Here is a 56,152-nt window from a genome sequence, read left to right as displayed (position 1 = left end):
GAGACCTACCACGTACCCGCGTCCAACACCGCGGCCGGAATGGTGCTGTTCGAAAACCTGAACCGGTGAAACGCCGTCAGCCCAGCCCGGCCAACACCCGGGCCGCGGGAGCGACATGGCTCTCGATCCACCGGGCGGGAACGCCGTCCGGCGGCGCGACGATAGCCTCGTCGATGCCCGGCCCGGCGAACGGCTGTCCGCGCGCCCCGCCGCTTCGAGCATGCGTTCCCGGTTGCGTCGCGCGTCGGCACGCAGTCCGCGTGTGGTGGCGGTCACAGCTCTCCTTCCTTCTGGATTCAAATCGGTCGAACAGGGCGCCGCGACCTCCGTCCTGCTGGCCGCCTCACCCTTGCTCGACGGCATCAGTGGCCGGTACTTCGAGGACTGCACCGAGGCCCCACCGCACCAGCCGGGCACCAACACGGGGGGCGCGCCGCACGCCGTGGACCCGGAGGCGGCCGAGCGACTCTGGCAGGTCTCCGAGCAGCTCCTGGACTGACGCCGTGCCGCTCGCCGCCCACGGCTGAGCCCGCGCACACCCGTAGCGGCCCCTTCCCCCCAGGGCGATCCGCGAGCAAGTACTTGAAACTTCAGTTGAAAATCTAAAACACTTAGGGAGACACCATGGCAGGCAGCATCCGCAGGCACTGGAAGCGCTGGCTCATCGCCGGTGTGGCCACCACCGCCGTGCTGTGCACGGCGGGCCCCTACATCTACATCAACTACGTCCAGGACAAGCCACCGGCCGCCCTCTCGCTCGACAACCCGCCAGGCTCGGACTCCTCCGGCAGTTCCTCAGGTTCCGGGGAGCAGGCCGGGCAGGAGGGTGTCGAGGGCGCCTGGCGGGTGGGCAGCGGTTCGCAGGCCGGTTACCGCGTCGACGAGGTCCTCTTCGGCCAGAACGTCACGGCGGTGGGCCGCACCGAGCAGGTCACCGGAGAGCTGGAGATCGAGGGCAACCGGGCCGTCAGCGGATCGTTCACCGTCGACCTGGCCTCGGTGAAGAGCGACTCCGACCAGCGTGACGGCCAGTTCCGCGGCCGGGTCATGAACACCGAGCAGTACCCGGAGGCCACCTTCGAGCTCACCGAGCCCGTCGACTTCGGCTCGGCGCCGGAGGTGGGCAAGCAGGTCAGCGCCGAGGCCACGGGCGAGCTGACCGTCCACGGCGAGACCAACTCCGTCTCCTTCGAGCTCGACGCCCAGCGCACCGCCGACGGCTTCCGGGTCAACGGCTCCATTCCGGTCACCTTCGCCGACTACGGCATCGAGGCACCGAACTTCGGCGGGATCGCGGTGGAGGACGAGGGAGACATCGAGTTCCTCCTCGCCTTCGACCGCGCCTGAGCCCGCCACGGGGCCACAGGGGGCCACCACGGGCCCCTCACTCTCGCCCGATCTCCCACCAGACACCCGCCGACGCGATTCACCGCCGTCCGCACAGCATTGGAGACCCCCATGTACAGCACCACCCGGTCGAACAGCACCAGCCGGCTGCCCCGTAAGGCCATAGCCACCCTCCTGGCCGCGGCGACCGTAGGAGCCGTCGCCGGCTTCGCACCCGCCGCCACCGCCTCCGCCTCCGCGCCGTCCCACAGCGGCCTGAGCCTCGGCCTCGACGCCCCGTACACGAGCACCGCCACGCAGGAGCGCAACAAGCGCGTCGCCGTCCACGTCCTCAAGCGGCTCTTCGAGCACGGCGACCTCTCCGTTGCCGACCGCTACATCCGCGAGGACTACATCCAGCACAACCCCTTCGCCACCGACGGCCGGCAGGCGATCAAGGACTTCGTCCGCGACTGGACCGCGCGCTACCCGGACATGCAGTACAACGTCAAGCGCGTCCTCGCCCAGGGCGACATGGTCCTGGTGCACGCCAACACGATCCCCGAACCCGGCACTCGTGGACGGGCCACGATCGACATGTTCCGCTTCGACAAGAAAAGCGGCATGATCGCCGAGCACTGGGACGTGGAACAGGAGGTGCCGGCCACCACCGCCAGCGGTAACGACATGTTCTCCACGATCAGCCACCCGCGCACGAACCAGCCCGGCCCCCGCTGGCAGACGCCTCTCACCCAGAAGGTGGCGATCGAGTACTTCGACATGCTCACCAAGGACAAGAACCCCGACGCGGTCAAGTACATCGCCTCGGAATACCACCAGCACAGCCCGGTCATCCCCGACGGCTCGGCCGGCCTGCGTGAGCAGTTCGCCGACTTCTTCCGGCAGTTCCCGAACATGGTCGTGGAACGCCATCGCGTCATCACCGATGGCGACCTCGTGGCCGTCCACGCCCACTGGCGCCTCAACCCCGGGGACCGCGGCCAGGCCATCGTGGACATCTACCGCGTCAAGAAGCAGAAGGACGGGACGCTGAAGATCGTGGAGCACTGGGACGCCCTGCAGGACGTGCCGGAGACCTCCGCCAACGACAACACTATGTTCTGACCCCCTCCCCGGCCCTCGTGGCCCCTCCCCGATGGCCCGTTGCCGACCGGCAACGGGCCAAAAATTCCTGATGAGCGGACAGCAGTACGCAGCACCGAACCCCCACCCCAGCCCCGGTTCAGTCACCCTAGGGCTTGATTAACTAGTCAACCATGCATGATCCCTGGCATGAAACAGGCGCCGCGGGATCCGCAGCGCCATCGACGTAGCCGTCACAGCATCAAGTCCCCATCTGGCTCAAGTGCCGCCTAGAATGCTGTGCCACTGGCACAGCACGTCCACCGACGAGCCAACGGACCATGCACGAGGCACGCACGAGGAGACCGGGCACCATGGCCCTCGACGAGCTCGACACGCGCATCCTGCGGCTGCTGCTGGAGCAGCCCCGCACGAGCGTGCGCGAGTACGCCCGCATCCTCGGGGTCGCGCGCGGCACGCTCCAGGCCCGGCTCGACCGCCTGGAGCGGGACGGGGTGATCACCGGCACGGGGCCGTCCCTGTCCCCCACCGCCCTCGGCCACCCGGTGCTCGCCTTCGTGCACATCGAGGTCACCCAGGGGCATCTGGACGACGTGGGCGACGCGCTGGCCGCCGTACCGGAGATCGTCGAGGCCTTCTCGATCACGGGCGGCGGGGATCTGCTGACGCGGGTGGTGGCGCGGGACAACGCGCATCTGGAGGACGTGATCCAGAAGCTGATCAGCCTGCCGGGCGTGGTCCGCACCCGCACCGAGGTGGCCCTGCGCGAGCGCGTCCCGCACCGGTTGCTGCCGCTGGTGGAGTCCATGGGGCGAGCTGCTCGGAAATGACCTTTGACATCCTGGGATCATGAGCAATCCCGGCGACACCGCAGTCATCTTCGATCTCGACGGAACGCTCGTGGACAGCGAGCCGAACTACTACGAAGCAGGGCGGCTGACCCTCGCCGAGCACGGCGTCCCGGACTTCAGCTGGGCGGACCACGAGCGGTACGTCGGCATCGGCACGCAGGACACGGTCGCGGACTGGAAGGAGCGGTACGGGCTGCGCGCCCCCGTGGAGGAGATCCTGGCCGCCAAGAACCGCCGCTATCTGGAACTGGCCCGCGCCTCCACGCGCGCGTACCCCGAGATGCGGAAGTTCGTGGAGTTGCTGGCGGGCGAGGGGGTCCCGATGGCCGTGGCCTCGGGTTCGTCACCCGAGGCCATCGAAGCGATCCTGGCGGGTACGGGCCTCGGCACCCATCTGCGGACCGTCGTGTCGGCCGACGAGGTCGCCCAGGGCAAGCCCGCTCCCGACGTGTTCCTGGAGGCGGCCCGTCGGCTCGGCGCGGCCCCGGCCCACTGCGTGGTCCTGGAGGACGCGGCTCCCGGCGCCACCGCCGCGCACGCGGCCGGTATGCGCTGCGTCGCGCTCCCGTACGTCGCCGCACAGGCCGACGCCCCGGAGTTCGCCACCGCCGATCTGCTCCTGCCCGGCGGCCAGGCCGAGTTCACGGCGCGAGCCGCGTACGACTGGCTGATGAGCTCGACTCCGGCTTCTTGATCCGAACTCACCATCCCCAACCCGTTGACGCTCCCCCGCCCCCTCCCTATCGTCTGGTCGATTACCCGCACACCGTTCGTAATATCGAACAGTCGATCATCCGTGGACTCTTGGAGGAGCACACATGGCACCGCCCCTCTCCAGACGGCACCTTCTCCAGGCCGCGGCACTCGCCGCGGCGACGCCGGCGATCTCCTTCGCGGCGACCGGCCGGGCCGTCGCCGCTGCTCCGGAGGCACCATCCGTGTGGACCGTGAAGCCGTTCGGCCTCGAGGACGTGAGGCTCGGTCAGGGCGTCTTCGCCGACAAGCGGCAGCTGATGCTGGACCATGCCCGGGGCTACGACGTGAACCGGCTGCTCCAGGTCTTCCGCGCCAACGCCGGTCTCTCCACGCGCGGTGCGGTCGCCCCCGGCGGCTGGGAGGGGCTGGACGGGGAGGCCAACGGCAACCTTCGGGGCCACTACACCGGCCACTTCATGACCATGCTGTCCCAGGCGTACGCCGGTACCGGCGAGCAGGTCTTCGTCGACAAGATCCGGACCATGGTCGAGGCACTGACCGAGGTCCGCGAGGCGCTGCGCCACGATCCGGCCGTTTTGAACACTGCGGGGAAGTTCGGGACTGCGGCGGAGAACGTCCGCGGCTCCTACCAGTACGTGGACCTCCCGGACCAAGTCCTCGGCGGCTCGTCGGCCATCACCCTGTCCGCCTGGGTGAAGCCCACGCACGACGCCAACTGGACCCGGATATTCGACTTCGGCAACAACACCACGCGCTATCTGTACCTGACCGCCCGCAACGCGAACGGTGTGCCGCGCTTCGCCATCACGACGAGCGGACCCGGCGGCGAACAGGGCCTCAACGGCACCGCCGCGCTGCCGCTGAACCAGTGGAGCCACCTGGCGGTGACGATCGCGGGCGGCACCGGCACCCTGTACGTCAACGGCACCGCCGTCGCGCGGAACACGTCGATGTCCCTCACCCCGGCGGCCCTCGGCACACTCGCCAACAACTGGCTCGGCCGCTCGAACTTCTCCACCGACCCCGTCTTCCCGGGCGCCTTCGACGAGTTCAACGTCTGGTCGCGCGCCCTGACCGCCGCCGAGATCACCCAGCTCCAGACCTCCCGGGCCGCCGACGCCTCCGCGGGCCGCGGCGACCTCGCGTCGTACGCCTTCGACGAGACCACCGGCGGAACCTTCGCGGACGCCTCCGGGCGCGGCCTGACCGCCACCCTGCGCCGCACCTGGGGCGCGCCCAGCCACCCCGGGTTCCTGGCGGCGTACCCGGAGACGCAGTTCATCGACCTGGAGTCGAGGACCAGCCCCGACTACACCAAGGTGTGGGCGCCCTACTACACCGCGCACAAGATCCTCCGGGGCCTGCTGGACGCCCACGCCGCCACCGACGACGACCGGGCGCTGGATCTCGCGTCCGGCATGTGCGACTGGATGTACTCCCGGCTGTCCAAGCTGCCCGACGCCACCCTCCAGCGGATGTGGGGCATCTTCTCCAGCGGCGAGTTCGGCGGCATCGTCGAGGCGATCGTCGACCTGCACACGATCACCGGCAAGGCCGAACACCTCGCGCTGGCCAAGCTGTTCGACCTCGACAAGCTCATCGACGCCTGCGCTGCGGACACCGACATCCTCGACGGCCTGCACGCCAATCAGCACATCCCGATCTTCACCGGCTATGTCCGGCTGTACGACGCGACGGGCGAGGAGCGCTACCTGACCGCCGCGAAGAACTTCTGGGACATGGTCGTACCGCACCGCATGTACGGCATCGGCGGCACCAGCACCGCCGAGTTCTGGAAGGCCCGGGACGTCATCGCGGGCACGATCAGCGCGACCAGCGCCGAGACCTGCTGCGCGTACAACATGCTCAAGCTCAGCCGGACGCTGTTCTTCCACGACCAGTCCCCGAAGTACATGGACTACTACGAGCGGGCCCTCTACAACCAGGTGCTCGGCTCCAAGCAGGACAAGCCGGACGCGGAGAAGCCGCTCGTCACGTACTTCATCGGCCTGACGCCCGGTCATGTGCGGGACTACACGCCCAAGCAGGGCACGACCTGCTGCGAGGGCACCGGCATGGAGAGCGCCACGAAGTACCAGGACTCGGTGTACTTCAAGAAGGCCGACGGCAGCGCCCTCTACGTCAACCTCTTCAGCCCCTCCAAGCTGGCCTGGGCGGAGAAGGGCGTCACGGTCACCCAAACCACCAGCTACCCGAAGGAGCAGGGGACCACGCTGACCATCGGGGGCGGCAGTGCCGCCTTCGAGCTGCGGTTGCGGGTCCCGTCCTGGGCGACCGCCGGTTTCCGGGTGACGGTAAACGGCCGCGCGGTGCAGGGCACTCCGAAGCCGGGGAGCTACTTCGGCGTGTCCCGGACCTGGCGCAACGGCGACACCGTCCGTGTGACCGTGCCCTTCCGGATGCGCGTGGAGAAGGCCCTCGACGACCCGTCGCTGCAGACCCTCTTCTACGGCCCGGTCAACCTGGTCGGCCGCGACTCCGCGACCGACTACCTGAAGTTCGGCCTGTACCGCAACGCCGGTCTCTCCGGCGACCTGCTGCCCTCACTCACCCCGGTGAGCGGCAAGCCGCTCCACTTCACCCTCGACGGCACGGAGTTCGCCCCGTTCTCCGAGGGGACGGAGGACCCGACCCACGCCTACTTCCGGCGCTCCGAACCGCGTGTCGTCTTCGGCGGCACCGACTCCGGCGTGGCCAACCCGGCGAAGGCCGACGGCACGACCCTGCTGGACGAGATCTGGGCCGCGGCCCCGTTCAGCGGCAAGGGCGCGCTGGTCTCCCGGGTGCGGTCCACGGTGGACGCGTGGGTGTCCGCCGGGCTGCTCAGCCGGGCGGACGGCGACAAGGTGGTGAGTACGGCGCGGAAGGCGTCCCTCGCGTCCTGACGGATCAGCGTCCTGACGGAGCGGACGTTCGGGAACCCGGTGCCGTGCGGCGCCGGGTTCAACGCGAAGAACGCCCTCACGAAGCGGCGCCGAGAAGTCGTTCCAGCAGGTGTGACGACGTGATCACGCCGAGCAGCCGGTCCCCGGCCTTGTCCTTCTCCACGACCGCCACCAAGGGGCTGTGCACCTGGGCCATCCGGGCCGCGACCTCCGGCGCCGTGTCGCCGGGCGCGGCGATCGCGGGTGTCGGTCCGGTCGTCGAGAGGCAGTCGCGGACCTTGCGCCCCGCCAGTGTCTCGCACAGCCGGTCGGCGTGGCGTTCGTCGACCACGGCAGCGAGCGTCGGGGCCTCGACGACGTACCCCGGCACCAGCACCTTGATCATCTGGGAGGCGGGCAGGATCGCTCTGGGCGTGCCGCGTGCGTCCACGACCAGCAGGGCTCACAGCCGGTGCTCGGCCATCAGCCGTGCGGCGTCCAGGGCGCCGCTGTCGAGGCCGACCGTCTCGTAGTCCACCGCCAGGTCACGCGCCCGCACACTCGGCTCCCGTCTCGCTCCCGGCGTATCGCCGGCCGCCGAATCTGCGGCCGTACGTCCCTACCGGTCGGCCGCACGAGCACGACGCAGCCGGGCGGGGCGAACGACGTGGCCGCGCCCGGCGAGAGGCAGCTTGAGGCCCTACGACTTGCGACGGGGCTTGCCGCGCCGCGCGCCCTTGGAACCGCCGGAACCGCCGGAACCGCCCCGCGCCCCGGATGCGCCCCGGGCGCCCTTTCCGGACGACCTGCTCGCCGCCGGCTTGCGTCCGCCGCTCTTCTCGGGCCGCTTGCGTTCCGGCTCCGCCGTGGCCGGGGGCTTGGCGCGACCGCGTGTGCTGTTGACCGTCCGGCCGCGGACGATGCCGATGAAGTCCTCGACCAGATCGGTGGTCGCGTCCTCCGGCCAGGACAGCGCGACGCTCGACTGAGGAGCGTCCACGACGGGCCGGTAGGTGAGGTCCCGGCGGTGGTGCAGGCGGGCCAGGGACTGGGGGACCAGAAGGAGGCCGATGCCCGCGGCGACGAGTTCGACGGCGTCCGCCGTGGTGGCGGGGCGTTCGAAGGCGGGTTCTCCCGGTGGCCGCTCCCAGTCCAGGACGTCGTCGAGGGGGTGCAGCACGACCTCCTCGGCGAGGTCGGCGCACGACACCTCGTCCACCGCCGTGACGAGGTGGTCCTTGGGAACCACGACGACCGTCGTCTCGGTGTACAGGGGGATCGCGCTGAAGACCGTACGGTCGACCGGGAGCCGTACGAACGCCGCGTCGGCGTCGCCGGCGCGCAAGACGTCGGATGCCTCGGCGGCCGGCACCGTGATGAGCGCCAGGGGAACGTCGGGCAGGCGTTCGTTCCAGATCCGCACCCACTTGCCGGGGGTCACGCCGGGGACGTACGCGAGGCGGAAGGAAGAGGATGCTGCCGAGCCTGTCACCACGCCAGGCTACCCGCCGTGGTCGGAGGGGTCGTACGCGGTCGATAGTCTGGACGGTATGAAGTCGCACCAGACCACCCAGACGATGAAGCCCGCGACCGCGGCGAAGAAGCTGGGTGTGTACCTCCCGGCCACACCCGCAGAGTTCCAGGAGGGCGTCGTCACGCGCTCCGAGCTGAACGAGCTGCAGGCGAACCCGCCCGAGTGGCTGCGGGAACTGCGACGTGACGGCCCGCACCCGCGTCCGGTGGTCGCGGCGAAGCTCGGTGTCTCGATCGCCGGTCTGGCCCGCGGCGGGGTCACGGAGGCGCTGACCACCGAGCAGATCGAGGCGCTCAAGGAGGAGCGGCCCGAGTGGCTGGAGAAGGAGCGCGCCACCCAGGCCGAGGTCCGCAAGGAGGCGGCGCGGATCAAGGAGAAGAACGCGGAACGGGCCGAGCGTTCCTGACCTCCCCGGGGCCGCGCACTCGAAAACTCGTGTGCGTCGGCGCCCGCCGCCCTGGGATCATTCCGGGATGGTCCACCCTCTGGAACCGCTGGTCATCCGGCACACCCATCGCCTCCCCTCCCCCGCGGGACCCGCCGGGGAGGGCGCCGTCGCCGCGCGGCAGTTCGACGCCGCGCTGATGTCCGTGGGATTCAAGCTCTCGGCGGAGCTGCTGAGGCATCTGTCGGGGCTGTCCGAGGGCACGGTCGTCGACACCGCCGCACGGACACTGCGTACCGTGCGCGAGATGGCCGGCGACCACGTCGGGCACAACGTCTACTTCGTCGACTTCCCGGCCAACGTGCCGGACACGTTCGACTTCTGGATGCGCTGCATCGCGGAGGCGCTCGACGACAGCAGAACCCGCGCCGGCACGCTCGACCAGCTGCGCAGCGGCGTGGTGAACCTGCTGACGCTGCCGTCCTACGGCCGCTACCGGCACACGTACGCCGAGATGCTCGCCGCCCACGACGAGTTGATCGCGGCGGCGGGCGACCGGATGACGGTCCTGCACCTCGGTGGCGCGCCGGAGGACGAGGTCACCGCCCTGTACCTGGCCCTGGCCGGCAGTGCGACACCGCTGGGCGAGGAGGGCCTCGACGACCTGAAGGTGCTCGCCGAGCACCGCGTCGACGGGCCGCAGCCGGAGGCGATCCCGGTCCGGGAGAACCGCGCGGTCGTCAACCAGGCCCGGCTGAAGGCGGGCGCGGACCTTCTGCTGGACACCGTGACCGACGTGCTCCGCCTGGCGTGCGCGCTGTCGGACGGTGACGTGACCCTCCAGGAGCCGACGCGGTTTCGGGGGCTGTCCCGGCCGTGGCGCCGCGCGCTGATGGCGGGGCTCGACGCGGTGGTCGCGGCGGCTCCCGCCAAGCTCGCCGACGTCCACGCGCACCGCGAGGACTTCAAGCGCCTCGGCGAGCGTCTGCATCCGCACGAGTATCCGGACCGGCCGCACGCCGCCCAGGTGTTCGCCGTCGCGCGCGGCGAGCAGGAGGCGCGGTCCTTCGACAGCCGGGTCGAGGTACTGCTCCGGAAGAGCGACGTCACAGCGGCGACCGAGGTGCTCAAGGCCGCTCCCGGCAAGCTGTTCCGCTCCCTGGACCGGCTGCTGCGCACGGCCCGCACCGAGGCGGAGCGCGACACCGTCGTGGCCGCCGCCCAGCAGGTCGCCCCCGCGGTCTCCGGGCGGGTCGTGCTGTCGGTGCGCGAGCACCTCCACAACCGCGCCGAGGAGTCCGACGCACGCCGTGTCTTCGTCAATCGCCTCGGCCGCGCCTGGGTGGACCACGACGACCGCGCGCCCGTGCCGCCGCCGCAGCGGGAGCGTCTGGTCGCCGCGCTGGACGCCGAGATACGCCGCCGGCTCCCGGCCCCGGGCCGTCTGTTGGTCGATCCTGATGTCCTCGACGTGGCACTGCCGCTGAGCGGCAAGGCGACCGCGGCCGGCCTCGGTGTGCTGCCGCGCGGCTCGCTCTCGCCGGTCGACGGTGAGCTGCTGCGCTTCTTCGTGTACTGGAAGGAGACCGAGCGCACGACCGACTACGACCTCTCGGCGCTGATGCTGGGCGCCGACTACGCGACCGTCTCCTGGCTGTCGTACACCAACCTCACCGCCGTCGACGGCGAGCACTCCGGCGACATCGTCCAAGCACCCGACGGCGCCTCGGAGTTCATCAACCTGCGGCTCGGCGCCGTGCGGGGCACGTTCGTCGTGCCGCAGGTCAACATCTTCTCCGGGGAGGGCTTCGAGGAGGTCGAGGAGTCGTTCTTCGGCTTCATGTTGCGCGACGGCGAGCAGAAGGGCAGGCCCTTCGAGCCGCGCACGGTGCGCATGAAGTCGGAGCTGCGCGGCCCCGGCCGGGTGGCGCTGCCGCTGGCGTTCCTGCGCGGCGAGGACGGCCGGTGGCGCGCGAAGTGGCTGCACCTGTACCTCAAGGGCACACCGACGTCGAACCGGGTCGAGGGCAACCGGGTGTCGGTCGCCACTTTGCTGCGCGGCATCGTGGAGCGCGAGCAGTTGACGGTCCGGTACCTCACCGAGCTGATGGCTGGCGGTGGCGCCGAGGTGTGGGACAGCACCTCGACACCCGACGGTCCCGTCACGTACATCGGCCTGGAGCGGCCCGAGGGACTGCACCCGGACTCCCGGGTCATCACCCTCGAAAATCTGCGCGACTTGATCCCGGCCTGAGTGCTAGCGTTGGCCACGGCGAGGCCATGAAGGGGCTTCCTTCTCATCCCTTACTCCGAATTAGTCCCTTCGCTTTCCTCGCCCTCGACGTCACGCCGGAAGGCGTTCGTACGGCGGCCCGGCGCCCGGTGGATCAGCGCGCCAGGGCCGCTTCTGCTTGTCCGAGGGCCTGTTCGGCGTAGCCGCGGCCGAAGAGCACGGCGTGCACCAGAAGCGGGAAGAGCTGGTGCAGCCCGATGCGGTCCGTCCAGCCGTCGGCGAGCGGCGCCGCCTGCTGGTAGCCGTCCAGCACCTCGTCCAGGTGGGGGCAGCCGAAGAGGTGGAGCATCGCCAGGTCGGTCTCGCGGTGTCCGCCGTGTGCGGCCGGGTCGATCAGCCACGCCCGGCCGTCGGCGCCCCACAACACGTTGCCGTTCCACAGGTCGCCGTGCAGCCGGGCGGGCGGCTCGGCCGGGCCCGCCAGCTCGGGCAGCCTCTCGCAGACCCGCTCGATCACGGCCGCCTCGGCGGGCCGCACGGTGTCGTCGTCGACCGCGAGGCGCAGGTAGGGCAGCACGCGGTGCTCGGCGTACCAGGCGGGCCAGTCCGTGCCGTCGGCGTTCCGCATCGGGGCGCGGCCGATGTACGCGTCCCTCGGGCCGCCGGGCGGCGGGGCGCCGAACGCGGGCGCCCCGGCGGCGTGCAGGGCGGCGAGGTCCCGGCCGAGGCGGAGCGCCGCCGTATCCTTCGGCCGCCCCTGCGGGACCCGGTCGGTCACCAGGCGGTGCGGGTCATGGCCGTGGACGGCCGGGACAGGGACCGCCCCTGCGTCGGCCAGCCAGCGCAGGCCGGCCGCTTCCGCCTGTGCGGCGCCGGGGCCGTCGCCCCGCTTGACCATGACCACCTGCCCGCCGTCGAGGGTGACTTCGGTGAGCGTCGCGGACAGGGTGCGCTCCCCCGTCACCCGACGCCCGGTGAGGCGCGCGGCAGTGGCGCCGGATCCCTCGGCGTCCTGGGGCCTCATGCCGTACCGAACCATGCCTCGGCGGGCGCGGTCAGCGTCCCCTCGGCGGGCGCGTCCAGTTCCCGCAGATACCAGGGCGGGTTGCTGTACACGTGCGGCAGTGTGGACGCGAGCAGTTCGTCCGGCTCGAAGGCATGGCCGTACGCGGTAGTGAGGCGGGCCATGAGGTGCGGGTCGCCGCGCGTGACGAACAGGCCGACGCCGACGAAATCGTAGGCACGGTGGCCGATCATGGCCGGTTCGAAGTCGAGGAGACCGGTCAGCTGCCGGCTATCGGCATCGACGAGGAAGTGCTGGCGCATGACCTCGGTGTGCAGCAGGGCGGGCTGCGGGTCGTGCGGCAGGGCGACCGAGGTGAGGAAGTCGGGGATCTGGTCCAGCCAGGCGGACGGCAGCCCGTGTCCTCGCTGCTGCTCGACTGCGGCGGCACGGCGGTGGTCCAGGAACGCGCCCCAGTCGCCGGGCCCGAGGACGTCCGCGAGAGGGGCGGGGTCGAGGGCGTGGAGCACGGCGAGGGTCTCACCGACATCGGCGACGAGACGCTCATGGTCGGCCCGTGCCATGCGGTCCCAGGCGTGGGCGAGATTCTGGCCGGGGAGCCGGGACATCAGCACGTACTGCCAGCCGCTCTCGTACGGGCCGAAGTCGTGCGCCTTGGGCGTGGGGACGGGCAGCAGCCCGTGGAGGTGGGACAGCACACGGCCCTCGGCCACGCCGTCCTGGGCGGCGGCCGCGGGGAACAGCTTGAGGACCAGCTCGTCGCCCACCGCGTAGACCGGCTGCGACCCGTCCGGGAAGCGGCTCAGCGGTGCGCCGGCCAGTCCGAGCCGTGCGCAGAGGTCCTCCGCGCCGACCCGCATCACCGTCTTCTCCGGGACGACCGCGTCCCATTCCTCGTCCGTTTCCACCATGGGCAGCACGCCCGCGACGGTAGGCCGCCGAGCCGCGGACGACAACGGAGTTTCGCCGGAGAACGGGGCCCGCGCGCGGTTGTGTGACGCCGGTGAAATGTTCCAGCCATGTATTGACATACGTCCGAAACGATTCGTAGCTTGGGCGATCATTTAGATTCGTGAAGCGAGTTCACGGATATGAACGGAGAGTGCCCATGGGCGATCGCCGACGACGTCGCCGCCTGGCTGCCGCGGTCACCGTCACGGGGCTGATGTTCGGAACGGCCGCCTGTGGCTCCGGTTCCGACAGCGCCGGTTCCGGGGACCCGAACACGCTTGAGGTGTGGACCCGGAGCAATCCGGACGCCGCCGCGACCTACGAGCGGGTCTTCGCCGCCTTCACCAAGAAGACCGGAATCAAGATCGACTATCAGCCGGTCGTCAACTTCGACCAGCAGCTCCAGAGCCGGGCGTCCACCAAGGACCTGCCCGACGTCATGATCAACGACACTGCTCTGATGGGCAGTTACCAGGCCCAGGGCCTGCTCGAGCCCATCGACCCGAACGCAATCGCGGGCCACGCCCAGATCACCGCCAAGACCTGGTCCTCCACCGTGGGCATCGACGGCAGGCACTACGGCATCCCGTACTCCCGCCAGGCCATGACCCTGATGATCCGCAATGACTGGCTGCACAAGCTCGGTCTCGAGGCGCCCACGACCTGGCAGGAGATGCTCACCGTCGCCAAGGCCTTCGCCACCCGCGACCCGGACGGTGACGGCAAGGCCGACACCTACGGCATGGTCGTCCCGGGCAGCGCCCAGAACGGCTACGCCGCCTGGTGGGGCGCCAGTTACCTGTGGCAGGGCGGTGCGAAGATCATCGAGCCGGACGGCGACGGCGGCTACCGCCCCGCCATGGACTCGGCGGCCGCCGTCCGGACCGTCACCTGGATGAAGGACAACCTCTTCTGCGGCGCCAAGAACGTCGTCCAGCCCGGCGCGCTGACGGCCATCACGGCCAACGCCACCAACTTCCAGGACGGCAACGCCGGCATGTACCTCACCGGCCCCTACAACATCTCCACCTTCACCGACGCCCTCGGCAAGGACACGTTCGACGTCGTGGCCGCCCCCGCCGGCCCGGCCGGCTCCGATGTGCTGGCCGATGGCGAGAACATCTACTTCGGCGCCAAGACCGGCAAGACGAAGCAGGAGCAGGCGCTCGCCGCGTTCCTCGTCTCTCCCGAGGGACAGCGGCTCGCGATGACCGGTAAGAACCAGCCCGTCGTCCGCATCCCCGTCAACTCCGCGCTGGACGCGGCGAAGGTGCGGGACGACGCCCGCTGGAGCGTCGTACAGAAGGCCTACGAGGACGCCTCCGAGCAGTTCCCGAACGCGCCGGACTTCGCCCCGATCAAGCAGGACACCGCCGACAGCCTCAACGCGATCTTCACCTACTGCGGCAGCGACGTCCGCTCGAGCCTGAAGGAACTCAACGACACCCTCGCCGGTGACCTCAAGGACCAGGACCTGTTGAAATGACCGCCACCGTGACACCGCCCGCGGCGCGCAGAGCCCGGGTCCTCAGCAAGCGGGCCGTCCTGCCGTGGGTGTTCCTCGCCCCCGGCCTGCTGCTCGCCCTCGTCTTCAAGTTCCTGCCCATGGGCAAGGGCATATGGCTGAGCTTCTTCGACGTACGGCCCTTCCTCGGTGACCAGTGGGTCGGCCTCGACAACTACACCCGGGTCCTGACCGACCACCGCTTCCAGGACGCGATCGGCCACACCCTGCTTCTCGGACTCGGCCAGTCGCTCGGCGCCATCGTCGTCGGCTTCTTCCTCGCCCTGCTGCTGGAGGGCCAGGCGCGCTCCCTGAAGATCGTGCGCACGGCCGTCTTCCTGCCGGTCGTCACCGCTACCGCCGTGGTCGGCGAGATGTGGCGGCTGCTGTACTACCCGACCTCCGACGGTCTGATCAACCACGGGCTCAGCTTCCTCGGCCTGGGGCCCGTGCAGTATCTCGACAACCCGAACACCGCCCTGTGGGCGACGATGGTCATGGCCGTCTGGATGCTCGCCCCGTACAACATGGTGATCATCCTCGCCGGTCTGGCCGGCGTGGACCGCACCCTGTACGAGGCCGCCGCCATGGACGGCGTCTCCCTGTGGCAGCGTCTGCGCCATGTGACGCTGCCCGCGATCCGCCCCGCGCTCGGCATCGTCCTCACGCTCGCCGCGATCCGTGGACTGCGCGTGTTCACGGAGGTGTACGTCCTCACCGGCGGCGGCCCGGCCGGGTCCACCGAGGTCTGGATGACCCGCGCCTACACCCTCGGCTTCACCCGCAACGACATCGGCGGCGCCTCCGCGGCCTCCGTGGTGCTGCTCTGCGTGACCCTGCTGCTGACCGTGACGGTCAACTACTTCCGCAAGAGGGGAGACGTGCGATGAGCGCACCCGCCATCGACCCGGTCCGCACGTCGGTGCCTGGTTCACCGGCCGGGAAGGCCTCGGCCAAGCAGCGGGCCACCCCCGCCCGCTTCGACACCGCCCTCGGCTGGAACGACCGGCCCGGTGTCTCCTGGGCCCTGCGGATCCTGCTCTGCGCGATCGCGCTCGGGATCTTCGCGGCGCCCTTCCTGACGATCGTCTCCGGCGCCTTCACCGAGCACGCCAGCGGCTCGTCGCTGTCCTTCCTCCCGCACGACAGCACGCTGCAGAACTTCAAGGTGGCGGGCGAGCGCGGCATCTGGGACTACTTCGCCAACTCCCTGGTCATCGCGGGCGGCGCGCTGCTGCTGCAACTCGCGGTCTCCGTGCTCGCCGCGTACGCGCTGGCCCGGCACAAGTTTCGCGGGCAGGCGCTCATCCTGACCCTGTTCATGCTGACGATGATGCTCCCCGAGGAGGTCATCGCCATCCCGCTGTCCCTGGTCCTCGGCCACGTGCCGGTCGTCGGCCTGGACCTGAAGGGCACCGCCTGGGGTGTGGTCCTGCCGCTCGGCGCCTGGGGCTTCTCCGTGATGCTCCTGACCGAGTTCATGAAGGACATCCCCACCGAGATCGAGGAGGCCGCCCGGCTCGACGGCGTCGGCGAGCTCCGCATGCTGTGGCAGGTCGTCCTGCCACTGTGCAAGCCCGCCCTCGGCGTGGCCGGCGTGCTCGGCTTCGTGATGATCTGGGACCAGTACCTGCTGCCCCTGATCGCCGCCAAGGACCCCACCGACTACACGGTCACCGTCGCCCTGTCCATCCTGCGCACCGACCCCGAGGTCGCGTCCGGGGTGGTGCTCGCCGGTGCGGTCATCGCCCTGGTCCCCAGCCTGATCGTCTACCTGCTCCTCCAGCGCTCGCTGGTCACCGGCATCGCCGCCGGCGCCACCAAGGGCTGATCCCCCGCTGACCCCACCCCCCCCACACTCGTAGTTACGAGGGAGACATGAAGTTCCAAGGAGTGCTGTTCTTCCCGGTCACGCCGTTCACCTCGGACGGCTCGCTCGACGAGGAACGGCTCGGCCGGCACATCGAGGCGGGCGTCGCGGCCGGCGCGGGCGGCGTGTTCGTCGCCTGCGGGACCGGTGAGTTCCACGCGCTGACGTCCGACGAGATCGAGCGGGCCACCCGGGTCGCGGTCGAGACGACGGCGGGGCGGGTGCCCGTCCTGGCCGCCGCGGGCGGACCCACGCCGGTCGCCCGCGACCAGGCCGCCCGTGTCGAACGCGCCGGCGCCGACGGCATCCTGCTGCTGCCGCCGTACCTGGTGAGCGCGCCACAGCAGGGTCTGCTGCGGTACGTCGCGGAGGTCACCGCCGCGACCTCGCTGCCGGTCATCTTCTACCAGCGCGGCACGGCCCGGCTCACCGAGTCCACGGCCGCCGAGCTCGCCGCCCTGCCGAACGTCATCGGCCTGAAGGACGGCATCGGTGACACCGAGCGGATGCACCGTATCGTCCGGGCCGTGCGCGCCGTACCGGGCGCGGAGGACTTCCAGTTCTTCAACGGTCTGCCCACGGCGGAGATGACCGCGCCCGCCTACCGCGGCATCGGCGTCGGCCTGTACTCCTCCGCGGTGTTCGCCTTCGCCCCGGAGATCGCCCTGGCCTTCCACCGGGCGCTCACCGGGGACGACGAGCGGGCCGTCAGTACGCTCCTCGACGAGTTCTACGGCCCGCTCGTCCAACTCCGCGACGAGGTCCAGGGATACGCCGTGGCGCTCGTCAAGGCCGGAGTCACTCTTCGCGGCCTGGACGTCGGCGGCGTACGGGCTCCCCTGATCGACCCGACGCCGGAGCATGTCGCCCGGCTCGCGAAACTCATCGACCACGGTCTGGAGGTGGTGCGGGCATGACCCGCATCCAGGAACTGGTCGTCACTCCGATCGCCTTCGGCGACCCGCCGCTGCTCAACTCCAACGGCGTCCACGAGCCCCTCGCGCTGCGCGTGATCCTCCAACTCGTGCTGGAGAACGGTACGGTGGGCCTCGGCGAGTCGCCGGGCGGCACCGCCCGCCTGGAGCGACTTCACGCTGCGGCGAAGGTGGTCGTCGGCATGGACGTCTTCGACACGACGGCCCTCTCCGCGGCGATCGACGCCGCCCTGCTGCCGACCGTGCCCAGCTCCCACGAGCGCGGCTGGACCACCTCGGCGGTGGAGGTGGCCTGCCTCGACGCGCAGGGCAAGCTGCTCGGCCGCCCGGTCGGCGATCTGCTCGGCGGTACGGTCCGCGACTCCGTGCCGTTCGCCGCGTACCTCTTCTACAAGTGGGCCGAACACCCGGCGCTCGACGGCCGCGCGGCCATCGGCGACGACTGGGGGGAGGCGCTGAACCCGGCCGGGATCGTCGAGCAGGCCCGGCTGATGCAGGAGCGGTACGGCTTCCGCTCGTTCAAGCTCAAGGGCGGGGTCTTCCCGCCCGACGAGGAGATCGCCGCGATCAAGGCGCTCGCGGAGGCGTTCCCCGGGCAGCCGCTGCGCCTGGATCCCAACACGGCCTGGACGGTGGAGACGTCGAAGTACGTCACCCGTGAACTCGACGGCGTACTGGAGTACTTGGAGGACCCGACCAAGGGCATCCCCGGCATGGCCGAGGTCGCGAAGGACTCGCCGATGCCGCTCGCGACCAACATGTGCGTGATCGCCTGGGAACACCTGAGGCCCGCGATCGAGCAGAACGCGATCCAGGTCCTGCTCACCGACCACCATTACTGGGGCGGACTGCGCCGCACCCGCGAACTGGCCGCGGTCTGCGAGGCGTTCGGGATCGCCCTGTCCATGCACTCCAACTCGCACCTGGGCATCAGCCTCGCCGCCATGACCCATGTCGCCGCGGCCATCCCGAACCTCGACCACTCCTGCGACACGCACTACCCGTGGAACTCGGCCGACGACGTCATCGTCCCCGGTGCACTGGAACTGCGCGACGGCGAGGTCAAGGTCCCCACGGGCCCCGGACTCGGCGTGGAACTCGACCACGACGCCCTCGACCGGCTGCACCGGCAGTACGTGGAGTCCGGGATGCGCGGCCGCGACGACACGGGCTACATGCGCCGGATCCAACCGGACTACGAGCTCAGGCTGCCGCGCTGGTGACATGGGTCGGCGGCGGTACCGCGTGCCCAAGACACGGTGACCGCCGCCGGCGCGTCAGGCGGTGCTATGGGCCTCACCCCCGAACAGGACGCCCTGGCCAAGCGGCTGCTCCGCCTGCTCACCGCCAACGTCAGCGCCGGCTGAGGGGCGACCCGCTCCGTACACGTTCACTCGTTGCGCAGCACCTGCGCGATCGTCAGCCGTGCCGCTCTCCGCGCCGGGATGTACGCCCCGAGGGCCGCGATCGCGACGCCCGCGGGGGCCAGGGCGAGCAGGGCGGGGGCCTGCCAGACGTCCGTCATGTCTGAGGGCAGGGTGAGGTCCACGGCGTTCGCCATCCGTGGGATGACGAGCTGGTGACCGGCCATGCCCAGCGGGATGCCGAGCACGGATCCGAGCGCGCCGGGCACCGCCATCGAGGTCACCGTCATCACCGTGACCTGCCGTGGTGTCATGCCGATGGACTTGAGCATGCCCAGGTCGCGCCGGCGGTCGCGGGTGTTGAGGACGACCGTGTTGAAGACGCCGAGCGAGGCGACCACGGCCAGCATGAGGGTGAGGACCGACGCGGAGCCGATGATGGTCTGCGTGGTGGTGTTGGGGCCGACCGGGTCCGGGCTGATCCCGGGGTCGGCGGCCCTGGCCGCGCGCACGTAGGCGGCCGGATCCGCTCCCTCGCGGAGCTTGACGTGGTAGGCGATGGGCTTCTCCTGGGGGGCCAGGGCGGTCAGCGTCGACTGGTCGCTGACGACGAGTCGACGATCGTTGTGCATGTACTCCCCGACGATCACCGCCGCCTCGTGCCGGTCGCCCTTCTCCAGGCGGAGGCGGTCGCCGACCCGCAGGTCGTTCTGGCGCAGGAAGGCAGAGCCGGCGACGACCTCGCCGGTCCGCAGCATCCACCGGCCCTCGGTCAGCACGCTGTCCAACTGCGGCCGGTCGCCCCGGCGGCCTTCGAGCATCACCTTCTGCGCGGAGCCCGCCATGCGTACCTCGACGTTCGCCCGCGCGGTGATCTCGGCCGCGCCGGGCAGGGACCGCAGCAGCGACTGGAGCGCGAGGTCGCCGTGCGTCGGCCGGATCTCCTTGCCGTCCTTGTACTTACCCACGTACACCGTGACCTGGAAGGTATCCCGGCCCGCCTCGCCGAACCGGGTCATCGTCGTGGCCAGGCCGGTCGCGAACGTCACGGTGGTCACGCCCAGGACCACGGCGGCGAGTGTGAGGGCACTGCGGCCCGGCCGGGCGAACGGCAGACCCACACCCAGACTCACCGAACGCGGCAGCCTGCTGCCCGCCAGCCGGCGCTGGATGCCCTGGGCGCGCCCGGGGCGCGGGGCGCTGCCCGCGCTGATCGCCCGCGCCGCGGACAACCGGTGGGCGCGCACCGCCGGGGCGAGCGCCGCGAGGGCGCACACGGCGGGCATGCCGAGCAGGGCGAGGACGTTCACCCACGGCGCGACGGAGACGTTGCCGTGGAGCACCCCGGCGTCCGGCCCCGTGAAGACGAACTCGAACAAGGGACGCGCCACCAGGTTCCCGACGGCGGTGCCGAGCACACAGCCGACGACCGCGGGGACGGAGATCATCGTCAGGTAGACGCCGACCACCTGCCCCGGCGTGAAGCCCAGGGCCTTGAGGATGCCGATGTGCCGGAAGCCCGAGATCACCGCGCCGCTCACCACGTTGGCGACGATGAGCACCGCCACCACCAGGCCGAGGATGCCGAAGGCCATGAGATAGGGCGTGTACGCGCGGGCCGAGCTGCCGATCTGGTCCTTGAGGGTGAGATACGACCGGGAGGCGGTCAGCGCGTCCCGCGGCAGCACTTCGGTGACGGTGTCCAGGGTCGCGCGAAGCCGGTCCTGTGACGAAGCGTCCGTGAAGCGGAACAGCATCTGGGTGGCCGTGGGGTGCAAGGCCTCGATCTGCTCGGGGGCGACCCAGGCGTCCGCGGTCCCGCTCAGGCCGAAGGCGAATCCGACGACGGTGAGGTCCGGGGCCGACGGCACCCGGAGCTTCTTGCCCAGATCGTCCGCGGTCCAGTCGGGGTCCCGGTTCAGGACGACCTCGCCTGGCTTCGTCGCCCAGCGGCCCGCCCACAGGTCCAGCCGGTCCACGGGGCCGGCGGGGTCGTCCCGGCCCACGACCGTGAGGGCGTTGCCGAGGCCGAAGTTCATCGTCTCGCGGGGCAGGTCGACCGTGGCCTGGGCGAACGGCCCGGCGGCGGCCTCGACGCCTGGCTGTCGGGCCGCCCGGTCCAGCTGCGCGTCCGAGACCTTGGCGGGATCGAAGGCCGCGATGACATGGGGGCCGCGCTGCTCGGCGAAGGCCTTGTCGAACGGCGCCGAGGCCGCGTCGACCAGACCGAGCGCCACCACGATCGCCGCCGTCGAGGTCAGCGTGACCAGCCCGATCACGAGCGTCTGGAGTCTGCGCCGCCGCACCGCCGCCCGTGCGGCCCGCCACACGGCCCTCATGCGGACGGCTCCAGCGTGTGCTCGCCGGTCACCCGGCCGTCGGTGAACTCGACCAGCCGGCTGGCGCAGCGCCGGGCGAGGTGCTCGTCGTGAGTCACCAGGATCAGCGTCTGGCCGATCTGGTTGAGGTCGAGCAGCAGGTCCATCACCTGCTCGCCGGAGCGGCTGTCCAGGGCGCCGGTCGGCTCGTCGGCCAGCAGCAGGGCCGGGCGGTTCATCAACGCCCGTGCCACGGCGACGCGTTGCCGCTCCCCGCCGCTGAGCACCGCCGGGTAGGCGTTGCGGCGGTCGGCGATGCCGAGCTCGTCGAAGAGTTCCAGCGCGCGACGGCGGGCCTGCCGGGCCGGGGTGCCGGTCAGCTGCGCGGCCAGGGCGACGTTGTCGAGCGCCGACAGGTCGTCGACGAGGTTGAAGAACTGGAAGATCATGCCGATGCGGCGCCGCCGGTAGAGGGCGAGGCCCTTCTCGCTCAGCTCCCCCACGTTCTCGCCGTGCACGACGATCGTGCCGCCCGTCGGACGGTCCAGGCCGGCGATCATGTTGAGCAGCGTGGACTTGCCGCACCCCGAAGGCCCCATGACCGCGACCGCCTCGCCGGCCCGGATCTCCAGCGACACACCGTCCAACGCGGTCGTCTCGCCGTACTCCTTGCGCACACCGTCGAGCCGTACGACGGCGGCGGTCTCTCCCCTGGTCTCCCCGGTGATGCTCTGCTCTGTGATCATGTGCAAGACGCTACGGAGGGGAGCGCGGCCTGAACATCCCTCCACGGATGGCTGTTCGACCACCCCTCATCCTGGAGATGCAGGGCCCGAAATCCACAGGCTGATGCGGATCCGTTGAGGGTCTGCCAAGGTGATCCTCGTGTGGAACGGGGAGACGAACGCGCTGATCGCGGCGCTGGGGGTGGCATGCGCGGCCGTCGTGTGGCTGGCGGCGGCGCTGTGGCGCATGCGGCGCCGGTGGCAGGCGGCCGTCGGGGAGCGCGGCTGGCTGCTGGAGCGGGAGCGGGAGAGTGCGGCGCAGGCGGCGATCGCGGCGGAACGCGACCGTATCGCCCGGGAGTTGCACGACATCGTCAGTCACAACGTCAGCCTCATGGTCGTCCAGGCGGGCGCCGCCCGCGAGGTGCTCGGCACGATGCCGGACGAGGCCGCCTCGGCGCTGCGGGCTGTCGAGGACGCGGGGCGCGGCGCGATGACCGATCTACGCCATCTGCTGGGGCTGTTGGCACCGTCGCCGAGCGGCGAGGACGCGGAGTACGAGGAAGGGGGCGACGACGTGGGCAGTCCTGTGGAGCTGGCACCGCAGCCCGGGCTCGACCGGCTCGGTTCGCTCGTCGACCGGATCTCGTTCGCCGGACTGCCCGTCGAGGTGCGGATGTCCGGCGAGCCGCGCCCGCTGCCGCAGGGGATCGACGTGACCGCGTACCGGATCGTCCAGGAGGCGCTGACGAACGCGCTCCGGCACGGCGACGGGGGCAAGGCCGAGGTGACCGTGCGGTACGCGGACCACGCGCTGCGCGTGGAGGTGCTGAACACCGGTCCCAGCGTGCTGACCGGCGAGCCGCGCCCGCGGACGGCCCCCCGGCAGCGGCAGGGCGCGGGACGCGGACTGCTCGGTCTGCGCGAGCGGGTCGCGGTGTACGGCGGTGACCTGGACGCCCGGCGTCGCCTCGGCGGTGGCTACCGGGTCCGGGCGCGCATCCCCCTGAACCGCCCGTGACGGCCGCCGAGCGGGCTCCCCGCGTGCTGATCGCCGACGACCAGACCCTGATCCGGACCGGCTTCCGGCTGATCCTGAACGCGCGGGGCATCGAGGTGGTGGGCGAGGCGGCCGAGGGCGCGGAGGCGGTGGCGATGGCCCGCGAACTCGGGCCGGACGTGGTGCTGATGGACATCCGCATGCCGGTCATGGACGGACTGGAGGCCACCCGGCGCATCCTGCGACAGGCCCCGGACTGCCGGGTGCTGATGCTGACCACCTTCGACCTGGACCGCTACGTCTACACGGCGCTGTCCATCGGGGCCAGCGGCTTCCTGCTCAAGGACGTCACCCCGGAGCACCTGGCGGCGGCCGTACGACTGGTCGACACGGGCGACGCCCTGCTGGCCCCGTCCATCACCCGGCGCCTGGTGGAACGCTTCGCCTCGGAGCCCGAGCGCCCTTCCGCCGTACCCGCCGACCTCGCGGCCCTGACGCCCCGCGAGCTGGAGGTCCTGACCCTGCTGGGGCGCGGCCTGTCCAACACCGAGCTGGCCGCCCACCTGACCCTGAGCGAAGCCACGGTGAAGTCCCACGTGGCCCGTATCTTCGCCAAACTGTCCCTGCGCGACCGCGCCCAGGCCGTCGTGCTGGCCTACGAGACGGGGCTGGTCAGGCCGGGCGGGCTCGCCGACCGGTGAGTGCCTTCCCTCGAGGGCTCCCCATTGCCTAGCGTGCGGCCATGGATCACGACCAGGAGCAGTCCGTACGGCACTTCGACCACTGTCCGTGGCTGTTCGCCGAGGAATCGACCGAAGAACAGCGCCTCGCCCAGCAGAAGCGGCAGCAGTCGATCGGCGGCGACAGCTCGATCGGCGAGCGGTGTTACGTCGCCGAGTCGGCGGCGGTCTTCCCGGACCGACTGCGGCTCGGGGACAGCTCGTACATCGCCGCTCACGCCTATGTCACCGGGGAGTTGACGACCGGCGCGGACTGCACGCTGAACCCGTTCACGACCGTGCGGGGCAGCGTCAGCCTGGGCAGCGGTGTGCGGATCGGCGCGCACACCTCGCTGCTCGGCTTCAACCACTCCATGGCTCCCGACCGGCCGGTCTACCAACAGCCCCTCAGCAGCCGGGGGATCAAGATCGGGGACGACGTGTGGATCGGCTCCCACGTGGTCGTGGTGGACGGCGTGACCATCGGCGACCACTGTGTGATCGGCGCCGCGGCAGTGGTGACCAAGGATCTGCCGGCCTGGACGGTGGCCGCCGGGAACCCGGCCCGGCCCCTGCGTGACCGGCGGGACAGCCCGACGCCCCCCGCGGCCGGCACGGATCTGGGCCGCTTCGCCGACACCGTCCGCGCCCAGGCCGCCGACCTCCTCGCCCGGTGCTGGGACGGCGACCGGTACGTCGACCGGCCCGGCGCCGCGCCCACGGTTCGGGCGCACTGCGACGCCGTGGAGATCGCCGACCTGCTGCTGGGCCGCGCTCCCGAGCAGCTGGCCGCGGATGAGCACGCCGGGCGGCTGGGGGCGCTCCAGGACCCGCAGACCGGCCTGGTGCCGGAGTTCGACGAACCGCTGTCGCTGGACGAGGGCTTCCCCGGTGCGGGAGCGGCGCTGTACCACGTCCTCTGTGTCGGATACGCGCTCGACCTGCTGAGCGCCTCCTTTCCGCATCCGGTGCGCGGAGTACGGGAGATGACCGCCCGTCAACTGGTCGCCCGGCTGAAGGCGTTGCCCTGGCGTGACGGCGCGTGGGGTGCCGGTGCCTGGATCGACGCGTGGGGCACGGGCGCCCACTGGAGCCTGCGGCGCGACCCGGACGGCGGCACGGAACCGGGGGCTCTGGAGGCGCTGTTCGGCTGGCTGCTCACCCGTGCCGATCCATGGACGGGCATGTGGGGCACCCCGGGCACCCCCTCGTCCGAGTCGGGACGGCTCCAGGTCGTCAACGGCTACTACCGGCTGACGCGCGGCTCGTTCGCCCAGTTCGGGCTGCCCGTGCCGCACCCGGAGCGGGTCGTGGACGCCGTGCTGGATCACTCCCGCGACTCCCGGTACTTCGGCGCGGGCCAGGAGAACGCCTGCAACGTACTGGACGTGGCCCATCCCCTGTGGCTGTGCACCCGGCAACTCGGGACGGGCGGCGGCGACGGCTACCGTACGGCCGAGATCCGCGCCTGGGCCGAACGGCAGCTGTCCGCTGTCCTCCCCCGCTGGCGGGACGGACACGGCTTCGGCTTCGGCCCCGGCACCGGCGGACCCGGCCCGGAACCCGGGCTCCAGGGCACCGAGATGTGGCTGGCCATCATCTGGTACCTCGCCGACCTGCTGAGCCGCTCCGACGAACTGGGCTATCGCCCGCGCGGCATCCACCGTCCCGAGCCGGCCAGGTCGGGTCTCTGGCCCCTTTCCGATTCCGAGGAGTGAAGTGGTGACTGGAAGCGGGGAGCAGGCCGTCGTGGTGACCGGCGGCAGCGGTTTCGTCGGCAGTCATCTGGTCCGGAGGCTGCTGGAGCGGGGCTTCGAGGTCCGCACCACCGTACGGAGCGTCGCGAACCCGGCGAAGGTGCGGCCGCTGCGGCGGATGCAGGAGGAGTTTCCCGGCCGACTGGCCCTGTTCGAGGCGGATCTGCTGCGGGAGGGCTCCTTCGACGAGGCGATGAGCGGTTGCCGCGTGGTCTTCCACGTGGCGTCGCCGTTCTTCATGCCGGAGAAGATCAAGGACGGCCGCAGGGACATGGTCGACCCGGCTCTGCTCGGCACACGCAACGTGCTGGCGAGCGTGGACAGGACGCCGACGGTGGAACGGGTGGTGTTCACGTCCACCGTCGGCGCGATCTTCGGCGACTACGCCGACGTCCTGGACATGGCGGACCAGGTGCTGTCGGAGAGGTACTTCAACACCACGAGCACGGTGGAGAACAACCCGTACCACTACGCCAAGACGCTCGCGGAACGGGCCGCCTGGGACGCGGAGGCGGCCCAGGACCGCTGGCGCATGGTGTCCGTCAACCCCGGTCTGATCCTGGGCCCTTCGCTGGCCCCGGCATCGGAATCGGGCAGCCTCTTCCTCCTGGAGGAGCTGTTCAAGGGTTACTTCTTCTACGGCGCACCGGACTTCAGCTTCACGACGGCGGACGTACGCGAGGTGGCCGAGGCGCACATCGCGGCGGCGGAGAACCCGGACGCGAAAGGGCGTTACATCGTCGCGGCGCGGACGATGACGTCGTTCCACGAGATGTCCCGCGTCATCCGGACCCGGTATCCCCGCGACCTCCGCCTCCCGCGCACAGCGCTCCCGCACTGGCCGGTACGGATCCTGGGCCCGGCCTTCGGTCTGACCCAGGACTACGTCCGCAAGCACCTCGGCATCCGGTTCCGGGTGGACAACAGCAGGAGCGTGCATGAACTGGGCGTCACCTACCGCCCGATCGAGCAGACCGTGCTCGACCACTACGAGGCATGGCGGAGGCAGCGGAGCGGAGGCTGAACACCGTTGCTTTCAAGGGCTGTCGGAGCGTCAGGACGAAGGTCACAGACATGTATCGGACATTTCACCCTTGAATCTTCACACCAGTCACACAAGTTGGCTAAGTTGGCGATCGGACCGCACGACGTCCCCCCGGCGAACCCCGCCGCGTCGCGCGACCTCGGTCGAGTCATCGTCCGCCACACCGGACACCCGGCTCGATCGGCGAACCACGGAAGGAGTACGTCTCCATGGCGCCGGAGCGAAACCCGCGCCCCGGAGGAATCAGCCTCCCGGGCATGCGCAACTCCGCCCTCGCGACAGCTGCCCTCACCTCCGTGGCCGCCCTTTTCTCCCAGAACGCGAGCGCCACGCCCTCGACGGCAGAGGACGGAGCGAGCCGCGACGAGGTCCAGCAGCGGGTCGCCAGTCTCTACGACGCGGCCGAAACCGCCACGGGGAACTACAACGCGACCCGCGCGACGGGGGCGCGCAAGCGCGCGGGCTCCACCACCGACGGCGGACGCGGCCGCGATGCGGCCGCCGGCCGTGGTGGTGCGGTCGCCGATGACGGGGGCCGGCGCGGCGGTGCGGCCACCGATGGCGGGCGCGGACCCGCCGGTTCGACCACCGACGACGGGCCCCGGCGCACCGGCTCGAGGATCGGCGAGGCGCGCGAGGGCACCGACCCCGCCCCGGCCGATGTCGCCAGGCAGTGGTTCGACGTGGGGCGCGCGAAACTGGGTCCGACCGTCCCGGCGGCCCTGCCCGCCGACAGAAGGCCGGCCCGCCCGGCCGAGTCACGCCCCGCGCGCCCGGCCGAGCGTCCTGCGGGACGTCCGGGGAGCGACCTTCCCGCTCTTGAGCGGGCGACGGCCGACCGCCTCGCCCCGGAGCTGACCGCCAGGTCCGTCCCGGCACTGCCGCCCGCGCCGCAGGCATCGCAGGAGACCCCCAAGGCGCTGCCGGCAGCCGACGCCGAGCCGGCCCAGTCGCCCTTGCGGGCCGCCAAGCAACGCATCCAAGGCAAACTCGCCGCGGCCCGCGACCTGCTGTCCGCCCACGCCTCCAACACCTCTCAGACAGCGCTGATGAGTACCCCGCTCGCGGCGATCGAGCCGGCCCAGGCCGAGGACACCTGGGGCACCCCGGCCGTACAGACTCAACCGACCGAGACGACGTGGCAGTACCAGCAGCCGACCGGCTACAGCATGGGCATGGGCATGGGCATGGGCATGGCAGTCGACACGGGCTTGCCCGGCGACAAGGGGCTGTCTGTCGGCGCCGGCCTGTCCGTCGGCACCGGTATGCCGATGGATACGGGCATGCCCAGCGACACGGGCCTGCCTGTCGACACGGGCAGGCCTATCGCTGCGGACCTGCCTGTTGGCGCCGGCATGCCTGCGGGTACCGGGCTGCCCATGGACGCGTCCCTATCCCTGGACACCGGCCTGCCCTCCGGCACAGCCCTGCCCGGCGACACGAGTCAGTTCGCTACCCCAGGCCTCCCCAGCGCCCCAGCCTGGCCCGCCGGCCCGACGCCGCCCACCGACACGGGCCTGCCCGCTTCCCCGGGCCTGCCCGGCGACACGCGCGCACCCCTCGCCACACCCCTGCCCAGCAACACAACCTGGCCCACCGCCCCCACCCCGCCCACCGACACGAGCCTGCCCACATCCCCAGGCCTGCCCAGCGACACCCGCACCCCCCTCGCCACATCCCTGCCCAGCAACACAACCTGGCCCACCGCCCCCACCCCGCCCGCCAACACGAGCCTGCCCACCGCCCCGATCCTGCCCAGCGCACCAGCGCAGGCCGCCACCACGCCCGACCCCACCCTCCCCGCCACAACCGCCCTCGACATCAACCAGGTACCGCCCCCCGGCCCCACCGGCCAGGCCGCCAAGGCGCTCGCCTTCGCCCGCGCCCAGATCGGCAGGCCGTGCGTCTGGGGCGCGGCCGGGCCGGACTCGTACGACTGCTCCGGCCTCACCCAGGCCGCCTGGAAGGCCGCCGGCGTCGCGCTTCCCCGCACCGCACTCGCCCAGGCCGGCTCCGGCACGGCGGTCTCGCTCGCCGACATGCGGCCCGGGGACCTGGTCTTCTTCTACGACGACATCAGCCACGTCGGCCTCCACCTCGGCAACGGCATGATGATCCACGCGCCAGGCCCGGGAGCGTACATACGCGAGGAGTCGATCCTCTACGCCGGCGAGTCGGCGATCCGCGGCGCGGTACGGCCCGCGTGAGCCCCGCGTAACCACTGATCCACAGCGCGGGCGTCCCACGGCGGCCGCCGGGTGATCCAGCCGCACACGCACGGCTCTGGACGCCTCGTCGAAGCCTGACCTAAGGTGCCGTAGCAAGCAGCAAGCGCTTTCTAGCCTGCCCATGCCAACGCACGTGTGCCATCCGTCGTTCTTCGCCTTCTCCCAGCTCCATGCGCTCGGCCCGCCGTACGGCCCGCACGAGGAGCCGCCGCGGGCCCGGCGCGGAAAGGTAGCGTCTCGTGCCGCACAACGAACCACTGGGCCCTGCACAGCCGTGGACCCGTAAGTCGTTCCTGCGAGGAATGGCGGCCGTCGGGGCCGCCCCCTTGCTCCCCGGCGTGCTCCCCGCAGCCGCTCAGGCGGCGCCCTCGGACCGGCCCGCGTTTCCCTTGGTGCAAAGCGGCACCGCGGTCGACGTGTTCGTGGACGCGGCGGACGATCCGGCCGTGGTCCGCGCCGCCGGAGACCTCGTCGCGGACATGGAACGGGTCAGCGGGGTGCGGCCCGAGTTACGGCAGACCCTGCCCGGCCGTGCGGCGCGCCTGGTCCTGGTGGGCACCCTCGGTGCGAGCCCCGTCATCGACCGGCTGGTCGCCGCCCGGCGCCTGGACGTCTCCGGGGTGAAGGGGCGCTGGGAGGCGTCGGTGACGCAGGTGGTGGAGCGTCCGCTGCCCGGGGTGGACCGTGCCCTGGTCATCGCCGGGAGCGACCGGCGCGGCACGATCTACGGCGTCTACGACACCTCGGAGCGCATCGGGGTCTCGCCCTGGTACTGGTGGGCCGACGTGCCCGTAGCACGCCGCGACACCGTGACCGTGCCGGCGGGGCCCCTCAAGCGGTACGAGCCGTCCGTCCGCTACCGGGGCATCTTCATCAACGACGAGCAGAACCTGACCACTTGGTCCCGCCGCACCCAGGAGCCGGACAAGAACATCGGCCCCGAGACGTACAAGCGCGTCTTCGAACTGCTGCTCCGGCTGAAGGCCAACTACCTGTGGCCGGCCATGCATCCGTACTCCGACTTCTTCAACAAGCACCGGGAGAACCCCGAACTCGCCGACCGCTACGGCATCGTCGTCGGCTCCAGCCACCCCGAGGCCCTGCTGCGCAACGGCGTCCACGAGTGGGAGCCGTGGGCGAAGGAGCACCCCGCCGCCGACGGCACCCTGCCGCTGTACGACTACACGGTGAACCCCGGTGTCATCTCCGACTACTGGAGAGCCAGAGCGAGACAGAACGCGGCCTACGAGAGCAGCTGGACACTCGGCATGCGGGGCCTGCACGACAGCGCCCTGGAGACGAAGTACGCCACGACCATTCCGGAGAAGGTCGTGGTGATGAACGACATCATCGCCGACCAGCGCAGGATCCTCGCGGAGGAGGTCGGCCAGGCCGCCGAGCCGCAGATCTTCATCCCGTACAAGGAGGTTCTGGAGCTGTACAACGCGGGCGTCCAGGTCCCCGACGACGTCACGCTGATCTGGCCGGACGACAACCACGGCAACATGCGCCAGCTGCCGAACGAGGCGGAGCGCGCGCGAGCGGGCGGCAACGGCATCTACTACCACCTCTCCTACTGGGGCCGCCCGAGGAGCTACCTGTGGCTGGACACCACCCAACTGTCCAAGGTCTGGCAGGAGTTGCGCCGGGTGTACGAGCACGGCGTCGACCGCATGTGGATCTTCAACGTCGGTGACATCAAGTCGATCGAGACCGGGTTGTCCTTCTCCCTGGACATGGCCTGGGACGTGGATCGCTGGGACGCCGATGCCGACGAGGACACCGAGGACTTCCTGGCCGAGTGGGCCGGGCGGCAGTTCGGGCACCGCCACGGCCGGGAGATCGCCGCGATCCGTACGGAGTACTACCGCCTCGCGGCCGAGCGGCGCCCGGAGTTCATCGACCGTGCGATGTTCTCCGTGGTCCACCACGGCGACGAGGCGGGACGCCGACTGGCCGCCTACGCCCGGCTGCTGGACCGGGCGCGGGCCCTGGGCGCCAAGCTGCCCGAGGCCTACCGGGACGCCTACTACGAGCTTGTCGAATACCCGGTGCACGGCGCGTACTTGATGAACCTGAAGTACTACTGGGCGGACCGCAACGCGCTCGCGGTCCGGCAGGGGCGCGGGGCAGGGACGAACCGTTTCGCGGACCTGGCCGAGGCGGCCCACGCCGAGGAGGCGGCGATCACCAAGCGGTACAACACCGAGATCGCGGGCGGGAAGTGGGACGGGATCGTCAACCCGTACCCCTCCCAGATCCCGAAGGCACCGGGCCGCCCGAGCGTCACCAGGGTGCCCCGCCAGGAGACCTCCGGGCTCGGGGTGGTGGCCGAGGGGAACGAGACGGGGGCGGACCGGCCGCTGTCCTTCTCCTCCTATACGCGCGACCGGCGCTTCGTGGACGTCTTCAACACCGGCTTTCTGAACCTGGACTGGACGGCCGAGGCCAGTCACCCCTGGGTCCGGCTGAGCGCGACGGACGGCTCTCTGACCGAGCAGACCCGGGTGTGGGTGGAGATCGACTGGGCGCGCGTGCCCGAGGGGACGCTGGAGGCGACGGTCGCCTTCACGGGTGCCGGGCGGCGCGTCGAGGTGCCATTGCGCGTGGTCAACGACGGGGAGCGGGCGCGTCGGCGGGCCCGTGGGTTCGTCGAGGCCCACGGGTACGTCTCGATCGACGCCGCGCACTTCGACCACCGGGTGGCGCGCGGCGGGGCCCGTTGGCGGGTCGTCCGAGGACTGGGCCGCCGTACCGGAGCCGTGGAGACGGTGCCGTCGACGGCGGCACCGATCACCGGGGACTTCGCCGGGCGAGCAGCGGAGTTGAGATACCGTGTGCGCCTCAACAGCACCGGCGCCTTCCGCATCACCGTCTTCCGTCTGCCCTCCCTCGACGAACGCGGACACCGCCGGGTGGCCGTCGCCCTCGACGACCAGCCGGTCACGGTCCTGTCGGGGCAGGCCGTCGCGACCGGCAACCGGGGTGACGCCTGGGCCCGCAACGTGGAGGAAGGCGTCGAGAAACTGACCGCCACCGTGACCGTCACCGCGCCCGGCGAGCACATCCTGAGGCTCTTCATGGTCGATCCCGCGATCGCCGTGGACCAGATCGTCATCGACACCGGTGGCCTGCCCGCCACCTATCTGGCACCGCCGGAGAGCTTCCACCCGGTGTCCAATCCGGACCCCCGCTCCCCCGCGGGCCTGGACGTTCCGGAGCGGTAGCGGTACGGCGAGCCGCCGGACACCAACCGGACAGACAACGACAGACAGCCGGACAGACAAAGAATCGCCCCGCCCGCCGGTGCCGCACACGATGCCGCCCGGCGGCCGGGGCTGTTGTGTGAGGGGCCGCCGTTTCCCCCTTCGCGCCCTTTCTATTCGGATCTCCGCATGCGAAAAAGAAGCACAGAAGGGCGTTTTCGTAACAGAAGGCGATGACCAGTTGGTGCAGCCCGCGCCAAAGGTGGCCAATTCAATGCTTCCCCGTGCACCCGTGCGCCCCCGCGCACAGAGGATTCGAGGCACCGACACTGGCTTCAACTGGGCAGGACATGACTCGAACGCAATTCGGTGAGACGATCACCGACTTTCGTGTGTCGACTGAGACAGGTGGTATTCGATGAGTAATGCCGTGCCTGAAACAGAGCGAGCATGGAGGGTGGGTACTGCACCGGGCATATTCCCATCCATCGGCCACACTATCGCTTTGTTCCGCCGTCCGCTGGACTTTCTGAATTCCTTACCAGCCCGCGGCGATCTGGTCGAGATTCGCCTGGGCCCGCTGCGTGCCTGGATGGCGTGTCACCCGGAACTGACCCGCCAGGTCCTCATGGACACACGCAGCTTCGACAAGGGAGGCCCGCTCTACAACAGACTGCGGCCGCTGATGGGCAACGGCCTGGTCACCTGCCCTCATGACGCCTACCGGCGTCAACGCAGGCTGCTGCAACCCGGCTTCAGCCCCTCCCGGATTGCCGACCACACGGAACTGATGGGCCTGGAAGCCGAGTCGGTGAGCCGCGAGTGGCGGTCGGGGGAACAGGTCGACGTCAGCGCAGCGATGCTGAGCCTGACGACACGAGTGATCAGCCAGGTCCTCTTCTCCGACTCGCTCGACAGGGCGGCGGCCGCCGAGGTGCACGACTGTCTCGCCTCGATCGTGCGCGGCCTGTTCGTCCGTACGGCCGTGCCGGTAGACGCCCTGTTCCGTGTCCCCACGCCCGCGAACCGGCGCTACCGTCGCGCGGCCGAGCGCGTCCACGCCATCGTCGACGCGGCTGTCGCGGAGCGCCGACGCGACCCGCGTGACGATCGGGAGGACCTGCTCGGGACGCTGCTGGCGGCCGCACGCGGCGACGACGGAGCGGCAACGGTCACCGACCAGGAGATCCACGACCAGCTCGTGACCTTCCTGCTCACCGGAGCCGAGAGCACGGCTCTGTGTCTGGTCTCCGCCTTCGACCTCCTGGCACGGCATCCGGAGGCGGAACGCCGTCTGCACGCTGAGATCGACACCGTGCTCGCCGGACGGCACACGCCCAGCGCCGACGAGCTGCCGCACCTCGCCTACACCCGGAGCATCGTCACGGAGACGCTGCGCCACCGCCCGCCCGGCTGGCTCTTCATGCGCGTGACCACCAAGGAAACCGTGCTCGCCGGGCACCGTCTCCCGCGTGGGGCCACCGTGCTGTACAGCCCCTACCTCCTCCACCACGACCCCGCATCGTTCCCCGACCCCCACCGTTTCCTCCCCGACCGATGGCTGCCAGGACAGACCGCCGCCATCCCGCAGGGCGCGATGATCCCGTTCGCCGCGGGCGGGCGCAAATGCATCGGCGACCGGTTCGCCGTGGCGGAGGCCACAGTGACCCTCGCCACCATCGCCAGGCGCTGGCGGCTGCACCATCTGCCCGGGTACGTCGAACGGCTGCGTCCCGCCGCGACGTTGGGGCCACGGTCACTGGTGATGACGTGCGAAACGCGGTCGCACGGGTCGGCCGGGTCGGCGCGCCATGCCCGTTCCCTCGCCCCCCGAGCGATGACAGCACCCCGAGTACAGGACTCCCGACCGGCAGGTGACAACGGTGTCTATGACGCATGAGGAAATCGCGCTGGTTGCGCAGGACGGGTTCCGGGGCGACAGCCTGAGGGACCTGATCGACGCCCACCTCTACATGCCCTTCCCGTTCCAGACCAATCGCCACGCGTCCGAGGCCGCGGCAGGCGTCGACGAGTGGCTGCACACGTGGGGACTCACAGACGACCCCGGGGTGGCGGCGATGATAGCCGCCACGCGCCCCGCCGAACTCGCGGCCTACAACAGTCCGACCGTGGACGCCGACGTCCTCCAGATCGTGGCCAACCAGATCTCCTACCAGTTCATCTTCGACGACCAGGCGGAGGAAGTAGGCCGACTGACGCCGGGCCGGCTGCTGCCCATGCTGAGCGAGAGCATCGGCATCCTGCGCGACGGCCGCCCACCCAGCACCCCGCTCGGCGCGGCCCTCGCCGACCTCCACCGTCAGGTCCAGGAGCGGTGCACGCCTGCCCAGGCTGCGCGGTGGGCTTGGAACAGTCGGGAGTATGTGCATGGGTTGCTGTACGAGGCGGTGGCGCAGATCGAGTACGCCCCCATACAGATCGGGCTGTGCAAGTCGATACGTTCTCTGATTGCGGGTGTCGAGCCCTTCTATCCGCTGTGCGAGGCCGCGCAGCGCCACGAGATGGTCGCCGAGGAGCTCCATCACCCCGTCATGCGGCGTCTGGGGCGCCTGTCGGCCGATGCGGCGGTGTGGATCCCGGATCTGTTCTCCGCCGTGAAGGAACATCGGGCGGGCGGAATGATCAATCTCGCCCTCGCCTTCCAGCGCGCAGAGCGGTGCTCGCTGCCGATGGCCGTCAGGCTGGCCATCGAGGCGATCAACAGCACGATCAACGAGTTCGAGGCGCTCTACGAGGAGATCAAACCGAAGTTGAGCCCTGCCGGCATCGGCTATGCGGAAGGCATGGCCGGCTGGATCCGGGGGTGTTACTTCTGGTCCCGCACCGTGCCCCGGTACGCGGACACAGCGCTGACATCCGCCGTTCCGGCAACGTAGCCGGGGCATATTACCCTACAGCCGGTTACTCGGTCCGCTCCTGCGGACCATTTCACCCTGCCTGCCGTTCTCCTGCCTGAATCCGGTCACCGGCCAACCCGGAGGGCGTACGCTCGGCGCCGTCCTCCGGGGATCAACGACAGGAAGCGGTAGCGCAATGGCTCCTGGGCTGCGGCAACCGACCATCGAGCACCGTCCCTTGCTCGAGCGCCACCGGGAACTCCTGGCGCTCGACACTGCATTGGCAGAGCTCCAGAACACCGTCGACGGTGTGCCACGCGTGCCGCGCGGCGGGCTCCTCGCCTTCGCCGGTGCGGCCGGGATGGGGAAGACCGCCCTCATCGCGGCGGCACGCGTCCGAGCCGCCGCGCAGGGATTCACGGTGCTCTCGGGCAAGGGCGGCGAGAAGGAACAGGGGATGGCGTTCCGCGTGGTTCGCCACCTTCTGCAACCCTGCCTGGTCGCCATGGACGAGCCGGAACTCCGTACCTTCCTGGGAAGTTGGTACGACACTGTCGCCGCCACGCTCGGGCTGGAAGCCACGAGCACCGCCCATGTGCCGGACCCGACCGGGGTGCGCGACGGCCTGGACTTGGTCATGACGCGCCTGACGGTGAAGAAGGCGCCCGTCGTGCTGCTCCTGGACGACCTGCAGTGGGCCGACGCCGAGTCCCTCGGCTGGCTGGCCTCCTTCGCTCCCCGGGCGGCGGACCTTCCTCTCCTGATCGTCGCCGCCTACCGGCCCGACGACATGCCGCCCGAGGTGAAAGCCTTCCCCACGCTTGTCGATGGCCACGAAAACCGTCCCCACACTCTTCAACCGCTCAGCGCCGACGCTGTGGCACGGATCGTCAGGGACGAGGTGGGAGAGGGAGCCGAGGACAAGTTCTGCGAGGAATGCAGGGAAGTCACCTGCGGGAGCCCGTTCGAGACGGTCGAACTGGCCATCAGGCTCGGCGAGCGCCACGTGAAGGGCACGCAGAACGAGTTGCCCGTGATGAGGGACCTCGCGGCGATGGTCAAGGGACCCGGCCTGATCGAGCGCCTCCACCGGCTCGACACGACGACCGTCCACTTCGCGTGGGCCGCCGCAGTGCTGGGCGGGTCCGTCTCACCGGATCTGGCCGCCACCCTCGCGGTGATCGGCAGTGAAGCAGCCACCGAGGCGACCGAGCGGCTACGCGCGGCCCGCATCCTGGCGGACGGCCCAGGCCCCGGGGGCGGCCTGGAGTTCGCCCACCCCCTGATCGCCACAACGATCTACCGCGCCATTGACCCCACCCTGCGTACCGGCCTGCACAACATGGCCGCCGAGGCCGTCCGCGCCGCGGGTTACGGACCCACTGTGGCCGCCCGGCACCTGCTGGAAGTCCCCTGTGACGGAAGGCCCGAGGCGGTCGAATGCCTGCGGGCAGCCGCCCGTGAGTACCTTCGCGCCGGGGCCCCGGAGGCGGCCCGGCGCCTTCTGACCCGGGCCCTGCAGGAGCCGCCGCTTCCCGAGGACCGGGCCGCCATTCTCCATGAGCTCGCCTGCTCGACCTTCCTGATCGAACCCAACGCCACGGTCAGCCATCTCCAGGAGGCGCTGGCGGAACCCGACATCGACCCCGACCTGCGCGCATCCATCGTCTACCGACTGGCCCAGGCGCTGGCCCACACCGACCGGATGGCCGAGGCCGCGGCCGTGGCTGACGACGAGGCGCGGCAGGCCACCAACCTGCGTGTCAAACTGCGCATGCAGGCCGATCACTTCGTCTGGAGCGCGTTCCGCACCGATGAGCCCGACTCTCCCGCCCGCTCCCGCAGGCTGACAAAGCTGGCCGAGAAACTCACCCGCCGTGAACTCGAGGAGCGCTACATCCTGGGCCTGCGCGCGTGGGACGCCCTCGTGCGCGGTGAGCCGCGGCAAACTGTCCTCGCATGCGCCGAGGATGCCCTGCGCGATGGAATGAGCTGGACCGACGAGAACCGGGGCTTCGAAGTACCCGTGTCGGTCGCCCTCGCGTTCATGTACTGCGATCAGCCTCGACGGGCCGAGGAACTGTTCACCAAGGGCACGGCGGAGTGCGAAAGCAAGGGCTGGCGCGGCTCCCACCTGGCGCTGGGCCAAGCCCTCTTGGGCTACATCCACTACCGACGCGGCTGCCTGGCCGAGGCGGAGACCCTCGCCCGGGAGGGCCTGGACATCGCCAACCGAGTCGAAGGCGCCGTCCCCGCCCGGTGGTTCGCCATCGGCATCCTGATCCAGACCCTGCTGGCCCGCGGGCGGCCCCGTGGCGCGCGTCGCCTCGCGGACGATTACCGCTACGGCGGGCCGATTCCGAACGCCGTCATCTACCCGGATCCCCGCACGGTGTACGCCGAACTGCTGCTGGCGGAGGGACGGCGCTCCGAGGCCGCGGCCATTCTGTCCGCCGTAGGAGACCGGCTGGAGGCGCGAGCGTGGCGCAATCCCTCCTGGTGTCCCTGGCAGTTGGACCTGGCGTCCGCTCTCGCCCCCACCGACCCCGACCGGGCGGTGGGTCTCGCCCAGGACGCCGTCAAGCGGGCGCGCGACTTCGGGGCGGCATCCGTGATCGGCCAGGCCCTCCACGTGGAGGCCGAGGCGACCGGCGGGCCGGCTGCACTCGACCTGCACGCCCAGGCCGTCGAATACCTGGAGCGGTCGCCCGCCTCCTATGAACTGGCCCGTGCGCTGGTGGGCCATGGCGCCGCGCTCTCCCGGAACAGTCGGCTCCAGGAGGCCGCCGACCAGCTCTACCGGGGCTTGGAGACCGCGGTCCACTGCGGTGCCGAGGCCGTGGCCGACCGGGCAAGGACGGAACTCTCGGCGGCCGGGCTGCGGCCGCTACCCCTGCGCTACGGGCAGACGGACACGCTCACCGCTCAGGAACGCCGAGCGGCCGAAATGACGGCCCAGGGCCACCCGGTGGCGGTGGTCGCGAAGGAACTGCGTCGCACTGAGCAGGGCGTACGACAGCTGCTCTCCGCCGTCTACCGCAAGATCGGCACCGACGCCGCCGGCCTGGCCGCGGCCCTGGAGTCCTTCCCCCGTCAGCTGCCGTGAGGGCGGCGGGCCGGCCCTCGGGATTGGTAAGCGCCGTTGATCGTGTAGTCGGTGTTCGGCTGCCGGCTGTCGTAGAAGGAGAGCGAGTGTCACGGGCTGTGGTCGCGGCCGTCCCGCAGGGCGAAGGCTGCGAGGGCGTCGACGTCGGTCGCACGAGCGTGCAGGAAGTAGTCGGCCCACTCGGTGGTTTCAGGGTAGGACGAGTCCTGGCTGAGCTGGGTGACTGCGGCCTGAATGTCGAAGTTCGTGGTGCGGAGTTCGACACCCGGGCCCAAGAGGGCCCAGTGGGCTCCGGTTCGTCCGTAGGGCATGCCGATGCTGCCGGGGTTGATCACAAGCCGGCCGTGGGCGAGGCGGACGAACGGCATGTGGGTGTGGCCGCAGACCACGGTGCGGATGTCGGTATCGAGTCCGTTGAAGACTTCCTTCCAGCGGTCGAGGCGGGAGTCGACCAGGACGACCTCCTCGTCGTCGCGAGGGGTGGCATGGCAGAACAGCACCTTTCCCAGGCCGCTCACGGACAGGGAAAGTGATCGTGGTAACGAGCTGAGAAGGTCGAGATGCTCCTCGCGGAGCTGTGCGGCTGCCCAGGGGGCGATCGGATCGGGGATCGTGTCGCGTTGCCCCCGGCGGTATTCAAGGAGTTCGCGGTCAGCGTTGCCGCTGATCCAGATGACGCGGTCGCCGAGACTGGTCAGCAGGTCGAGAACCTGGGTCGGTTGCGGACCGGCGGTGATGTCGCCGGTGAGCACGATGTAATCGGCGGTGCTGACGTCTGGTTCGGCGAGTACTGCCTCCAGCGCTGGCAGGACTCCGTGAATGTCGGACAGGACGGCTACTCGGTTCAGCATGGTCACCACTGTGGGGTGAAGCCAGCCGAGCGGTGAGATCTTTCGCCTGGCGCGTAGCTCAAGGCGGGGCCGTTCAGCGTGTGTGGTCGCCGGGCGCGTAGTTCTTCCCGGGGGCTCCGGCGTCGGTGGCTATGCGAGTGGTGCTCTTGTCGTGGTAGCCCAGTGCCTGGACGATGACGGGCGCCGGAGCCTGGAGGACGATGCTCTTCCCCGGCCGCCGGGCGGGCCAGCCGTTTCGTACTGACCACCTGTCCGCGCTCCTGAACAAGGTCGGGGGTCCCGGCTGCTGCCGCCCGCAGCGCCGCCATCCGACAGCAACTCCTCGAACTTCCCGCCCCCGTCGTCGCGGACGCTCTCGGCTACCACGACAAGACCACCACCCCGCTCCTCAACGCGACCGGGGGAACCTGGAGCCGATACGCCCCCAGCGACCACACACGATCGCCAAAGGTTGGGCCCCGCCCTCGCGGTAGTCCGTTCTCATGCGTCAGGAGGCGAGGCGGGCAGACGCTCCGTATCGCCGCCAAAGGGCAGGAACACGGCTCGGGCGGCGAGGAACCAGTCGCCGTCGGCCTTCTGAAACGTGTCCTCGTAATGGCCGACGTTGGCGGGGAGCCGCGGCGGGAGCATCCCGCCGACGTAACCGTCGACACGGTAAGTCGCCAGATACGAGGTCGCGGTCGCCGTCGTTGCGGAGTCCACCGTGACCAGGATGTTCGTCATCATGCGACGCGACAATCGGTCCGCCGGTCGAGAGCCGAAGTACGTACGCAGCGCTTCCCGGCCCTCGATGCGGCGGGCCCGCCTGGGGCCACTCCCAGACTCCGTCGGCGGTGAACAGATCGGCCACCGAACCAGGATCTCCAAGATCGAGGCGGCGGACGAAATCGACGATCAGACCTTCGCAGGCTCGCTCCGCGAGCAAGCGGTCCATGTGGTCAATCGGGACAACATCCGAAGGCCGGGGAATCGGCGACAGTTGAATACGTGAGCCCCCCAGTACCGAGGGCCGGGCCTCCTACTAGGTCACAGCCGCCAACATCTTGACGTGTTAATGACAACGATGGCTTGATGGCTATGGGAGCGCTCCCACCTACTCAGGGAAGGGAACACCATGCGCAGCACCCGCCACATACCCTTACGGATCGTCCCGGTTCTCGGCCTCCTGGCCGCCCTACTCCTGCCCCTCGGAGTGACGCTCGCCCCGCGCGCGACAGCCGCACCGGCCGCCGACCCCGTACGGATCATGCCGCTGGGCGACTCGATCACCGGCTCGCCGGGCTGCTGGCGGGCGGTGTTGTGGAACCGGCTGCAGAGCGCGGGGTACACGGACATCGACTTCGTCGGCACCCTGCCTCCGCAGGGCTGCGGGCAGGCGCACGACGGTGACAACGAGGGCCACGGTGGCGAGTTGGTGACCAACGTGGCAGACCAGAACCTGCTTCCGGGCCGGCTGGCGGCGACGCTCCCGGACATCGTTGTCATGCACTTCGGCACAAACGACGTGTGGAGCAGCATCGCACCCGACCGCATCCTCGCCGCCTACACCAAGCTCGTGGGGCAGATGCGGGCCTCCAACCCGGACATGAAGATCCTCGTCGCGCAGCTCATCCCCATGAACCCCGGCAGCTGCGCGGCCTGCGCGCAGCGTGTCGTCGACTTCAACGCGCGGATTCCCGACTGGGCCCGGGCGACGAGCACCAGCCGCTCCCCGGTGACCGTGGTCGACCAGTGGACGGGCTTCAGCACGGCCACCGACACCTACGACGGCGTCCACCCCAACGCCTCCGGCGACGACAGGATCGCCGCCCGCTGGTATCCGGCTCTGACCGCACTCCTCAGCCCGGGCGACCCCGGCGGGCCGGGCGGCGGCGAGCCCGGCTGCACCGCGTCCTTCCGGGCCGTTTCCAGCTGGCAGGGCGGTTATCAGGGCGAGGTGGCAGTGACGAACACGTCGTCCTCCCCCGTCTCGGGCTGGACCGCGACCGTCGTACCGGCCGACGGCGCCCGTCTCACGCAGGTCTGGAACGGCACGCTCAGCACGACCGCCGACGGAAAGGCCGTCGTCGCCAACGTGAACTGGAACGGCAGCCTCGCGCCCGGTGCGAGCGCCACCTTCGGCTTCATCGCCGCCGGCGCGGCCACGAGCCCGTCGGTGGCCGTCAGCTGCACGACGAGGGCCGCCGCCTCCTGACGAAACGTCACATCCCCTCTCCTGGAGCCGCCATGAGATCCCGCACAGTCCCACGCCTGGCCACTCTGGCCGCCGCCCTCCTGGGCCTCCTGCTCCCCCTGCTCACCTTCGTCCCGCCCGCCCAAGCCGCGCCCACCGGCTTCCGCATCCAGAACGGCCGGCTGCTGGAGGCGTCCGGGAACGACTTCGTGATGCGCGGCGTCAACCACGCCCACACCTGGTTCCCGGACCGGATCAGCTCCCTCGCCCACATCAAGGCCAAGGGCGCCAACACCGTCCGCGTGGTCCTCTCCAGCGGTGACCGCTGGACCCGCAACGACACCGCCGACGTGGCGAACGTCGTCGCCCAGTGCAAGCAGAACCGGCTCATCTGCGTCCTGGAGGTCCACGACACCACGGGCTACGGCGAACAGAGCGGAGCCGTCACCCTCGCGCGCGCCGCCGACTACTGGATCAGCGTGCAGAGCGCGCTGACCGGCCAGGAGGACTACGTCCTCGTCAACATCGGCAACGAGCCGTACGGCAACACCAATTACGCGAACTGGACGGCCGACACCAAGGCGGCGATCCAGAAACTGCGGAACGCCGGATTCGACCACACGATCATGGTCGACGCCCCCAACTGGGGCCAGGACTGGGCATTCACCATGCGGGACAACGCGGCCTCGGTCTTCGCCGCCGACCCGGACCGCAACACGGTCTTCTCGATCCACATGTACGGCGTCTTCGACACCGCCGCCGAGGTCAACGACTACCTGAACCGGTTCGTCGCCGCGAAACTCCCCATTGTGGTAGGCGAGTTCGGGCACGACCACTCGGACGGCAACCCCGACGAGAACGCCATCCTGGCCACCGCCCAGCAGCTGGGCCTCGGTTACCTCGGCTGGTCCTGGAGCGGCAACGGTGGCGGCGTCGAATACCTGGACATGGTCACGAGCTTCGACCCGAACCGGCTGACCACCTGGGGACAGCGGATCTTCAACGGCGCGAACGGCATCGCGGCCACGTCGAAGGAGGCCGCCGTCTACTCCTCCGGTGGCGGCGACACCACTGCCCCGACCGCCCCCGGAACACCGACGGCCCCGACGGTGACGTCGTCGTCCGTCACCCTGAACTGGGCCGCCGCCACCGACGGCACGGGCGTCACGGGCTATGACGTAGTCCGCGTGAACGGCGGCACCGAGACCGTCGCCACCACCACGGCCGGCACCTCCGCCACTCTCACCGGCCTCTCCCCGTCCACCTCGTACACCTTCGCCGTCTACGCCCGCGACGCCGCCGGCAACCGTTCGCAGCGCTCCGGTGCGGTGACGGTCACGACCTCCGCCGGGGGCTCGTCGGCGGCCTGTGGCGTCAACTACCGCGTGACGAGCCAGTGGTCCGGCGGCTTCCAGGGCGAGATCGTCATCCGCAACACCGGCAGTACGGCGATCAACGGCTGGACTCTGCGCTGGACCTTCTCCGACAGCCAGCGCATCACCAACCTGTGGGGCGGCACCGCGACGCAGAGCGGCGCCGAGGTCAGCGTGACCTCTGCCTCGTACACCGCGCAGATCCCCGCGGCGGGTTCCGTCACCCTCGGCTTCACGGCGACCCGCGCGACCGCGAACCCCAGCCCGAGCGCCTTCACCCTCAACGGCGCCACCTGCTCACTGGCCTGACACCTACGGCCCACGGCCGCCCGGGAGGACGAGCGCGACCGTCCTGCCGGGCAGGCTCAGGAGGTCACAGCTGCCGAAGGTGGTCCCGCAGTGTGCGGGCCACCTGCGCCATGAGGGCCTCGGCGCCCGGCTGGAAACTGGCCGGCACGAGGGACTCGGTGAGGACGGCGATGGCGAAGGACTGGCCGTCGGCATGTTCCACGACGCCGATCTCGTGACGGAGGTTGAGGAGCGTGCCGGTCTTGGAGGACCAAGTGGTGGCGTCGGAGCTGAAGTCCGGGGCGAGGCGCTGCCGGAGCACGTTGTGCCGCATGAGGCCGCGTACCCGCTCGGCCACCTCGGGGTGGACCTTCGACGGTGTCCACAGGGCCTGGAGCAGTTCCACCCAGGCGCGGGCGCTACCGGTGTTGGCGCGCGTGGTGTCGAGTTGGGGCACCCGGTGTCCGCGGCCGCTGGTGCCGGCGTCGATGGCGAGGGCGTGGGCGAGATGGACGTCGGCGGCGTCGAAGCGTTCGACGGGGGTGTCGGTCAGCTCGTCCACGGTGTGCCGGACGGTGATGTCGCGGAGGCCGAGCTCGTGGAGGATGTCGGCGACCCGGCCGGGCGGGGTGAGGCCGAACAGCGCCTCGGCTGCCTGGCTGTCGCTCAGGCAGGTGCTCAGGTAGAGCAGGTCCTCGACCGCGATCCGGGCGGGGTGGCGGAACCGGCTCAGCCCGATCGGGCCGGGCGTGATGATCCGTCCGGGGGGCACGTCCAGCGTCGTCGCTCCGTCGAGCTCGCCCCGTCGGATGCGCTCGAAGGTCGCCAGCGCGAGCGGGACCTTGACCAGGGACGAGGACGGCAGCTGGATGTCCGGCTCGATTCCCAGCTCTTCCCCCGTGTGCAGATCCCGCACGAGCATGCAGCCGTGCAGGCCGCCGTCACGCAGTTGCCGGCGCATGTCGCGTAAAAGTGCCTCGGTGCTCAAGTCGATTCCTCTTCCATGGTGTCCGCGCCGAGACAGCGGGCGATGGCATCGCCCAGGCGCGTTTCGATGTGCTGCGGATTGCCGTCTCCCGCGGCGGCGAGGGCGAACCCCCGGCTGAGCGTGATCTCGCCGATGGGCCGCCAGTTCAGGGCGAGTTCCTCGGCCTGTGCGGGGGTGCACAGCAACAGGTCGCGGGTGCACAGGACTTCGGCCGCTGCGGTCGTCAGGTCGGGTGCGGCGACGAGCTGTGCGGGGCGCAGGCCGACCGCGTCGCGCAGTCGCGTCAGCGGGTCGCGGATGTGCGGCACGTCGTCCTCCGGCTGGATCCAGATACGGCGGGCGGGGCCGGGCGTGGCCCGTCCGACCCGCAGGGTCTCGAGGTAGACGCGTTTCACTCGGGGGGTGTGCGCGCCGGCCAGCCCGAGCGGCACGGACCATCTCGCCTCGTCCGGCGGCACCGCGAGCAGGGCGGCCCGTACCTGCTGCGCGTGGAGGAGCTCCCTGCGCTGCGGCGGGGCCGCGACGCGGAGATCGAGCGTGAAGCCCTGCCCGCGCGCCTCGGCGACGAGTCGGGCGAGGCCGACCGTGGAGCAGACGCCGGGCACGGCGAGCCGCCACGGCTTGCGCTTGACGGCTTCCGCCTCGTGCAACAGCACGTCGGCGGCCTGCACGAGCTGTCTGGCCACCGGCAGCATGTCCCGGCCGAAGGGGGTGAGGACAGCCCGCCGCGAGGTGCGCTCGAACAAGGGCTGACCGAAGCGTTCTTCCAGGGCGGCGACGCGACGGCTGGCCACCGACTGCGACATCCGGGCAGCGGCCGCACCGACGGTGAATCCGCCGTACTCGCTGACGCTGACGAACGCTCGGCACGCTCCCACCAGATCCACGGCCCGCACTCTATGCCAGATCGGCATGGAACCGCGCGTGAGCGTATTGGACCGCATGACGGCCCGAAGGTGAGGGTGGTCCCGGAACTCACCGCCACCCAACGGAGGTTGAACCATGCAGTACACCCGTGCCCGGCGCACCGTTCTCGGTGCCCTCGCCGCGCTCGCTCTCGTCCCGGTCGTGGCCTGCGGCCAGGACGGTTCCCAGGCCTCGCCGGCCCCGGCCGCCGCGGCGGTGCGGACGAGCACGGCCGCGAAGCCGTACACCGCTGAACTCAAGGAACTGGAGCGCAAGTTCGACGCGCGGCTCGGTGTCTACGCGATCGACACCGGCACCGGACAGGAGGTCGCCTACCGGGACGGCGAGCGGTTCGGCTACCACTCCACGTTCAAGGCGCTGGCCGCCGCCGCCGTGCTGCGGAAGTACTCCCTGAGCGGGATGAACGAGGTGATCAAGTACTCCGCGGACGACCTGGTCCGCAACTCCCCCATCACCGAAAAGCACGTCGACACCGGGATGACCCTGCGTGAACTGTGCGACGCCGCCGTCCGTTACAGCGACAACACCGCGGCCAACCTGCTCTTCGAAGCGCTCGGCGGGCCGAAGGGCCTCGAAGCCGAGCTCAGGGAGCTGGGCGACGACGTCACCGTGATGGAGCGCATCGAGACCGGGCTGAGCGACTGGATCCCGGGCGAGACGCGGGACTCGACCACCCCGCGGGCGTTCGCCAAGGACCTGCGCGCGTACGTCCTCGGAGACGTCCTCCGCAAGCCGGAACGGGCCCAGCTCACGAAGTGGCTGAAGACCAACAAGACCGGGGACGAGCTCATCAGGGCCGGGGTGCCCGAGGGTTGGGTGGTCGGCGACAAGACCGGATCCGGCAGCGGCTACGGCGGCCGCAACGACATCGCCGTGGTGTGGCGCCCGCACGCCGCCCCCATCGTCATGGCGATCATGTCGAACCGAAGCGAGAAGGAGGACACTTACGACAACAAGCTGATCGCGGAGGCGGCCTCCGTGGTCGCGGACACGCTGTCGTAGCGGAAGCGCGCCGGCGGTGACACCACAATGCGGTGACAGGATCCACACAGGACCCCTTGTCGGCCGCGACGAGGCCCCAGATAAGGTGAGCCTGGCCTAACGGCCAAAAAGTGGTGTCACAAGGGAGTCCTGTCATGTTTCCTCGGCGTCGCGGTCCGGCCGCCCTCGCTCTCGCCGTCGCCGCCGCGCTGACCCTCGCGGCGTGCGGCGGCTCGGCGGACGACGACAAGGGCGCGGGCTCCGCCGGAGGCGGTGACAAGAAGGCCGTGGCGCAGGGCGGTGAGGAGTTCGGGTCCGCCGCGGAGAAGACCGCGGCGATGGGCACCGACGCCAAGCCGGGCGAGTGGCCGCGCACCGTCCGCCACGCCATGGGCGAGACCGTGATCGAGGCCCAGCCCAAGCGCGTGGTGGTCCTGGACGTCGGCGAGTTGGACAACGTGGTGTCGCTGGGCATCAAGCCGGTCGGGCTCGCCCCCACCGAAGGCTCCCCCGAGCTGCCGTCGTACCTGAAGAAGGACGCCGGCACCCCGAAGAACGTCGGCACGATCAACAACCTCAACCTCGAGGCGATCGCCGGTCTCCAGCCGGACCTCATCCTCGGCAGCCAGCTGCGTGCCGCGGACAAGTACGACGAACTGTCGAAGATCGCCCCGACGATCTTCTCCATCCGTCCGGGCTTCACGTGGAAGGAGAACTACCTCCTCAACGCGGCGGCCCTCGACAGGACGGCGGAGGCCAAGGCGAAGCTCGCCGCGTACGACACCAAGGTCAAGGCGCTCGGCACCGAACTCGGCGCCGACAAGCCGACCGTCTCGATGGTGCGTTACCTGCCCGACGGGGTGATCCGTCTCTACGCGAACGCCTCTTTCATCGGCACCGTCCTCAAGGACGCCGGCATCCCCCGCCCGAAGAACCAGGACATCGCGGACCTGGCCGCCGAGGTCAGCGCCGAGAACATCGACCAGGCCGACGCCGACTACATCTTCACCGGCGTGTACGGCGACGCGAAGGCCACGGACAAGTCCCGTGCGCAGGGCAACCCGCTGTGGAAGAACCTGAAGGCGGTCAAGGCCGGGCACGCCTATGACGTACCGGACGAGACCTGGTACCTCGGACTCGGTGTCACCGCCGCCGAGCAGGTCGTCGCGGACCTGGACAAGTACCTGGCCAAGTAGGAGACCGGGGCTTCGGCCCCGGTGTGGTCAGTCGTCCGTTCGCATGAGTCGCGTGAAGAGGAAGCGCATGTCCCGTGCCACCCGGGGCCGGATCGGCCGGCTGGCAGCGGGCGTGCTCCTGCTGCTCCTCGCCGTCCTGCTCAGCCTCGCGGTCGGCAGCCGCCAGATCGCCCCCACCGAGGTGTTCGACGCCCTGCTGCACGGCGGGACCGGCGATAACGCCCAGGTCGTGCGAGCCCTGCGGGTGCCCCGCACGATCATCGGTGTGATGGTCGGCCTCGCTCTGGCGGTCGCCGGCGTGGTCATGCAGGGCCTCACCCGCAATCCGATCGCCGAGCCCGGCGTCCTCGGCGTCAGCCAGGGGGCTTCGCTGGGCGTGGTCTGCGCGATCGCGTTCTTCGGGGTGCACACGCTCGCCGGATACGTCTGGTTCGCCTTCGTCGGTGCGGGGCTCGCGGCGGTGGCCGCTTACGCTGTCGCCGGCGGGGGGCGCGGCGGCGCGTCGCCGGTGAAGCTGGCCCTGGCCGGTGCCGCGATGAACGCCTTCCTCGCCTCGGTGGTGTCCGGAATCGTCACCACCGATGCCGAGGTCCTGGACGAGTTCCGCTTCTGGGACGTCGGCTCGATCAGCGGACGGGACGGCACTGTCGTGGCGCAGACGTGGCCGTTCCTGCTCGCGGGGCTGCTGCTGGTCGCCGTCATGGCCCGCGGCCTGGACGCGCTCGCCCTGGGCGACGACGTGGCCCGCGGACTCGGTCACCACGTCCTGCGGGTGCGGATCCTGGGCGCCCTCGCCGCGACCGTGCTGACCGGGGTCGCGGTGGCCGCGGCCGGTCCCATCGCGTTCGTCGGGCTCGCCGTGCCGCACATCGCCCGCGCCGTGGTGGGCTCCGGCCATCGCTGGGTCCTGCCCATGGCCGCCGTGCTGGGCCCCTCGGTGATCCTGGTCCCGGACGTGCTCGGCCGTGTCCTCTTCCCGCCCTCGGAGGTCCCGGTGGCCGTGATGACGGCCTTGTTGGGCGTGCCGTTCCTGGTCGCGCTCGTACGGCGGAAAGCGGCGGTGGCGGCATGACACAACTCGACCGGACCGGCACGGCGGCGGCCCGCCCCGTCGGCTACTCCGTCCTCCGCGTGCGCGACAACAGCCTCCTGCTGCACCGCAGGGCCGTCGTGATCGCCACCGTCCTCGCGGTCGCGCTGGCGGTGACCGTGGTCGCCTCGCTGTGCATCGGCGAATCCTTCGTCTCGCCCACGGAGGTCGTCCGCGTCCTCCTGGGGCAGCCCAGCCCCGACGAGCTGGTCGTCGGCACGCTGCGGCTGCCCCGCCTGGTGACGGGTCTGCTGGTCGGTGCCGCCTTCGGAATCGCGGGGGCGCTGGTCCAGACGGTAGCCCGCAACTCCCTGGCCAGTCCGGACGTCATCGGCGTCACGCACGGCGCGGGCGCGGCGACCGTGACCGCGATGACCTTCGGCGTCACGTCCCCCACCGCACTGCCGTACGTCGCGATCGTCGGCGGGCTGTCCGCCGCCGTGCTCGTCTACACCTTCGCCTGGCGCAAGGGTCTGCATGCCACGCGGTTCGTCCTCGTCGGGATCGGTGTCTCGATCGCGCTGGGCTCGCTGACCCGGCTGTTCCTGACCAAGGGCGACTACCTGGTGGCCCAGCAGGCCAAGGTGTGGCTCACCGGCTCCCTCAACGGACGCGGCTACGACCAGGCGGCGCCCCTCGCCCTGACCCTGCTCGTCCTGGTCCCGCCGCTGCTGTGGGCCGCCCGGGCGCAGCGGGCGGTGTCCCTGGACGACGACACGGCCACCGCGCTCGGTGTCCGGCTGGGTCGCGTACGGCTGGGTCTGACCGCCCTCGGCGTGGTGCTGGCGTCCGTGGCGACCGGGGCGGCCGGGCCCGTCGACTTCGTGGCGCTGCTGGCGCCCCAGATCGCCCGCCGCCTCACCCGCACCGCCCAGATCCCCCTGCTCTGCTCGGCGTTGACGGGTGCCCTGATCGTGACCACGGCGGACCTGCTGGCCCGGCGCATGCTCTCCCCCACCGAACTGCCGGTCGGCGTGCTGACCGCGGCGGTCGGCGCGCCCTATCTGATGTGGCTGATCGCCCGCACCCGAAACCGCGGCGGGGCCACCACCTGAGTCTGTCCGTCCCGCTCCCGGAACCGCGGGCGGGCGACCGGTCGCTGGTCCTCGCGGGCGGACCGAGGCCGGCCGCCTGGCGGGAGTGGGTGCGCCGAGCCAGACGGTGTCGTCGGGGGGATCTGCGTCAGGCCGTGCTCGACGGAGTGGTGGAGGCGGTCAGTGCGACGCGGCGGCCCGAGTCGCGCACCAGCTGTGCCGCGCCGAGGGGATACCGCTGATGGGCGGCGGGGGTACGGATCTGCGCGACCGGCTTCGCCAAGGCACTCGCGCACGGCCCCGTCCCGATGTCGTCGTGATCCTGACCGACGGCCACACGCCGTGGCCGGCCACACGACCACCGTGCCGGACGGTGGTGGGTCTGTTCGCCCGGCAGCAGGAAGGCCCGTCGTGGGACGAGAACGATCCCGACTACGTGCCGGACTCGCCGCCCGCCTGGGCACGAGTGGTGGACATCGGGTGAGCGGTACCGACCGGTCGCGCGGCACCGTCACTCCCAGACCACGACGTTGCGTCGCACCGGCACGGTCGAGTGGTCGGCGAACAGTTCGGGTGAGTGCGCGCGGATGCGTTCGATGTCGTTGAAGACCGCCCGCAGGTGTGTGCGCATGGCAGTGCGGGCGAGTGGGACGTTTCCGCTCAGCACCGCGTCGAAGATCTCGTGGTGCTGAGCGGCGAACCCGGCCGGGGACACGTTCTCGTGGAGGCCGAGTCGCCTGGCGCGGTCCAGGTGGCCCTTGGCCGCGGCGACGGTGGTCCAGACGTTGCCGTGGCCGCTCAGGCGCATCAGGCCGTGGTGGAACGCCTCGTCCAGCGCGAAGAACTCCTCCAGGTCGAGGTCCGCGCGCCGCTGACGCCTCAGGTTGTCCCGCAACTCCTCGACGACCGCGGGGTCGGGCTGCTCGGGCAGGTCCTCCAGCGAGGCGAGTTCCACCGCCTCCCGCAGGAACTGCGCGTCGGCCACCTGCGCCGGATCCACGCGTGACACGAACGACCCGATCTTCGGGAAGACCTGCACCAGGCCCTCCTGGGCCAACAGGATCAGGCTCTCCCGCACCGGCGTGCGGCTGACACCCAGCGACGCGGCGAGTTCGTTCTCCGACAGGGCGGCGCCCGGGGCGAGTTCGAGGGTCAGCACCATCTGACGCAACTTCAGGTAGATGTCGCGCCGACTCGTCCGCCGCCCGTTGGTTTGAGCCATGTGCACATCGTACGTAGATCGGTGGCGCAAGTATTGCTCCACTGTGCGACAGATGCTTGTATACAAGCACTTCGCGACTCCACTCGCGCCCCCCACTCGCGCCCCCACTTCGCGACCAAGGAGCCCCTGTGAGCAAGATCGAGCGCGCCGAGGTGTTCGTCGCCTCCCCCGGCCGCACATTCGTCACGCTGCGCATCACCACCACCGACGGGGTGACCGGACTCGGTGACGCCACGCTCAACGGTCGTGAGCTGGCCGTCGCGAGCTATCTGCGCGATCACGTGGTCCCGCTGCTGATCGGCAGGGACCCCGCCCGTGTCGAGGACATGTGGCAGTACCTCTACAAGGGCGCCTACTGGCGGCGCGGGCCCGTCACCATGACCGCCATCGCCGCCGTCGACACCGCACTGTGGGACATCAAGGGCAAGACGGCCGGTCTGCCCGTCCACCAGCTCCTCGGCGGCCCGTCCCGGGACGGTGTGCTCGTCTACTCGCACGCCAGCGGCACCGACGTACCCGCACTGCTGGACGACGTCGAGCGCTACCTGGAGCTGGGCTACAAGGCCGTACGGGCGCAGGCCGCCGTGCCAGAGGTCGGGGGGACGTACGGGATCCGCAAGGGCAAGGTCTACGAGCCGGCCGCGACCGAGCTGCCCGACGAGCAGCCCTGGGACACCGAGGCCTATCTCGGATTCGCGCCCACCTATCTGGAAGCCGTACGGGAACGCTTCGGCTTCGGCTTCCATCTCCTGCACGACGTGCACCACCGGCTGACCCCGATCGAGGCGGCCCGCTTCGGCAAGAGCGTCGAGGGCTGCCGGCTGTTCTGGATGGAGGATCCGACCCCGGCCGAGAACCAGGAGGCGTTCCGGATCATCCGCCGGCACACCACTACGCCGATCGCGGTCGGCGAGGTGATGAACTCGATCTGGGACGTCCAGCACCTGATCACCGAACAGCTCGTCGACTACGTACGCACCACCGTCGTCCACGCCGGCGGCATCACCCACCTGCGGCGGATCTTCGACCTCGCCGCGCTCTACCAGGTACGGACCGGCTCCCACGGGGCGACCGACCTCTCCCCCGTCAGCATGGCCGCCGCCGTGCACCTCGACATCGCGGTGCCGAACTTCGGCATCCAGGAGTACATGGGCCATCCCGACGAGACCGCCGAGGTGTTCCGCACGGGTGTCACCTTCGCCGACGGCATGCTGCACCCCTCCGAGGAGCCGGGCCTGGGCGTCGAGTACGACGAGAAGGCGGCCGAGCGCTTCCCGTACCAGCGGCGTTACCTTCCGGTCGCGCGTCGCCTCGACGGTTCGGTGCACGACTGGTGAGCGCCGACGCCCTGGACCGTACGACACTCCCCCGGCTCGCGCCCGAGCTGCGGCCCGCGGTCGACCCCGCCGAACTGCGGTCCCGTGTCGTCCACTTCGGACTCGGTGCCTTTCATCGGGCGCACCAGGCGGTGTACACCGAGCAAGCCTCCGCCCTCTCCGGCGAGCCCTGGGGCATCGCCGCGGTCGCGCCCCGGTCGGTTCAGACCGTACGCGCGCTGCGCGACCAGGACTGTCTGTACTCGCTCACCGAACGCCGTCCGGACGGAAACCGCAGCCGCGTCGTGGGCGCGGTCGTCGACGCGTTGGCCATGGGACCCGACGCCAAGGCCGTCGACGCCCTGCTCGCCGATCCGGAGGTGACGGTGGTGACCCTGACCGTGACCGAGAAGGGCTACCACCGCTCCCCGTCGACGGGCGGGCTGGACACCGCCGCCGCACCCGTCGCCGCCGACCTCGCGACCGCACCCGACGGGCCTCTCACGACGGTGGTCGGGCGCCTGGCCGCCGGGCTGGCGGCGCGGATGCGCGCGGGCACCGCCCCGATCAGTGTCGTGTCCTGCGACAACATGGCGGGAAACGGCGCCGCGCTGCGCCGGGTCGTCCACGACTTCGTGCGCGCGTCCGCCTGGCCGGACCGCGCCCGGGTCCTGGACCGGATGGCCGAAGCCGTCGCCTTTCCCGCGACGGTCGTGGACCGGATCGTGCCCGCGGCCGGCGAGTCCGACCGCGCGGCGGCCGTCGCCGCCCTCGGGGTGCGCGACGCCCTGCCCGTGACGGCCGAACCGTACCGGCAGTGGGTGCTGGAGGACTCCTTCGCCGCGCCCCGGCCGCCCTGGGAGCGGGACGGCGCACTGTTCGTCCCGGACGTCGCGCCGTACCAGCTCGCCAAGCTGCGGCTGCTGAACGGCTCCCACTCGGCTCTGGCCTACCTCGGCACGGCCGCGGGCCGCACAACCATCGCCGAGACCATGGCGACGGACTGGGGCGAGCGCCTCGTACGGGCGCTGTGCGCGGAGGTCTCCCCCACGCTCCCCGCGGGAGGCCCCGATCCGGTCGAGTACGCCGACGACCTCGTCGTACGTTTCCGCAATCCCGGGATGCGCCACCTGCTGCGGCAGATCGGCTCCGACGGATCGTTGAAGATCACGGAGCGCTGGCTGCCCGCCCTGCGCACACTGCGCGCCCGCGGCACGAGCACCACCGTCCTCGAACTCGCCCTCGCCGCCTGGGTGCTCGGCACCGGCCGTGCCGACGCGTTCGCCGACCCCACGGGCGACGCGCTCGCCGCCTGCTGGGCGCCCGCGACTCGCCCGCCCCAGACGGTACGCGCGCTGCTGCGCGTCCTCGGCGCGGCGGACCTGGCGGACGACGACGCCCTCACCGCCGCCGTCGCGGCCCGGCTCCCCGCCCTGCGGGCCGGACACGTCGAGATCTGAGCCCCCGCATGTCGCCAACCGCACCCGCCGTCTCCGAACAACGGAGTTCACGATGAAGGACAGCGCCACAGCCGCTCAGCGGACGCCACCAACACAGCGCACCACGCGCGACCTGGCCCGGGCCGCCGTCTCGGGCTGGCTCGGCACGGCCATGGAGTTCATGGACTTCCAGCTCTACTCGCTGGCCGCCACCATCGTCTTCGACAAGATCTTCTTCCCGGACGTCAGTCCGGCCATCGGGCTGATCGCCGCGATGGCCACGTACGGCGTCGGATACGTCGCCCGGCTCGCCGGAGCCGTCTACTTCGGGCGGATGGGCGACCGGATCGGCCGCAAAAAGGTCCTGTACCTCACCATCCTGCTGATGGGGGCCTCCACCACCCTCATCGGCGCCCTGCCCACGTACGCCACCATCGGCATCCTCGCGCCGGTGCTTCTCGTCGCGCTGCGACTGGTGCAGGGCTTCGGCGCGGGGGCCGAGATCGCCGGGGCGACCGTGCTGCTGGCCGAGTACGCCCCCGTCCGGCGGCGCGGCCTGATCTCCTCGCTGGTGTCGCTCGGTACCAACTCCGGGACGCTCGCCGCCTCCGGCCTGTGGGCCGTTCTGCTCGCCGTGCTCAGCGAGGACCAACTGCTGTCCTGGGGCTGGCGGTTGCCCTTCCTGCTGAGCTTCGCGCTGATGCTCTTCGCGGTCTGGCTGCGCCGCGGCCTCAAGGAGAGCCCTGTCTTCGAGAAGCGCCCCGACGTGGTGGACGGTGTGGCGCTGGCCCGTGACGAGGTGGAGTCCGCGATCGCCACGGCCGACGAGCGCGAGGGCGACGTCCTGGCAGCCGGTATCCACCAGCGCAAGGGCAAGGCGTTCTTCCTCGCGCTGGGGCTGCGTTTCGGCCAGGCGGGCAACTCCGGGCTGGTCCAGACGTTCCTCGTCGGCTACATCGCCACCCATCTGGCGGTCGGCCGGTCCGTGCCGACGGACGCGATCGTGTACGGCTCGCTGCTGGGCTTCGCCACCGTGCCGCTGGCCGGCCTGCTCGGCGACCGCTTCGGGCGCCGCCCGGTCTACCTCACGCTCACGCTGCTGACCGCCGTCCTCGCCTTCCCGGTGATGCTGCTGATCACCTCCGGCTCGACACCGGGCGTGATGCTCGGCATGGTCCTCGGCCTGAACGTCGGTGTCCTCGGCCTGTTCTCGCTGGAGAGCGTCGCGATGGCCGAACTCTTCGGCTCCCGCACCCGGTTCACCCAGCTCGCGCTCGCCAAGGAGATCGGCGGGATCCTCGCCACCGCGATCGGCCCGGTCCTCGCGGCCACGCTCACGGCCGTCACCGGCAGCTGGTGGCCCATCGCGGCGATGCTCGTCGTCTACTCGCTCATCACCTTCGTCAGCGCGTTCCTCGCGCCCGAGACACGCGGACGGGATCTCGTCCGGCTGGAGGACGCCGTATGAGGACGGACACCCGCATGCGGGCGGTCGTCGTGCACGGTCCCGGCGACGTACGCATCGACGAGCGGGCCCTTCCCGTGCCCGGTCCGGGCGAGGTGCTGCTGGCGATGGAGTGGGGCGGGATCTGCGGATCCGACATCGCGTACTGGCGAAAGGGCGCCTCCGGCACCGCCTCGCTCGCGCACCCGCTGGTCCTCGGACACGAGGTCGCAGGCCGGATCGCCGCGCTCGGCGACGGAATCACCGGCCTGAGCGAGGGGCAGCAGGTCACCGTCCATCCGGCCCAACCGGTCGGCGACGGCGCTCTTCCCGAGCGCATCGCCGGACGGACCAACCTCTACCCGGACGTCCGCTACTTCGGCTCGGCGGCCTTCGACCCGCACACCGACGGCGGATTCAGCGAGTACCGGGCGGTCCCCGCGACCCAGATCCGGCCGCTGCCGGACGGCGTCGACACCGAACAGGGGGCCCTCGCCGAACCGTTGGCCGTCGCGCTGCACGCCGTCGGCCGGGTCTCCGAGCTGCGCGGGCGAACGGTCCTGGTCAACGGCTGCGGACCGATCGGCTCCCTGGTCGTGGCCGCCGCCCGGCTCCGCCGCGCGGGCACGGTCGTCGCCGCCGACCTGGCGTCGTCCTCGCTCGCCGTCGCCCGCGCCATGGGCGCCGACGAGACCCGCGATCTCTCCGGCGGCGACCGGCTGCCCGAGGACGTGGACGTGGTCTTCGAAGCGTCCGGGGCCCCGGCCGCACTCGGGCCGGTCCTGCGGGCCACGGCGCGAGGAGGCACCCTCGTCCAGGTCGGCAACCTGCCCGGTACGGCCGTTCCCGCCGCCCTCGGCGACCTGGTGACCCGGGAGATCACCTGGATCGGCTCGTACCGCTTCGTCGAGGAGATCGACGACGCCCTGCGCGCACTGCGGGACGGCCTGGACGTGACACCTCTGATCACGCACCGCTTCCCGCTGGCACGGGCCGAGGAGGCACTCGCCGTCGCCGCCGACCCGGGAAGCGGGAGCAGCAAGGTCATGCTGCGCCTCGCGGCCGAGTCGTGACGCCCGGCGGGCCCGCGCGGCCCCGCTCGCCGCCCGCCCTGCGGAACAGCCGCACGTCATCGCGTACGTACTCCCGCACCGCCTGCCAGGAGAACCCCGTGCTCATGCCGCCTCCTCCCCCCGCCACCGACAGCCAGGAGCAGGCCGCCGACGTCGTCTGCGTCGGCGAGACGATGGCGGTCTTCAGCCCACCGGACGACCGCCCGCTCGCCGAGCAGCCCGCGCTCGGCATGGCCATCGGCGGTGCCGAGTCGAACGTCGCCTGCGGGCTGGCGGGACTCGGGCACCGCGCCGCCTGGCTGAGCCGCCTGGGCGACGATCCGTTCGCCCGTCGCATCCTGGCCGAACTCACCGCGCGCGGCGTGGACGTGAGCGCCGTCGAGACCGATCCGGAGCGTCCGACCGGCGTCTACTTCAAGGACTCGGGCCCGGGCCACACGCGCACGCACTACTACCGCCGAGGATCGGCCGCGACCGTGATGGGACCGGAGCTGGCACGGCAGCCCGCGCTCCGCCGGGCCCGTATCGTGCACCTGACGGGCATCGCGGCGGCGATCTCCGACAGCTGCGCCCGGCTGCTGGAGGCGCTGCTCGTCGGACGGGGCGGCCGTGCCGCAGGGGACCCGGTCGCCTCCTTCGACGTGAACCACCGCCCCGCCCTCTGGCGCGACGGCCGCGCGGACGCCGCGCGGAACCTGCTGGCGCTCGCCCGTGCCGCCGACATCGTGTTCGTCGGACGGGACGAGGCGGAGACGTTGTGGGGCATCGCGCGCCCCGACGACATCGCGAGCGCGCTCGACTCCGTGCCCGTCGTGGTGGTCAAGGACGCCGAGCACGGTGCTACCTCGTACGCCGACGGTGTCCGGACGTTCGTGCCCTCGCTGCCCACGAAGGTGGTCGAACCGGTCGGCGCGGGCGACGCGTTCGCGGCCGGTTACCTGGCCGGTGTGCTGGAGGACCGTGACGAACGCTCCCGGCTGCGCCTCGGCCACCTGTCAGCCGCCGCCGCGCTGCGCACCAGGGACGACGTTCCCGTCATGCCGCCCCGCACGGAGACGGACCGTTGCCTCGTCCTGGACGACGACGCCTGGACCGCCTTGGCACCGCGCTGA

At 70.9% G+C, this 56,152-nt stretch carries 44 protein-coding genes and 3 pseudogenes; 34 read left to right on the top strand and 13 right to left on the bottom strand.

Annotated elements, in window-relative coordinates; translation table 11 throughout:
* The first annotated feature begins 262 nt into the window (after positions 1 to 262).
* The 6 genes from ABT063_RS35045 (at position 263) to ABT063_RS35020 (ending at position 6,904) form a co-directional block, all read left to right on the top strand.
* Positions 263 to 499: a hypothetical protein gene (locus ABT063_RS35045; RefSeq protein WP_502990941.1), complete on the top strand. Its 237-nt coding sequence runs from the start codon at positions 263 to 265 to the stop codon at positions 497 to 499.
* Positions 500 to 624: 125 nt separating this feature from the next.
* Positions 625 to 1,347, top strand: coding sequence for a YceI family protein (locus ABT063_RS35040; RefSeq protein WP_351064105.1), 723 nt, complete (start codon positions 625 to 627; stop codon positions 1,345 to 1,347).
* A 111-nt stretch (positions 1,348 to 1,458) separates the two neighbouring features.
* Complete coding sequence (locus ABT063_RS35035; protein WP_351064104.1) at positions 1,459 to 2,451, top strand: nuclear transport factor 2 family protein; 993 nt, start codon at positions 1,459 to 1,461, stop codon at positions 2,449 to 2,451.
* A gap of 332 nt (positions 2,452 to 2,783) precedes the next feature.
* Complete coding sequence (locus ABT063_RS35030; protein WP_351064102.1) at positions 2,784 to 3,260, top strand: Lrp/AsnC family transcriptional regulator; 477 nt, start codon at positions 2,784 to 2,786, stop codon at positions 3,258 to 3,260.
* 19 nt (positions 3,261 to 3,279) lie between these two features.
* Positions 3,280 to 3,975 (top strand): HAD family hydrolase, encoded by a 696-nt coding sequence (locus tag ABT063_RS35025; protein WP_351064100.1) that lies wholly within the window; start codon positions 3,280 to 3,282, stop codon positions 3,973 to 3,975.
* Positions 3,976 to 4,099: 124 nt separating this feature from the next.
* Entirely contained in the window at positions 4,100 to 6,904 is a 2,805-nt protein-coding gene (locus tag ABT063_RS35020; protein WP_351064098.1) for a beta-L-arabinofuranosidase domain-containing protein, read from the top strand.
* Between the two features lie 76 nt (positions 6,905 to 6,980).
* On the opposite strand, the pseudogene ABT063_RS35015 reads toward ABT063_RS35020, so the two are convergent.
* A pseudogene (locus ABT063_RS35015) lies at positions 6,981 to 7,442 on the bottom strand (CBS domain-containing protein).
* 141 nt (positions 7,443 to 7,583) lie between these two features.
* Positions 7,584 to 8,375 (bottom strand): LysR family substrate-binding domain-containing protein, encoded by a 792-nt coding sequence (locus ABT063_RS35010; protein ID WP_351064096.1) that lies wholly within the window; start codon positions 8,373 to 8,375, stop codon positions 7,584 to 7,586.
* Between the two features lie 58 nt (positions 8,376 to 8,433).
* On the opposite strand from ABT063_RS35010, the gene ABT063_RS35005 reads away from it, so the two are divergent.
* Together ABT063_RS35005 and ABT063_RS35000 are read left to right on the top strand one after the other, a co-directional pair.
* The gene (locus ABT063_RS35005) at positions 8,434 to 8,823 is read left to right on the top strand and encodes a DUF5997 family protein (protein WP_351064094.1); all 390 of its coding nucleotides are present in this window, start codon (positions 8,434 to 8,436) and stop codon (positions 8,821 to 8,823) included.
* Positions 8,824 to 8,890: 67 nt separating this feature from the next.
* Positions 8,891 to 11,056 (top strand): TerD family protein, encoded by a 2,166-nt coding sequence (locus ABT063_RS35000; RefSeq protein ID WP_351064092.1) that lies wholly within the window; start codon positions 8,891 to 8,893, stop codon positions 11,054 to 11,056.
* A 133-nt stretch (positions 11,057 to 11,189) separates the two neighbouring features.
* On the opposite strand, the gene ABT063_RS34995 is transcribed toward ABT063_RS35000, so the two are convergent.
* Both ABT063_RS34995 and ABT063_RS34990 read right to left on the bottom strand, forming a co-directional pair.
* Positions 11,190 to 12,059 carry a fructosamine kinase family protein gene (locus ABT063_RS34995; protein ID WP_351064090.1) on the bottom strand — a complete coding sequence of 290 codons (870 nt, stop codon included), beginning with the start codon at positions 12,057 to 12,059 and terminating at the stop codon, positions 11,190 to 11,192.
* Positions 12,056 to 12,979 carry a phosphotransferase family protein gene (locus tag ABT063_RS34990; RefSeq protein ID WP_351064088.1) on the bottom strand — a complete coding sequence of 308 codons (924 nt, stop codon included), beginning with the start codon at positions 12,977 to 12,979 and terminating at the stop codon, positions 12,056 to 12,058. Before ABT063_RS34990 ends, ABT063_RS34995 begins: the two co-directional genes overlap by 4 nt.
* Positions 12,980 to 13,167: 188 nt before the next feature.
* Between ABT063_RS34990 and ABT063_RS34985 the strand changes: the two genes are divergently transcribed.
* The 5 genes from ABT063_RS34985 to ABT063_RS34965 are packed head-to-tail and all read left to right on the top strand — an operon-like array spanning position 13,168 to position 18,542.
* On the top strand, positions 13,168 to 14,496 hold the full coding sequence (locus tag ABT063_RS34985; protein WP_351064086.1) for an ABC transporter substrate-binding protein: 1,329 nt from the start codon (positions 13,168 to 13,170) through the stop codon (positions 14,494 to 14,496).
* On the top strand, positions 14,493 to 15,404 hold the full coding sequence (locus ABT063_RS34980; RefSeq protein ID WP_351064084.1) for a carbohydrate ABC transporter permease: 912 nt from the start codon (positions 14,493 to 14,495) through the stop codon (positions 15,402 to 15,404). The genes ABT063_RS34985 and ABT063_RS34980 overlap by 4 nt, the downstream gene beginning before the upstream one ends.
* Positions 15,401 to 16,345: a carbohydrate ABC transporter permease gene (locus ABT063_RS34975; protein WP_351064082.1), complete on the top strand. Its 945-nt coding sequence runs from the start codon at positions 15,401 to 15,403 to the stop codon at positions 16,343 to 16,345. Before ABT063_RS34980 ends, ABT063_RS34975 begins: the two co-directional genes overlap by 4 nt.
* A gap of 47 nt (positions 16,346 to 16,392) precedes the next feature.
* Entirely contained in the window at positions 16,393 to 17,301 is a 909-nt protein-coding gene (locus tag ABT063_RS34970) for a 5-dehydro-4-deoxyglucarate dehydratase (RefSeq protein ID WP_351064081.1), read from the top strand.
* Positions 17,298 to 18,542 (top strand): glucarate dehydratase family protein, encoded by a 1,245-nt coding sequence (locus ABT063_RS34965; RefSeq protein ID WP_351064079.1) that lies wholly within the window; start codon positions 17,298 to 17,300, stop codon positions 18,540 to 18,542. The genes ABT063_RS34970 and ABT063_RS34965 overlap by 4 nt, the downstream gene beginning before the upstream one ends.
* A gap of 167 nt (positions 18,543 to 18,709) precedes the next feature.
* On the opposite strand, the gene ABT063_RS34960 is transcribed toward ABT063_RS34965, so the two are convergent.
* Entirely contained in the window at positions 18,710 to 21,022 is a 2,313-nt protein-coding gene (locus ABT063_RS34960; RefSeq protein WP_351064077.1) for an ABC transporter permease, read from the bottom strand.
* The gene (locus ABT063_RS34955) at positions 21,019 to 21,747 is read right to left on the bottom strand and encodes an ABC transporter ATP-binding protein (protein ID WP_351064075.1); all 729 of its coding nucleotides are present in this window, start codon (positions 21,745 to 21,747) and stop codon (positions 21,019 to 21,021) included. Before ABT063_RS34955 ends, ABT063_RS34960 begins: the two co-directional genes overlap by 4 nt.
* 139 nt (positions 21,748 to 21,886) lie before the next feature.
* Between ABT063_RS34955 and ABT063_RS34950 the strand changes: the two genes are divergently transcribed.
* The 9 genes and pseudogenes from ABT063_RS34950 to ABT063_RS34910 all read left to right on the top strand — a co-directional run bounded on the left by ABT063_RS34950 (position 21,887) and on the right by ABT063_RS34910 (position 37,645).
* The gene (locus ABT063_RS34950; RefSeq protein WP_351064073.1) at positions 21,887 to 22,747 is read left to right on the top strand and encodes a sensor histidine kinase; all 861 of its coding nucleotides are present in this window, start codon (positions 21,887 to 21,889) and stop codon (positions 22,745 to 22,747) included.
* Complete coding sequence (locus ABT063_RS34945) at positions 22,744 to 23,427, top strand: response regulator (RefSeq protein ID WP_351064071.1); 684 nt, start codon at positions 22,744 to 22,746, stop codon at positions 23,425 to 23,427. Before ABT063_RS34950 ends, ABT063_RS34945 begins: the two co-directional genes overlap by 4 nt.
* A 41-nt stretch (positions 23,428 to 23,468) precedes the next feature.
* Complete coding sequence (locus tag ABT063_RS34940) at positions 23,469 to 25,163, top strand: acyltransferase (protein ID WP_351064069.1); 1,695 nt, start codon at positions 23,469 to 23,471, stop codon at positions 25,161 to 25,163.
* Between the two features lie 4 nt (positions 25,164 to 25,167).
* Positions 25,168 to 26,226, top strand: a complete 1,059-nt coding sequence (locus ABT063_RS34935) for an NAD-dependent epimerase/dehydratase family protein (RefSeq protein ID WP_351064067.1) — start codon at positions 25,168 to 25,170, stop codon at positions 26,224 to 26,226.
* Positions 26,227 to 28,100: 1,874 nt separating this feature from the next.
* Positions 28,101 to 28,454, top strand: a pseudogene (locus tag ABT063_RS34930) (C40 family peptidase); the annotation flags it as partial.
* Between the two features lie 323 nt (positions 28,455 to 28,777).
* Positions 28,778 to 31,702 carry a glycosyl hydrolase 115 family protein gene (locus ABT063_RS34925; protein ID WP_351064106.1) on the top strand — a complete coding sequence of 975 codons (2,925 nt, stop codon included), beginning with the start codon at positions 28,778 to 28,780 and terminating at the stop codon, positions 31,700 to 31,702.
* Positions 31,703 to 32,099: 397 nt separating this feature from the next.
* The gene (locus ABT063_RS34920) at positions 32,100 to 33,581 is read left to right on the top strand and encodes a cytochrome P450 (protein WP_351064065.1); all 1,482 of its coding nucleotides are present in this window, start codon (positions 32,100 to 32,102) and stop codon (positions 33,579 to 33,581) included.
* Positions 33,571 to 34,578 (top strand): (-)-alpha-amorphene synthase, encoded by a 1,008-nt coding sequence (locus tag ABT063_RS34915; RefSeq protein ID WP_351064063.1) that lies wholly within the window; start codon positions 33,571 to 33,573, stop codon positions 34,576 to 34,578. The genes ABT063_RS34920 and ABT063_RS34915 overlap by 11 nt, the downstream gene beginning before the upstream one ends.
* A 157-nt stretch (positions 34,579 to 34,735) precedes the next feature.
* On the top strand, positions 34,736 to 37,645 hold the full coding sequence (locus ABT063_RS34910; RefSeq protein WP_351064061.1) for an ATP-binding protein: 2,910 nt from the start codon (positions 34,736 to 34,738) through the stop codon (positions 37,643 to 37,645).
* A gap of 89 nt (positions 37,646 to 37,734) precedes the next feature.
* Here ABT063_RS34910 and ABT063_RS34905 read toward each other — a convergent pair whose 3' ends face one another.
* Both ABT063_RS34905 and ABT063_RS34900 read right to left on the bottom strand, forming a co-directional pair.
* On the bottom strand, positions 37,735 to 38,496 hold the full coding sequence (locus ABT063_RS34905) for a metallophosphoesterase family protein (RefSeq protein ID WP_351064059.1): 762 nt from the start codon (positions 38,494 to 38,496) through the stop codon (positions 37,735 to 37,737).
* Between the two features lie 480 nt (positions 38,497 to 38,976).
* Positions 38,977 to 39,430: pseudogene (locus ABT063_RS34900) on the bottom strand (nuclear transport factor 2 family protein).
* Between the two features lie 180 nt (positions 39,431 to 39,610).
* Between ABT063_RS34900 and ABT063_RS34895 the strand changes: the two are divergent.
* A complete protein-coding gene (locus ABT063_RS34895) occupies positions 39,611 to 40,690 on the top strand; it encodes a cellulose binding domain-containing protein (protein ID WP_351064057.1) in 1,080 nt (359 codons plus the stop codon).
* 32 nt (positions 40,691 to 40,722) lie between these two features.
* Positions 40,723 to 42,351 carry a cellulase family glycosylhydrolase gene (locus tag ABT063_RS34890; RefSeq protein ID WP_351064055.1) on the top strand — a complete coding sequence of 543 codons (1,629 nt, stop codon included), beginning with the start codon at positions 40,723 to 40,725 and terminating at the stop codon, positions 42,349 to 42,351.
* Between the two features lie 64 nt (positions 42,352 to 42,415).
* Here ABT063_RS34890 and ABT063_RS34885 read toward each other — a convergent pair whose 3' ends face one another.
* Both ABT063_RS34885 and ABT063_RS34880 read right to left on the bottom strand, forming a co-directional pair.
* Positions 42,416 to 43,318 carry a serine hydrolase gene (locus ABT063_RS34885; protein ID WP_351064053.1) on the bottom strand — a complete coding sequence of 301 codons (903 nt, stop codon included), beginning with the start codon at positions 43,316 to 43,318 and terminating at the stop codon, positions 42,416 to 42,418.
* Positions 43,315 to 44,232, bottom strand: coding sequence for a LysR family transcriptional regulator (locus tag ABT063_RS34880; protein WP_351064052.1), 918 nt, complete (start codon positions 44,230 to 44,232; stop codon positions 43,315 to 43,317). The genes ABT063_RS34885 and ABT063_RS34880 overlap by 4 nt, the downstream gene beginning before the upstream one ends.
* A gap of 88 nt (positions 44,233 to 44,320) precedes the next feature.
* Here ABT063_RS34880 and bla point away from each other — a divergent pair, with 88 nt between their 5' ends.
* The 4 genes from bla (at position 44,321) to ABT063_RS34860 (ending at position 48,567) form a co-directional block, all read left to right on the top strand.
* The gene (gene bla, locus ABT063_RS34875) at positions 44,321 to 45,247 is read left to right on the top strand and encodes a class A beta-lactamase (protein ID WP_351064050.1); all 927 of its coding nucleotides are present in this window, start codon (positions 44,321 to 44,323) and stop codon (positions 45,245 to 45,247) included.
* Between the two features lie 134 nt (positions 45,248 to 45,381).
* Positions 45,382 to 46,422: an ABC transporter substrate-binding protein gene (locus tag ABT063_RS34870; protein WP_351064049.1), complete on the top strand. Its 1,041-nt coding sequence runs from the start codon at positions 45,382 to 45,384 to the stop codon at positions 46,420 to 46,422.
* A 67-nt stretch (positions 46,423 to 46,489) separates the two neighbouring features.
* Positions 46,490 to 47,494, top strand: coding sequence for a FecCD family ABC transporter permease (locus tag ABT063_RS34865; RefSeq protein WP_351064047.1), 1,005 nt, complete (start codon positions 46,490 to 46,492; stop codon positions 47,492 to 47,494).
* Positions 47,491 to 48,567, top strand: a complete 1,077-nt coding sequence (locus tag ABT063_RS34860; RefSeq protein ID WP_351064046.1) for a FecCD family ABC transporter permease — start codon at positions 47,491 to 47,493, stop codon at positions 48,565 to 48,567. Before ABT063_RS34865 ends, ABT063_RS34860 begins: the two co-directional genes overlap by 4 nt.
* A 127-nt stretch (positions 48,568 to 48,694) precedes the next feature.
* Here the strand turns inward: ABT063_RS34860 and ABT063_RS52405 are convergent, their stop codons facing one another.
* A complete protein-coding gene (locus ABT063_RS52405; protein ID WP_502990942.1) occupies positions 48,695 to 48,829 on the bottom strand; it encodes a hypothetical protein in 135 nt (44 codons plus the stop codon).
* Between ABT063_RS52405 and ABT063_RS34855 the strand changes: the two genes are divergently transcribed.
* Positions 48,788 to 49,030, top strand: coding sequence for a hypothetical protein (locus ABT063_RS34855; protein ID WP_502990940.1), 243 nt, complete (start codon positions 48,788 to 48,790; stop codon positions 49,028 to 49,030). The genes ABT063_RS52405 and ABT063_RS34855 overlap by 42 nt on opposite strands.
* A 27-nt stretch (positions 49,031 to 49,057) precedes the next feature.
* Here ABT063_RS34855 and ABT063_RS34850 read toward each other — a convergent pair whose 3' ends face one another.
* On the bottom strand, positions 49,058 to 49,768 hold the full coding sequence (locus ABT063_RS34850) for a GntR family transcriptional regulator (protein ID WP_351064044.1): 711 nt from the start codon (positions 49,766 to 49,768) through the stop codon (positions 49,058 to 49,060).
* Positions 49,769 to 49,896: 128 nt separating this feature from the next.
* Between ABT063_RS34850 and manD the strand changes: the two genes are divergently transcribed.
* Genes manD through ABT063_RS34830 form a run of 4 tightly spaced genes read left to right on the top strand, consistent with a single transcriptional unit; the run spans position 49,897 to position 55,040 of the window.
* Positions 49,897 to 51,105: a D-mannonate dehydratase ManD gene (manD, locus tag ABT063_RS34845; RefSeq protein ID WP_351064042.1), complete on the top strand. Its 1,209-nt coding sequence runs from the start codon at positions 49,897 to 49,899 to the stop codon at positions 51,103 to 51,105.
* A complete protein-coding gene (locus ABT063_RS34840; RefSeq protein WP_351064040.1) occupies positions 51,102 to 52,544 on the top strand; it encodes a mannitol dehydrogenase family protein in 1,443 nt (480 codons plus the stop codon). The genes manD and ABT063_RS34840 overlap by 4 nt, the downstream gene beginning before the upstream one ends.
* Positions 52,545 to 52,596: 52 nt before the next feature.
* Positions 52,597 to 53,991 (top strand): MFS transporter, encoded by a 1,395-nt coding sequence (locus ABT063_RS34835; protein ID WP_351064039.1) that lies wholly within the window; start codon positions 52,597 to 52,599, stop codon positions 53,989 to 53,991.
* Positions 53,988 to 55,040 (top strand): L-idonate 5-dehydrogenase, encoded by a 1,053-nt coding sequence (locus tag ABT063_RS34830; protein ID WP_351064036.1) that lies wholly within the window; start codon positions 53,988 to 53,990, stop codon positions 55,038 to 55,040. The genes ABT063_RS34835 and ABT063_RS34830 overlap by 4 nt, the downstream gene beginning before the upstream one ends.
* On the opposite strand, the gene ABT063_RS34825 is transcribed toward ABT063_RS34830, so the two are convergent.
* Entirely contained in the window at positions 55,012 to 55,146 is a 135-nt protein-coding gene (locus ABT063_RS34825) for a hypothetical protein (protein WP_351064035.1), read from the bottom strand. The two genes, ABT063_RS34830 and ABT063_RS34825, sit on opposite strands and share 29 nt — an antisense overlap.
* On the opposite strand from ABT063_RS34825, the gene ABT063_RS34820 reads away from it, so the two are divergent.
* Positions 55,145 to 56,152: a sugar kinase gene (locus tag ABT063_RS34820; protein WP_351064033.1), complete on the top strand. Its 1,008-nt coding sequence runs from the start codon at positions 55,145 to 55,147 to the stop codon at positions 56,150 to 56,152. The two genes, ABT063_RS34825 and ABT063_RS34820, sit on opposite strands and share 2 nt — an antisense overlap.

This window comes from Streptomyces sp. NPDC002838 (assembly GCF_040295365.1).
GTDB lineage: Bacteria > Actinomycetota > Actinomycetes > Streptomycetales > Streptomycetaceae > Streptomyces.
The sequence above is the reverse complement of the archived record's forward strand: the minus strand, read 5'-3'. Positions and strand labels throughout refer to the sequence as shown.

Bases quoted from the DNA above. Each gene is read 5' to 3' on its own strand.
- ABT063_RS35040 (WP_351064105.1), top strand. From the start codon at position 625: ATGGCAGGCAGCATCCGCAGGCACTGGAAGCGCTGGCTCATCGCCGGT.
- ABT063_RS35035 (WP_351064104.1), top strand. From the start codon at position 1,459: ATGTACAGCACCACCCGGTCGAACAGCACCAGCCGGCTGCCCCGTAAG.
- ABT063_RS35030 (WP_351064102.1), top strand. From the start codon at position 2,784: ATGGCCCTCGACGAGCTCGACACGCGCATCCTGCGGCTGCTGCTGGAG.
- ABT063_RS35025 (WP_351064100.1), top strand. From the start codon at position 3,280: ATGAGCAATCCCGGCGACACCGCAGTCATCTTCGATCTCGACGGAACG.
- ABT063_RS35020 (WP_351064098.1), top strand. From the start codon at position 4,100: ATGGCACCGCCCCTCTCCAGACGGCACCTTCTCCAGGCCGCGGCACTC.
- ABT063_RS35005 (WP_351064094.1), top strand. From the start codon at position 8,434: ATGAAGTCGCACCAGACCACCCAGACGATGAAGCCCGCGACCGCGGCG.
- ABT063_RS35000 (WP_351064092.1), top strand. From the start codon at position 8,891: ATGGTCCACCCTCTGGAACCGCTGGTCATCCGGCACACCCATCGCCTC.
- ABT063_RS34995 (WP_351064090.1), bottom strand. From the start codon at position 12,059: ATGAGGCCCCAGGACGCCGAGGGATCCGGCGCCACTGCCGCGCGCCTC.
- ABT063_RS34985 (WP_351064086.1), top strand. From the start codon at position 13,168: ATGGGCGATCGCCGACGACGTCGCCGCCTGGCTGCCGCGGTCACCGTC.
- ABT063_RS34980 (WP_351064084.1), top strand. From the start codon at position 14,493: ATGACCGCCACCGTGACACCGCCCGCGGCGCGCAGAGCCCGGGTCCTC.
- ABT063_RS34975 (WP_351064082.1), top strand. From the start codon at position 15,401: ATGAGCGCACCCGCCATCGACCCGGTCCGCACGTCGGTGCCTGGTTCA.
- ABT063_RS34970 (WP_351064081.1), top strand. From the start codon at position 16,393: ATGAAGTTCCAAGGAGTGCTGTTCTTCCCGGTCACGCCGTTCACCTCG.
- ABT063_RS34965 (WP_351064079.1), top strand. From the start codon at position 17,298: ATGACCCGCATCCAGGAACTGGTCGTCACTCCGATCGCCTTCGGCGAC.
- ABT063_RS34960 (WP_351064077.1), bottom strand. From the start codon at position 21,022: ATGAGGGCCGTGTGGCGGGCCGCACGGGCGGCGGTGCGGCGGCGCAGA.
- ABT063_RS34955 (WP_351064075.1), bottom strand. From the start codon at position 21,747: ATGATCACAGAGCAGAGCATCACCGGGGAGACCAGGGGAGAGACCGCC.
- ABT063_RS34940 (WP_351064069.1), top strand. From the start codon at position 23,469: ATGGATCACGACCAGGAGCAGTCCGTACGGCACTTCGACCACTGTCCG.
- ABT063_RS34925 (WP_351064106.1), top strand. From the start codon at position 28,778: ATGGCGGCCGTCGGGGCCGCCCCCTTGCTCCCCGGCGTGCTCCCCGCA.
- ABT063_RS34920 (WP_351064065.1), top strand. From the start codon at position 32,100: ATGAGTAATGCCGTGCCTGAAACAGAGCGAGCATGGAGGGTGGGTACT.
- ABT063_RS34915 (WP_351064063.1), top strand. From the start codon at position 33,571: ATGACGCATGAGGAAATCGCGCTGGTTGCGCAGGACGGGTTCCGGGGC.
- ABT063_RS34910 (WP_351064061.1), top strand. From the start codon at position 34,736: ATGGCTCCTGGGCTGCGGCAACCGACCATCGAGCACCGTCCCTTGCTC.
- ABT063_RS34905 (WP_351064059.1), bottom strand. From the start codon at position 38,496: ATGCTGAACCGAGTAGCCGTCCTGTCCGACATTCACGGAGTCCTGCCA.
- ABT063_RS34895 (WP_351064057.1), top strand. From the start codon at position 39,611: ATGCGCAGCACCCGCCACATACCCTTACGGATCGTCCCGGTTCTCGGC.
- ABT063_RS34890 (WP_351064055.1), top strand. From the start codon at position 40,723: ATGAGATCCCGCACAGTCCCACGCCTGGCCACTCTGGCCGCCGCCCTC.
- ABT063_RS34880 (WP_351064052.1), bottom strand. From the start codon at position 44,232: ATGCCGATCTGGCATAGAGTGCGGGCCGTGGATCTGGTGGGAGCGTGC.
- bla (WP_351064050.1), top strand. From the start codon at position 44,321: ATGCAGTACACCCGTGCCCGGCGCACCGTTCTCGGTGCCCTCGCCGCG.
- ABT063_RS34870 (WP_351064049.1), top strand. From the start codon at position 45,382: ATGTTTCCTCGGCGTCGCGGTCCGGCCGCCCTCGCTCTCGCCGTCGCC.
- ABT063_RS34865 (WP_351064047.1), top strand. From the start codon at position 46,490: ATGTCCCGTGCCACCCGGGGCCGGATCGGCCGGCTGGCAGCGGGCGTG.
- ABT063_RS34860 (WP_351064046.1), top strand. From the start codon at position 47,491: ATGACACAACTCGACCGGACCGGCACGGCGGCGGCCCGCCCCGTCGGC.
- ABT063_RS34855 (WP_502990940.1), top strand. From the start codon at position 48,788: ATGGGCGGCGGGGGTACGGATCTGCGCGACCGGCTTCGCCAAGGCACT.
- ABT063_RS34850 (WP_351064044.1), bottom strand. From the start codon at position 49,768: ATGGCTCAAACCAACGGGCGGCGGACGAGTCGGCGCGACATCTACCTG.
- ABT063_RS34835 (WP_351064039.1), top strand. From the start codon at position 52,597: ATGAAGGACAGCGCCACAGCCGCTCAGCGGACGCCACCAACACAGCGC.
- ABT063_RS34830 (WP_351064036.1), top strand. From the start codon at position 53,988: ATGAGGACGGACACCCGCATGCGGGCGGTCGTCGTGCACGGTCCCGGC.
- ABT063_RS34820 (WP_351064033.1), top strand. From the start codon at position 55,145: ATGCCGCCTCCTCCCCCCGCCACCGACAGCCAGGAGCAGGCCGCCGAC.
- ABT063_RS34825 (WP_351064035.1), bottom strand. From the start codon at position 55,146: ATGAGCACGGGGTTCTCCTGGCAGGCGGTGCGGGAGTACGTACGCGAT.